Annotated in this window: 48 protein-coding genes (1 of these 48 running past the window's edge); 36 read left to right on the forward strand and 12 right to left on the reverse strand. The window is 66.0% G+C overall.

The window, feature by feature from the left end:
* The first annotated feature begins 157 nt into the window (after positions 1 to 157).
* Both HMPREF3167_RS00005 and HMPREF3167_RS00010 read left to right on the forward strand, forming a co-directional pair.
* The gene (locus HMPREF3167_RS00005) at positions 158 to 1864 is read left to right on the forward strand and encodes a dihydroxyacetone kinase family protein (protein WP_068538601.1); all 1707 of its coding nucleotides are present in this window, start codon (positions 158 to 160) and stop codon (positions 1862 to 1864) included.
* Positions 1865 to 1930: 66 nt separating this feature from the next.
* Positions 1931 to 2974, forward strand: a complete 1044-nt coding sequence (locus tag HMPREF3167_RS00010) for an alcohol dehydrogenase catalytic domain-containing protein (protein ID WP_062613243.1) — start codon at positions 1931 to 1933, stop codon at positions 2972 to 2974.
* Positions 2975 to 3235: 261 nt separating this feature from the next.
* Here the strand turns inward: HMPREF3167_RS00010 and HMPREF3167_RS00015 are convergent, their stop codons facing one another.
* Both HMPREF3167_RS00015 and HMPREF3167_RS00020 read right to left on the reverse strand, forming a co-directional pair.
* Positions 3236 to 3670: an RpiB/LacA/LacB family sugar-phosphate isomerase gene (locus HMPREF3167_RS00015; RefSeq protein ID WP_070444795.1), complete on the reverse strand. Its 435-nt coding sequence runs from the start codon at positions 3668 to 3670 to the stop codon at positions 3236 to 3238.
* A gap of 230 nt (positions 3671 to 3900) precedes the next feature.
* Complete coding sequence (locus HMPREF3167_RS00020; RefSeq protein ID WP_062613246.1) at positions 3901 to 4596, reverse strand: GntR family transcriptional regulator; 696 nt, start codon at positions 4594 to 4596, stop codon at positions 3901 to 3903.
* A 143-nt stretch (positions 4597 to 4739) separates the two neighbouring features.
* Here HMPREF3167_RS00020 and HMPREF3167_RS00025 point away from each other — a divergent pair, with 143 nt between their 5' ends.
* The 8 genes from HMPREF3167_RS00025 (at position 4740) to HMPREF3167_RS00060 (ending at position 12805) form a co-directional block, all read left to right on the forward strand.
* The gene (locus HMPREF3167_RS00025) at positions 4740 to 5786 is read left to right on the forward strand and encodes an L-idonate 5-dehydrogenase (protein ID WP_210382952.1); all 1047 of its coding nucleotides are present in this window, start codon (positions 4740 to 4742) and stop codon (positions 5784 to 5786) included.
* A gap of 43 nt (positions 5787 to 5829) precedes the next feature.
* Positions 5830 to 6846 carry a TRAP transporter substrate-binding protein gene (gene dctP, locus HMPREF3167_RS00030; RefSeq protein ID WP_070444798.1) on the forward strand — a complete coding sequence of 339 codons (1017 nt, stop codon included), beginning with the start codon at positions 5830 to 5832 and terminating at the stop codon, positions 6844 to 6846.
* Between the two features lie 53 nt (positions 6847 to 6899).
* Positions 6900 to 7535, forward strand: coding sequence for a TRAP transporter small permease (locus tag HMPREF3167_RS00035; protein ID WP_083280980.1), 636 nt, complete (start codon positions 6900 to 6902; stop codon positions 7533 to 7535).
* Positions 7532 to 8854, forward strand: coding sequence for a TRAP transporter large permease (locus tag HMPREF3167_RS00040; protein ID WP_201783150.1), 1323 nt, complete (start codon positions 7532 to 7534; stop codon positions 8852 to 8854). The genes HMPREF3167_RS00035 and HMPREF3167_RS00040 overlap by 4 nt, the downstream gene beginning before the upstream one ends.
* A gap of 384 nt (positions 8855 to 9238) precedes the next feature.
* Complete coding sequence (locus HMPREF3167_RS00045) at positions 9239 to 10138, forward strand: sugar-binding transcriptional regulator (RefSeq protein WP_143601973.1); 900 nt, start codon at positions 9239 to 9241, stop codon at positions 10136 to 10138.
* Positions 10139 to 10227: 89 nt separating this feature from the next.
* Positions 10228 to 11232, forward strand: coding sequence for an ADP-ribosylglycohydrolase family protein (locus HMPREF3167_RS00050; protein ID WP_070444804.1), 1005 nt, complete (start codon positions 10228 to 10230; stop codon positions 11230 to 11232).
* Positions 11229 to 12188, forward strand: a complete 960-nt coding sequence (locus tag HMPREF3167_RS00055; protein WP_070444807.1) for a PfkB family carbohydrate kinase — start codon at positions 11229 to 11231, stop codon at positions 12186 to 12188. Before HMPREF3167_RS00050 ends, HMPREF3167_RS00055 begins: the two co-directional genes overlap by 4 nt.
* A 35-nt stretch (positions 12189 to 12223) precedes the next feature.
* Positions 12224 to 12805, forward strand: a complete 582-nt coding sequence (locus HMPREF3167_RS00060; RefSeq protein ID WP_070444810.1) for a gluconokinase — start codon at positions 12224 to 12226, stop codon at positions 12803 to 12805.
* A 98-nt stretch (positions 12806 to 12903) separates the two neighbouring features.
* Here HMPREF3167_RS00060 and HMPREF3167_RS00065 read toward each other — a convergent pair whose 3' ends face one another.
* Entirely contained in the window at positions 12904 to 13392 is a 489-nt protein-coding gene (locus HMPREF3167_RS00065) for a DUF4411 family protein (RefSeq protein WP_070444812.1), read from the reverse strand.
* On the reverse strand, positions 13389 to 14546 hold the full coding sequence (locus HMPREF3167_RS00070; protein ID WP_068538607.1) for an ImmA/IrrE family metallo-endopeptidase: 1158 nt from the start codon (positions 14544 to 14546) through the stop codon (positions 13389 to 13391). Before HMPREF3167_RS00070 ends, HMPREF3167_RS00065 begins: the two co-directional genes overlap by 4 nt.
* A 393-nt stretch (positions 14547 to 14939) precedes the next feature.
* Here HMPREF3167_RS00070 and HMPREF3167_RS00075 point away from each other — a divergent pair, with 393 nt between their 5' ends.
* Both HMPREF3167_RS00075 and HMPREF3167_RS09540 read left to right on the forward strand, forming a co-directional pair.
* Complete coding sequence (locus HMPREF3167_RS00075; protein ID WP_068538608.1) at positions 14940 to 15719, forward strand: sulfite exporter TauE/SafE family protein; 780 nt, start codon at positions 14940 to 14942, stop codon at positions 15717 to 15719.
* The gene (locus HMPREF3167_RS09540; protein ID WP_143601975.1) at positions 15712 to 15882 is read left to right on the forward strand and encodes an arylsulfatase-activating aslB domain protein; all 171 of its coding nucleotides are present in this window, start codon (positions 15712 to 15714) and stop codon (positions 15880 to 15882) included. Before HMPREF3167_RS00075 ends, HMPREF3167_RS09540 begins: the two co-directional genes overlap by 8 nt.
* 536 nt (positions 15883 to 16418) lie before the next feature.
* Here the strand turns inward: HMPREF3167_RS09540 and HMPREF3167_RS00080 are convergent.
* Both HMPREF3167_RS00080 and HMPREF3167_RS00085 read right to left on the reverse strand, forming a co-directional pair.
* Positions 16419 to 17372 (reverse strand): cation diffusion facilitator family transporter, encoded by a 954-nt coding sequence (locus HMPREF3167_RS00080; protein WP_082661129.1) that lies wholly within the window; start codon positions 17370 to 17372, stop codon positions 16419 to 16421.
* The gene (locus HMPREF3167_RS00085; protein WP_068538610.1) at positions 17373 to 17729 is read right to left on the reverse strand and encodes an ArsR/SmtB family transcription factor; all 357 of its coding nucleotides are present in this window, start codon (positions 17727 to 17729) and stop codon (positions 17373 to 17375) included.
* Positions 17730 to 17888: 159 nt separating this feature from the next.
* Between HMPREF3167_RS00085 and HMPREF3167_RS10005 the strand changes: the two genes are divergently transcribed.
* Positions 17889 to 18287 (forward strand): TM2 domain-containing protein, encoded by a 399-nt coding sequence (locus tag HMPREF3167_RS10005; RefSeq protein WP_083280982.1) that lies wholly within the window; start codon positions 17889 to 17891, stop codon positions 18285 to 18287.
* Between the two features lie 381 nt (positions 18288 to 18668).
* Here the strand turns inward: HMPREF3167_RS10005 and HMPREF3167_RS00095 are convergent, their stop codons facing one another.
* Positions 18669 to 18974: a hypothetical protein gene (locus tag HMPREF3167_RS00095; RefSeq protein ID WP_062613265.1), complete on the reverse strand. Its 306-nt coding sequence runs from the start codon at positions 18972 to 18974 to the stop codon at positions 18669 to 18671.
* Positions 18975 to 19337: 363 nt separating this feature from the next.
* Positions 19338 to 19532 carry a hypothetical protein gene (locus tag HMPREF3167_RS00100; protein ID WP_062613266.1) on the reverse strand — a complete coding sequence of 65 codons (195 nt, stop codon included), beginning with the start codon at positions 19530 to 19532 and terminating at the stop codon, positions 19338 to 19340.
* Positions 19533 to 19754: 222 nt separating this feature from the next.
* Between HMPREF3167_RS00100 and HMPREF3167_RS00105 the strand changes: the two genes are divergently transcribed.
* The 11 genes from HMPREF3167_RS00105 to HMPREF3167_RS00155 all read left to right on the forward strand — a co-directional run bounded on the left by HMPREF3167_RS00105 (position 19755) and on the right by HMPREF3167_RS00155 (position 41803).
* Positions 19755 to 21632 (forward strand): site-specific DNA-methyltransferase, encoded by a 1878-nt coding sequence (locus tag HMPREF3167_RS00105; RefSeq protein ID WP_070444814.1) that lies wholly within the window; start codon positions 19755 to 19757, stop codon positions 21630 to 21632.
* 15 nt (positions 21633 to 21647) lie between these two features.
* Positions 21648 to 24617, forward strand: coding sequence for a restriction endonuclease (locus HMPREF3167_RS00110; RefSeq protein WP_070444815.1), 2970 nt, complete (start codon positions 21648 to 21650; stop codon positions 24615 to 24617).
* A gap of 12 nt (positions 24618 to 24629) precedes the next feature.
* Entirely contained in the window at positions 24630 to 27515 is a 2886-nt protein-coding gene (locus HMPREF3167_RS00115) for an SNF2-related protein (protein ID WP_070444817.1), read from the forward strand.
* A gap of 272 nt (positions 27516 to 27787) precedes the next feature.
* Entirely contained in the window at positions 27788 to 30520 is a 2733-nt protein-coding gene (gene ppdK / locus HMPREF3167_RS00120) for a pyruvate, phosphate dikinase (protein WP_070444821.1), read from the forward strand.
* Between the two features lie 217 nt (positions 30521 to 30737).
* Complete coding sequence (locus HMPREF3167_RS09550) at positions 30738 to 31775, forward strand: hypothetical protein (RefSeq protein WP_068538614.1); 1038 nt, start codon at positions 30738 to 30740, stop codon at positions 31773 to 31775.
* A 2-nt stretch (positions 31776 to 31777) separates the two neighbouring features.
* Positions 31778 to 33745: a hypothetical protein gene (locus HMPREF3167_RS00130; RefSeq protein WP_070444824.1), complete on the forward strand. Its 1968-nt coding sequence runs from the start codon at positions 31778 to 31780 to the stop codon at positions 33743 to 33745.
* Positions 33746 to 34241: 496 nt separating this feature from the next.
* Complete coding sequence (locus HMPREF3167_RS00135) at positions 34242 to 34466, forward strand: FeoA family protein (RefSeq protein ID WP_068538616.1); 225 nt, start codon at positions 34242 to 34244, stop codon at positions 34464 to 34466.
* Positions 34463 to 36742, forward strand: coding sequence for a ferrous iron transporter B (locus HMPREF3167_RS00140; RefSeq protein WP_068538617.1), 2280 nt, complete (start codon positions 34463 to 34465; stop codon positions 36740 to 36742). Before HMPREF3167_RS00135 ends, HMPREF3167_RS00140 begins: the two co-directional genes overlap by 4 nt.
* Positions 36739 to 37098 (forward strand): hypothetical protein, encoded by a 360-nt coding sequence (locus HMPREF3167_RS00145; RefSeq protein ID WP_062613279.1) that lies wholly within the window; start codon positions 36739 to 36741, stop codon positions 37096 to 37098. Before HMPREF3167_RS00140 ends, HMPREF3167_RS00145 begins: the two co-directional genes overlap by 4 nt.
* A gap of 30 nt (positions 37099 to 37128) precedes the next feature.
* Positions 37129 to 40062, forward strand: a complete 2934-nt coding sequence (locus tag HMPREF3167_RS00150; RefSeq protein ID WP_070444827.1) for an FAD-binding and (Fe-S)-binding domain-containing protein — start codon at positions 37129 to 37131, stop codon at positions 40060 to 40062.
* A 208-nt stretch (positions 40063 to 40270) separates the two neighbouring features.
* Positions 40271 to 41803, forward strand: coding sequence for a hypothetical protein (locus tag HMPREF3167_RS00155; protein WP_070444830.1), 1533 nt, complete (start codon positions 40271 to 40273; stop codon positions 41801 to 41803).
* A gap of 153 nt (positions 41804 to 41956) precedes the next feature.
* On the opposite strand, the gene HMPREF3167_RS00160 is transcribed toward HMPREF3167_RS00155, so the two are convergent.
* Together HMPREF3167_RS00160 and HMPREF3167_RS00165 are read right to left on the reverse strand one after the other, a co-directional pair.
* Positions 41957 to 42994, reverse strand: coding sequence for an alpha/beta hydrolase (locus HMPREF3167_RS00160; protein WP_070444831.1), 1038 nt, complete (start codon positions 42992 to 42994; stop codon positions 41957 to 41959).
* Positions 42995 to 43001: 7 nt separating this feature from the next.
* The gene (locus tag HMPREF3167_RS00165; protein WP_070444832.1) at positions 43002 to 44261 is read right to left on the reverse strand and encodes a homoserine O-acetyltransferase MetX; all 1260 of its coding nucleotides are present in this window, start codon (positions 44259 to 44261) and stop codon (positions 43002 to 43004) included.
* Positions 44262 to 44564: 303 nt separating this feature from the next.
* Between HMPREF3167_RS00165 and HMPREF3167_RS00170 the strand changes: the two genes are divergently transcribed.
* On the forward strand, positions 44565 to 46157 hold the full coding sequence (locus HMPREF3167_RS00170; RefSeq protein ID WP_148132359.1) for a C40 family peptidase: 1593 nt from the start codon (positions 44565 to 44567) through the stop codon (positions 46155 to 46157).
* Between the two features lie 116 nt (positions 46158 to 46273).
* Here the strand turns inward: HMPREF3167_RS00170 and HMPREF3167_RS00175 are convergent, their stop codons facing one another.
* Entirely contained in the window at positions 46274 to 46801 is a 528-nt protein-coding gene (locus tag HMPREF3167_RS00175) for an inorganic diphosphatase (protein WP_062613290.1), read from the reverse strand.
* Positions 46802 to 46927: 126 nt separating this feature from the next.
* Here HMPREF3167_RS00175 and dacB point away from each other — a divergent pair, with 126 nt between their 5' ends.
* The 9 genes from dacB (at position 46928) to HMPREF3167_RS00220 (ending at position 55825) form a co-directional block, all read left to right on the forward strand.
* The gene (gene dacB, locus HMPREF3167_RS00180; RefSeq protein WP_070444858.1) at positions 46928 to 48286 is read left to right on the forward strand and encodes a D-alanyl-D-alanine carboxypeptidase/D-alanyl-D-alanine endopeptidase; all 1359 of its coding nucleotides are present in this window, start codon (positions 46928 to 46930) and stop codon (positions 48284 to 48286) included.
* Positions 48287 to 48415: 129 nt separating this feature from the next.
* Entirely contained in the window at positions 48416 to 49294 is an 879-nt protein-coding gene (locus HMPREF3167_RS00185) for a zinc-dependent metalloprotease (RefSeq protein WP_070444834.1), read from the forward strand.
* The gene (gene tilS / locus HMPREF3167_RS00190) at positions 49294 to 50334 is read left to right on the forward strand and encodes a tRNA lysidine(34) synthetase TilS (RefSeq protein ID WP_070444835.1); all 1041 of its coding nucleotides are present in this window, start codon (positions 49294 to 49296) and stop codon (positions 50332 to 50334) included. Before HMPREF3167_RS00185 ends, tilS begins: the two co-directional genes overlap by 1 nt.
* Positions 50331 to 50888 (forward strand): hypoxanthine phosphoribosyltransferase, encoded by a 558-nt coding sequence (hpt, locus tag HMPREF3167_RS00195; protein ID WP_062613298.1) that lies wholly within the window; start codon positions 50331 to 50333, stop codon positions 50886 to 50888. Before tilS ends, hpt begins: the two co-directional genes overlap by 4 nt.
* Positions 50889 to 53075, forward strand: coding sequence for an ATP-dependent zinc metalloprotease FtsH (gene ftsH, locus HMPREF3167_RS00200; protein WP_083280986.1), 2187 nt, complete (start codon positions 50889 to 50891; stop codon positions 53073 to 53075).
* Complete coding sequence (folE, locus tag HMPREF3167_RS00205) at positions 53072 to 53632, forward strand: GTP cyclohydrolase I FolE (protein ID WP_070444836.1); 561 nt, start codon at positions 53072 to 53074, stop codon at positions 53630 to 53632. The genes ftsH and folE overlap by 4 nt, the downstream gene beginning before the upstream one ends.
* A 2-nt stretch (positions 53633 to 53634) precedes the next feature.
* Complete coding sequence (gene folP / locus HMPREF3167_RS00210; RefSeq protein ID WP_062613302.1) at positions 53635 to 54408, forward strand: dihydropteroate synthase; 774 nt, start codon at positions 53635 to 53637, stop codon at positions 54406 to 54408.
* Positions 54408 to 55355, forward strand: a complete 948-nt coding sequence (folK, locus tag HMPREF3167_RS00215; protein WP_062613304.1) for a 2-amino-4-hydroxy-6-hydroxymethyldihydropteridine diphosphokinase — start codon at positions 54408 to 54410, stop codon at positions 55353 to 55355. Before folP ends, folK begins: the two co-directional genes overlap by 1 nt.
* Entirely contained in the window at positions 55352 to 55825 is a 474-nt protein-coding gene (locus HMPREF3167_RS00220) for a DUF3180 domain-containing protein (RefSeq protein ID WP_070444839.1), read from the forward strand. The genes folK and HMPREF3167_RS00220 overlap by 4 nt, the downstream gene beginning before the upstream one ends.
* A 145-nt stretch (positions 55826 to 55970) precedes the next feature.
* Here the strand turns inward: HMPREF3167_RS00220 and HMPREF3167_RS09740 are convergent, their stop codons facing one another.
* Positions 55971 to 56108: a hypothetical protein gene (locus HMPREF3167_RS09740; protein ID WP_168160811.1), complete on the reverse strand. Its 138-nt coding sequence runs from the start codon at positions 56106 to 56108 to the stop codon at positions 55971 to 55973.
* Between HMPREF3167_RS09740 and HMPREF3167_RS00225 the strand changes: the two genes are divergently transcribed.
* Both HMPREF3167_RS00225 and HMPREF3167_RS00230 read left to right on the forward strand, forming a co-directional pair.
* A complete protein-coding gene (locus tag HMPREF3167_RS00225) occupies positions 56107 to 56604 on the forward strand; it encodes a PH domain-containing protein (protein WP_062613307.1) in 498 nt (165 codons plus the stop codon). The genes HMPREF3167_RS09740 and HMPREF3167_RS00225 overlap by 2 nt on opposite strands.
* A protein-coding gene (locus HMPREF3167_RS00230; RefSeq protein WP_068538630.1) for a PH domain-containing protein crosses the window boundary here: on the forward strand, positions 56601 to 57671 show its 5' portion. It continues 636 nt past the right edge of the window; 1071 of the gene's 1707 nt are visible here — the first part of the coding sequence; its start codon is at positions 56601 to 56603; its stop codon lies off the right edge, out of view. Before HMPREF3167_RS00225 ends, HMPREF3167_RS00230 begins: the two co-directional genes overlap by 4 nt.

Genomic DNA, 57671 nt, shown 5'->3' on the forward strand with positions numbered 1-57671 from the left:
CGGGTGCGGCAGGGTGCCGCACCCGCCGTTGCTCTGCCCCGCGTGAGACTGGCGGCGCGCAAGGGGGACCAGCCCTCGGGCGTTGCGCCGGGCCGGCCCACGCCACCCCCGTATCCGCACCCAGCACATCCGACAACCCCTTAGAAAGGACAGAACAATGACGTTCCTTGTCAACGATCCAGAAAAGTTCCCGGCGGAGGCCGTGGCAGGCTTCGCCGCAGCATACTCAACCTACGTCCAGCCCGTTCACGGCGGAGTCGTGCGGACGGGAGCCTCGCCGAAGGGGGAGGTGTCGATCGTCGTCGGCGGCGGTTCGGGCCACTACCCGGCGTTCGCCGGCTGGGTGGGCCAGGGCATGGCGCACGGTGCTGTGTGCGGCAACATCTTCTCCTCGCCGTCGTCCTCGCAGGCCACGTCCGTGTGCCGGGCCGCCGATAACGGCGGTGGCACCATCATCATGTTCGGCAACTACGCCGGCGACGTCCTCCACTTCGGCAACGCCGCCGAACAGCTGCGCGCCGAGGGCCAGGATGTGCGCATCTTTACGATTTCTGATGACATCGCCTCCAACACGCCTGAGAACCACCTGGATCGGCGCGGGATCGCTGGCGACCTGCTGGTGGTCAAGGCCGCCGGCGCCGCGGCCGCCGAGGGGATGAGCATCGACGACGTCGAAGCGGTGGCCGTCCGCGCCAACGCCCGCACGCGCACGCTCGGCGTGGCCTTCACCGGCTGCACCTTCCCCGGCGCCACCGAGCCGCTGTTCGAGGTGGCACCCGGCACGTTCGGCCTGGGCCTGGGCATCCACGGCGAGCCCGGCATCTCCGAGCACGAGATGATGAGCTGCGACGACATCGCCGCGATGATCATCGACAAACTCCTCGAGGAGGAGCCCGCCCGCGGCGAGGCCGGCTACGAAGGCCGGGTGGCCGTGCTGGTCAACGGCCTGGGCGCCACGAAGTACGAGGAAATGTTCGTCTTCTACGGGGCTGTTAAGCGCATGCTCGAAGATCGCGGGCTGACCATCGTGGGCCCGGTGGTAGATGAGCAGGTCACCTCGCTCGACATGGCCGGTATCTCCCTGTCGCTCATGTTCCTCGACGACGAACTCGAGCGACTCTGGCTTGCCCCCGCCGACACCCCCGCCTACCGGGTGGGTAGCGTGGATGCGGGCTCGGCGGAGCGGCGGGTCGTTGCCGACGAAGAGCAGGCCGAGATCGAGGCGGGCGCCCCGGAGTCGGCCGAGCAGGCCAAGGTGATCGCCCGCGTGCTCGCCGCGTTCGAGGAGCGGGCGCGCGAGGTGGAGCACGAACTGGGGCACATGGACTCCGTCGCCGGCGACGGCGACCACGGCCAGGGCATGGTGCTCGGCGCTACGGCGGCGGCCAAGGCCGCGCGCGAGGCCGTCGAGGCCGGAGCTGGAGCTCGCACCCTGCTCGCCCGGGCGGGAGCCGCCTGGTCCGAGGGCGCGGGCGGAACCGCCGGTGCACTATGGGGCGGGGCGCTCGCCAAGGTCGGAGCGGGCCTGTCCGACGACGCCGCGACGGATGACGCGGGAGTCAAGGCCGCTGTCGTCGACGGAGTGCGATCCTTCGTCACCATGGGCGGGGCCGCGGTGGGCGACAAGACCATCGTGGACGCCTCCGAACCGTTCGCCGACGCGCTCGCCGGCACCGACGCCGAACTCGTGGACGCGTGGGCCGACGCCGCCGACGCCGCCGAAGAAGCCGCCGCCGGCACCGCGAACTTCGCCGCAAAGAAGGGCCGCGCTCGCACGCACGGAGACAAGTCGGTGGGCACGCCCGACCCCGGCGCCACCTCCTTCGCTATCCTGATGAAGGTAGTCCCGCACGTCATCAAGTAACCCTCGGTGGGGGCGGCCGGGCGCCGCCCCCACCGGTACACCCCGGCCCCGGCACAAGGAGGACACATGCTCGCCGCCCACCTCAACGCACCCCACGACCTCGAACTCGTCACCAAGGACCGCCCCGAACCCGGCCCCGGCGAGGTCCTGCTCAAGATCGAAGCCAACACCCTGTGCGGCACCGACTACCGGCTCTACACCGGCGCGAAAACGGCGGGCGTGCGCCCCGGCGTCGTGCCCGGACACGAACTCGCCGGCCGCGTGGCCGCAATCGGGGAGGGCGCGATCGACATCATGCCCGACCTCGAAGTGGGGCGGCAGGCCACCGTGTCGATCGTCGTCTCCTGCGGGTACTGCCGCAACTGCCTCGCTGACCGCGAGCACCTCTGCCTCAACCTCGAACTGTTCGGCTACGGGATCGACGGCGGCCTGCAAGAATACATGATCGTGCCTGAACGCGCACTGCGCCGCGGGAACCTGTTCCTCACCGACGCCGAGCTCGACCCGCGCGCCCTGTGCCTCGCTGAACCGATCTCGTGTTGCCTCAACGGGCTCGACCAATTCAAGGTGAACTCGGGGGAGACCGTGGCCATCCTCGGCGCCGGGCCCATCGGGCTCATCCACGCCCAACTCGCCCTCGCCTCTGGGGCAAGTTACGTGTTCGTGTCAAACCGCGGCGAGGAGCGGCGGAAGGTGGCGGACCGGCTCGGCGCGATCGGCGTGGGGCCGGAGGAGCTGCCCGCGCGCGTGGCCGAGGTGACGGGCGGGGCCGGAGCCGACGTTGTCATCGTGTGCATTGGCGCCGAAGCACTTGCCCAGGACGCGCTCGAACTCGCCGCCGACGGCGGGCGTGTCAGCTACTTCGCCGGATTCCCCAAGGGCTCGACCTCGGAGCTGGAGCCCAACCTCATCCACTACAAGGAACTGGCCGTCACCGGCGGGTCCAACGCCCGGCGGCGCGACGTCAAGCGCGCGATCAAACTGCTCGAGGCGGGCAAGATCAACGTGGACGAGATCGTCACCCACACCTTCCCCCTCTCCCGTGTGGCCGACGCCTACCAGGCGCTCCACGACCGGGTAGGGGTGAAGATCGCGGTCGTGCCCGAGTAGCCGGGGCCGGGCCGCGCGTGGGCTGGGCCTTCGGCGGGGGTGCCTGCCTCCCTTTCAGCTTTCACGTCTTTCGTTTTCACGGCACGCAAAGTGTTTTCTCGTCACTCAAATGGCCGATTTTGGTGTGCACAAAACACTTTTGGTGACGATAAACGCGGGTGGTCGGGCAGCGCGAGGATTGATGTGGGTGGACCGGTGGGCTAACGCGAAGCCGCCGGGCGGGGGACAATGCCCCGCCCGGCGGCTTGCTTGACGCGGTGGTTACTGGCGCTCGAACTCGCAGATGCGATTGACCTTGTCCTTCGAGCGGCTGTTGGGATCGAAAGTGTACTTGAGGTACTCCTCGAGAAGCTTCTCGGCCAGCTTGGTGCCGATCACCTGCGAACCCATCGCGATGAGGTTGGCGTTGTTCGACAGGACGGCGCGCTCGGCCTGGTAGACGTCGTGGATGCAGGCGCAGTACGCGCCCTCAACCTTGTTGGCTGCGATCGACACGCCAATGCCGGTGCCACACACGAGGATGCCGCGGTCGTACTCGCCGCCGGCCACCGCGGTGGCGACGTCGAAAGCAACGTTGGCGTAGATCGGATCGTCGGATCCAAGATCAGCGACTTCATGACCAAGCTCAGTGGCCTTCGCCATGAGGATTTCCTTCAGCTCCGAAGCGTTGGGGTCACAACCAAATGCCAGTTTCATTCCTGCTCCTTTGACGGGTTCTAGCAATAATCCAATTCTAAGATGCTGTGCTCACTAGCGGAATGGTTGGCGCGTTCATGCCCATAAGTGCACGGTAGGGCGGGGCTTTGCACCCCGCTCGCCGCCCGGCGCCGGACCCTTACCGGCAGCGGCTCTGGCGTGGCTAACTCGTGAGTCTGGGGCCAAAAAGCCAGGTTTTATCAATGAAACTGCTTTTTCTCACCAGTTGGTTACAGGTCGGTCTCCGCCAATTCCGTCAGCTTGAAGATCGCGGGGTAGCGGGTCATGGCGTTCTTGAGGTCATCGAGCACGATCCGCAGGTGGGCGCACAGGGTGGCGTGGGCCGCCGCGAGGTCCTCGGCGAGCAGGGACTCAGTGATCTGCACGTGCTCCTGGTGGAAGCGGGCGAGGGAGTCGCGCGTGGTCAGCCCGAGGAAGCGGGCGCGGTCGAGGTGGGTCTTGTAGTCGGCCACCTGCTGCCACAGGCGTCGGTGCCCGCTGAGCTCGAGGAGCAGCTGGTGAAACTCCTCGTCGAGGGAGAAGAACTCGGACGGGCCGCGTTCGATCGACTCGTGCTGGTGGTCGAGGTTCGTGTGGATCCGCGCCACGACGTCGTCGTTCAAAGGGAAGGAGATGGAGTCGAGCGCGTGAAGTTCGACGGATTCGCGGAGGAATTGGGCGTCACGGATGTCGTCGAGGCTGAGGCTGGAGACGAACGTGCCCTTGCGGGGGACGACGTGGACCAGCCCGTTGTCGGCGAGGAGGATGAGCGCTTCGCGGACGGGAGTGCGTGAGCAGCCGAGTGCCTGCGCGAGTTCGTTTTCGGACAGGAGTGAGCCCGGGGGCAGTTCCAGGCTAATGATCCTGTTGCGCAGCGTGTTGTAGGTGATGCGGCGTGCGGAGACGGCTCCCGCGTTAGATGTCATGGCGCCTCAATCCTCGTCGATTCTTGATATCAAGTATGGTCCAAAACTGGATTTCTTATAAATCAGCTTACATACTAGCCAGGATGTAAGGCGGTATGTTAGCCTTGGAGCACGTCATTTTAAGCGCAAGGAGGCGCCGAGACATGAACGAAATGAAAGCTGTTGTTGCGCACGGCCCTGCCGACTTGAGAGTCGACACCGTCCCTGTCCCCACGCCCGGCCCGGGCGAGGTTCTTATGCAAGTGGCCTACGCCGGCATCTGCGGCTCCGACCTCGGATACGCCTTCAAGGGTGCGTCCGGAACCGCCATCCTTCACGATCCGCTCGTGCTCGGGCACGAAATCTCCGGCACGGTGGTGGAGGTTGGCGACGACGTCGACCCTGCGCTGGTCGGCGTGAAGGCCTCGGCCTACCCGGCCACCGTGGTGGGCGACGACGTGCTCCCCGAGCACATCGCGAAGCGCCACAACCTGTACCCGTCCGTGCGCTACTTTGGCTCGGCCGCGATGCGCCCGCACACCGACGGCGGCATGTGCGAGTTCAAGGTGATGCGCGCTGATCAGCTACGCCCCCTGCCCGCCGGGCTTGACCTCAAGCGTGCCGCGTTGGCCGAACCGCTCGCGGTGGCGCTTCACGCCATCAACCGCACCCGCGACTACCTGGCCGACGGGGTGGCGGGCAGGACCGTGCTCGTCAACGGCGCGGGCCCGATCGGGCTGCTCGTCGTCGCGGGTGCGAAGGCGCTCGGTGCGGCCCGCGTCGTCGCCGCCGATATGGCCGAGCCCGCCCTCAAGCGCGCTCGCGAGCTGGGTGCGGACGCCACGGTGCTGGTCGGCACGGAGAAGCTGCCGGGCGACGTCGAGGTCGTCTTCGAAAGCTCGGGCGCGCCGGGTGCACTCGGCGGTGTCCTCCAGGCGGTTGCCCGCGGCGGCCTCCTCATTCAGGTGGGCAACCTGCCTGCTGACGAGGTCAAGGCGGTGCTCGGCCAGCTCGTCACCCGTGAGATCACGTGGGCCGGCTCTTTCCGCTTCGTTGATGAGATGGACCAGGCGCTCGCCCTGCTCGCCGACGGCCTGTACGTCGATCCGCTCATGAGCCACGAATTCCCCATCGAAGAAGCCGTCGAGGCTTTCAACGTTGCAGCCGATCGCACGACCGGCTCCAGCAAGGTCATGATCAAGATTTCCTAAACACAACCAGCATCACACGCGTGGATATTCAAAGGAGAACCCCATGAAGAAGATTATTTCCGTGATTGCCGCGGCTACCCTCGCGCTGAGCCTGTCCGCGTGCGGCGGGGACGACGGCGGTAACACCTCTAGCGACGGCACCGTCACCTTCCGCATCGGTTCGAACTGGGCCGCCAGCCACCCGATGGCCAAGGCGATCGACGAGGTCTTCGTGCCCATGATCGAGGAGGAGTCCGACGGCAAGCTCAAGGCGGAGGTCTACCACTCCGGCCAGCTCGGCAACGAGGGCGACCTGTGGGACGGCGTGCGCAACGGCACGATCGAGATGGTCCTCGTCGGCACCCCGATGAACCAGGAGTACTCGAAGATGCTCATCTCGGACTGGCCGTTCCTCTACCGTGACCTCGAGCACGCAAAGGCCGTGTGGACGGGAGACATCGCCCAGGAGATGAGCGACGACTTCCACGAGGCGTTCCCCACCACCTACATCCTCGGATGGGGCCCGAACTCGGCCCGCACCTTCTCCTCTGCCAAGCCGCTGACCTCGATCGACGACTTCCGCGGCCAGAAGTTCCGCATGCCCTCCAATGAGATCCACATCGGCCTGGCCGAGAACCTGGGCGCGTCGGCGCAGGTCATCCCGCTGGGAGACCTGTTCACCTCGCTCGAGACAGGCGTGGTTGACGGCCAGGACAACGGCATGGTCACCATCATCTCCGAGGGCTTCTACGAGGTGCAGAAGTACGTCTACGAGTCGAACCACATCGTGGCGACCCTCGAGATGATCACGTCCGCCAACTTCCTTGACGGTCTGAGCGAGGAGCTCCAGCGGGTTGTTCGCGACGCCGCCGCCAAGGCCTCCGAGGAGGCGTGGACCAACTACATTTCCGCCGTCGACGAGGAGCGCTCGTTCCTCGAGGAGAAGGGCCTGACCGTCACGCAGATCGACGACGCCGAGCGCGCCCGCCTCATCGAGGCCACCAAGCCGGTCGTGGACAAGCTGCTTGCTGAGAACGACTGGGCTGAAGATCTGACCGCGCGTATCCGCGACGTTCAGTAAGACTCACGGTGGGGCGGGCCTGGCTCGCCCCACCACTTTTCTGGAGCACTAACATGTCGAAAACTCTAGACAGAATCTTCCGGGCGCTCGAATACCTCATGGCGATTTTCCTTGCCATCATGGTGGGGTTCATGCTCGTGAACGTCATCATGCGTTTCATCTTTAACTCAGGCCTTGCGTGGTCCGAGGAGGTGGCGCGCCTGTCCTTCATCTTCCTCGTCTACCTGGGCACGATCGGCGCCTTCCGTGACAACCGCCACCTGGGCGTGAACTTCCTACTCGAGCGGTTGCCGTTGCGCGCGGCGCAGGCGATGTACGTGGTTGTGCAGGGCATCGTCATTTGGGTGATGTATCTGCTCATGATGGGGTCGATCTCGCTCGCTCAGCAGTCGCTCAACGATCGCTGGGTGGCCACCCAGTTCCCGCGCTGGATTGTCAGCGGCGTGGGTGCGGTGACCGGCGTCGCGATCATCATTCTCGCGGTGGCGAACATCGTGCGGATGATCTGCGGCACCACGATCGAGGAGCTGCTGCAGGCGCAGAACGACGACTCGGCCGAGGCCCTCTACGACGACGCCGAGGCCGGCGCGCAGGCGGCGCTCGCGGAGATCGAGGAGCTTGAGCGCACCGGATCGGAGCACCACGGCGCGCACACGGGCCACGTCCACGGTAAGGAGGAGCGGCGATGAGCAAGATTCTTTTCAGTGCACGATCGGGGATGTCGATCCTGGGCGGGATGACGGGCTTCCTCGTCGCCGCCATCATGATCGGTGTTCCGATCGCGTTCGCGCTGCTGTTCTCGGGTGCGGCGTCGGCGCTCATGATCGGTGGGAGCGCCACTGATCCCCAGATCATTGCCACGCAGTTGCTGCGCGGCACGGACTCGCTGTCGATGATGGCCCTTCCGTTCTTTATCCTCACGGGCGAGCTCATGAACCGCGGCGGTATCACGCAGCGCCTCATCGCGCTGGCCAACGTCTCGGTTGGACGCATCCGCGGCGGACTGGGCTATGTCACCATCCTGGTGACCATGCTGTTCGGCGCCCTGGTCGGTTCGGCGGTGGCCTCGACGGCCGCGCTGGGTGCGATCCTCATCCCGATGATGGTCAACTCCGGCTACAACCGCGAGAAGGCCGCCGGCCTGGTGGCTGGCACCAACATCATCACCCCGATCATGCCGCCCTCGGTGCCGCTCATCGTGTACGGTGCGACGGCGGGCGTGTCGATCACCCAGCTCTTCATGGGCGGCATCGTCCCGGCGTTCTACCTCGTGCTACTCATGGGGGCCACCTGGTGGTTCGTCTCCCGTAAGGACGCCGTGCGTTCGGACGTTCCGTGGCCGGGCATGCTCGGCTTCCTCAAGCTCCTCGGCGGTGCCTTCTGGGCGATCTTGCTGCCGGTCATCATCCTCGTGGGCCTGCGCTCCGGCGTCTTCACCGCCACCGAGGCCGGCGTCATCGCCGCCGTGTACGCACTGTTCGTGGGCGGCGTCATCTACCGCGAACTCGACATGAAGGTGATCATCCGTGCCCTCGTGTCCTCGGCGAAGATGTCCGCCGTCGTCATGTTCCTCGCCGCGACCGCGCAGGTGGCCGGTTACTTCATGACGATCTCGGGCCTGCCGGGCGTGGTCACTTCGATCATGGAGCCCTTCATCGACAAGCCGAAGCTGCTCGTGCTGGTGCTCATGATCTTCGTGTTCCTGCTCGGGTTCATCCTCGACGTGATCCCCACGATCCTCATCCTCACCCCGCTCGTCATCCCCGTCCTGCAGACGGCCGGCGTGGACCTGGTGTACTTCGGCATTATCTTCACCCTCGCCAACGTGCTGGGGCTGATCACGCCGCCGGTCGGGCCGTCGCTGAACGTGGCGAGCGCTGTGGGCAACGTGCGCATCGAGGCGGTGGCCAAGACCGTGCTGCCCTACCTCATCTCCCAATGCGTGCTGGTGCTGCTGTTCGTGGCCTTCCCCGGACTCATCACTGTGCCGCTGGGCTGGTTGACGTAGCCGGAAGGCGGGCTCGGCGCCGGGATTCGCGCCTAGCGCCGGGCCTGTTGGGCTCGCGCCCGGCGCCGGGGCTCCACCCGGCGAATACCCCACCCGCCGCCGGGCCCGCCGGCTTCGTATCTGCAACGCTCATCCGGAATGTGCAACGGTAAAAAGTGCGAAATTGGTGTTGCATCTGGGGGATTAGCGTTGCATATGCGTAAAGAAAGCGGCGCGTGTGGGTCTTGTGACTCGCACGCGCCGCTGTTGCGCTCAACCTCAGCGGCCCTCTAAGACCTCTGGGTTGACCACGTTTTTCGGTGTCTGGCCGTTCAGCCAACGCTGGATATCCTCGGCTCCAATCCGCGCGGCGATCCGCGCCGCTTCCTTGGACGCGCCGCCCAGGTGGGGCGTGACAGTGAGGCGTGGCGTGTTGAGGATCCGATGATCGGCGGGGAGCGGCTCGAACGGGAAGACGTCGAGCGCGCCCGCGAGCTGGGCATTGTCACCATTTCCATCCATGGCGACGCGCGGCCGTACGAGGACCTCGAGGCGGCCCTTGTACAGAAGTTCGGGCTGAAGGCTGCGCGGGTCGTGCCTGCGCTGGGCCCGGGACAAGCCGCGCGTGAGAACGTGGCCCGGGAGACGGCGTCGTTCCTGGCGACCGCGCTGGCGGAGGGGGCCGCGGTGGCGATCGGGGCGTCCCAGACGGTGGCGATGCTTCCCGCTTTTGCTGCCGAGAGTTTCCCACGGGGCGTGTCCTTCGTGCCCGGATCGGGAGGGTATGCCGGGGCCGATCGGTCGCTCAACCCCGATCACGTGGCGCAGGCCTTCGCGGATCGGACAAACGGGCAGAGTTTCGCGCTTGCCGCTCCGCTCGTTGGCGTCGATGCGGAGGTTGCCTCGGTGCTGGCTGGCAACGACGCGACGAACGAGGTGCTGAGGCGAGCGCGCGAGGCCCACGTCTTTATTTCGGGCATCGGGACCCGATTCGGCGGCTCCGCCTGGGACCGGGCCGCGCTCGCGCCGGAGATTAATGACGCGGAGCTCGCCGAGTTGGCGCGCCGCGGGGCCATGTCGGATATCAGCGGCCGGTTCTTCGATACCGACGGGCGTGCGGTCGCTGGAGCCTTCGACCAGCGCATCATCGGCTTAACCCTGGAGGAAATCCGCCAAATTCCGCAGAGGATTGTGGCCACAGAGGGAGCCGACCGGGCCGAGCCGCTCGCTGCGGCGGTCAGTGCGGGCCTGTTCAACGTCGTGGTGATCGACCGCGAGAACGCCGCGGCCCTGCTATTCCAGTAGATTAGCGCGCCCCGCCACGGGCCGAAACCGGGCCCGCCTTCCCCGCCCCGTGGCTTACCCTGGAAGTAGCCACGAGGTAAGGACGGGACATGAATCTTCTTTCGCGAGCGCAGGGCTGCCTGTGGGGCTTGGCCATCGGTGACGCGCTTGGTATGCCCACGCAGGACCTACCCCCGGACATCATCCGCGCCGACTACGGCCACATCCACTCCCTCCTCCCCGCCGGCCCTCGCCAAGTCATCGCGGCGGGCGCGCCCGCGGGCATGATCACCGACGACACCGAGCAGGCCATCGTCCTCGCCCGCCTCCTTGCCGCCGACGGCCGGGTTGACCCCCGCGCCCTCACCGACGCCCTCCTCACCTGGGAAAACGACATGATCGCGCGCGGCTCCCTTGACCTCCTCGGCCCGTCCACCAAGCGCGCCCTTCTTGCGATCCGCGAGGGCGCTTCGCCCGCCGACGCCGGCCGCACTGGCACCACCAACGGCGCGGCGATGCGGGTGGCCCCGGTGGGGATTGTGGTGCCGTCTGAGCCGATGGGCGAGCTTGTCGACGCCGTCGTTGCGGCTTCTCGCCCCACCCACGGAACGTCGGTGGCGCTGGCGGGTGCGGCGGCGGTGGCGGGGGTGGTGTCGGCGGCGCTGGACGGTGCTGACCTGGCCGCTGCCCTGGAGTTTGGCCTGGCCGCGGCCGCTGAGGCCGCGGCCCAGGGCACCCACTTCACGGCGCCCGACATCGCCCTTCGCACCCGATGGGCGATTGACCAGCTCCGCCGAGCCCCCGACCCGATCACTGCCCTCTTCCACCTGATCGGCACCTCGATGCAGTCGCACGAGTCGGTGGTCGCGGCGCTCGCGATCACCGCGCTCGACATCCCGGATTGGGAGGCCGTGTGCTTGGCGGCCTCGGCGGGTGGCGACACCGACACGGTCGGCGCGATGGTCGGCGCCATGCGCGGCGCGCTCTCGGGCATGGAAACCTGGCCGGCCGACGTCGTGAATCAGATCGCCGAACGCAACTCGCTCAGCTTCGACACCCTTGCCCCCGCCCTCCTCGAGCGCCGCGCGCGGGCGGCCGGAAAGGACGCGCCATGACGCTGATTCACACGGGTTCCGTGATCGTCGACCAGGTGCTACGCATCGCGAAGATACCCGAGCCGGGCGGCGACATCGTGGCCACCGGGGCCTTCACCGTGGCCGGCGGTGCGATGAACTCCCTGCTTGCGGCCGTGCGCGACGGCATGGACGTGCTCTACTGCGGGCTGGTGGGCACCGGCATGAACGCGGCCGTCATCGCCCGGGCGCTCGAGGAGGCGGGCGTGCGCGTCAACTACGAGCGCCTCCCCGCCGACAACGGCTTCTGCGTTGCCCTCGTCGAGGACTCCGCCGAGCGCACGTTCATCACCTCGATCGGGGTGGAGGGAGACTTCGGGATCGAGCACCTCGATGCGATCGACGTCCGCCCGGGCGACTTCGTCTACGTCTCCGGCTACTCTCTCGCCACCGCGAAAAACGCCGGCGGCCTCGCCCGCTGGCTGCCCGGCCTGCCGCCGTCGGTCACGGTGTTCGTCGACCCCTCGCCCCTCGTCGCCGACCTCCCCTTTGACCTGTTTGCCCCGGTCCTCGCGCGCTGCGACATCCTCAGCGCCAACGAACGCGAGGCCGCCGTCATCCTCGAGCGTTTCGGCGTGCTCGGTGCCGGCTTTGATCGCGACGACGTCGCGCGCGAATTGGCCGCCGCCCTGCCGGAAGGTGCGTGGGCAGTGGTACGCAACGGGGCCGAGGCCACGCGGGTGAGCCGCAACGATGGGAGAGGCAAGGTCACCGCGGTGCCGACCTTCCCCTGCGAGCCGGTGGACACCAACGGGTGCGGCGACGTCCACGCGGGCGTGCTGCTTTCTGCGCTGGACCGGGGCCTTGACATGATGAGCGCCGTGGAGCGGGCCAACGCGGCCGCGGCCCTCAAGGCCGGGCGGAGCGGGCCGAACACGGCGCCCACGTCCGCCGAAATCGACACCTTCCTGAGGGAGCTCGGCCGGGCCGGCCGCTAAGCCTGTCCGGCTACCAACGGTCGAAGGTGAGGAACATGGAGAGTACCAAAGTGCCGGCTACATTCGGAGCGGCCGGCGGCGTCGCTGGCTCGTTGCACGTGATCATCATGGGCGTGGCCGGCTGCGGCAAGACCACCGTGGCGGGCATCCTCCAAGACCGCTGGGGCTGGGACGCCGCCGAGGCCGACGACTTCCACCCGCAGGCGAACGTCGAAAAGATGCACTCCGGGGTTCCCCTCACCGACGACGACCGCTGGCCCTGGCTCGAAACCATCCGCGCCTGGATGACCGAGAAGGAATACGAGGGCCGGTCCACGATCGTCACCTGCTCCGCCCTCAAGAAAAGCTACCGCGACGTGTTGCGCAACGGCGCGGCCCGCGTCATCTTCATGCATCTTGACGGCGACCGCTCCCTTCTTGCCAGCCGCCTTGGCGCCCGCACCGGTCACTTCATGCCCGCCTCCCTCCTCGGCTCCCAGTACGCCACCCTCGAAGCCCTCCAGCCCGGCGAGCTCGGGGCCGTGATTGACGTGGCGGGCACGCCCGCCGAGATCGCCAACGAGGTGGACGCCCGGATCCGGGAGGTCAGCAAATCGGGATCGGTAGCTAACTGGTGAGTCTGGGGCTTCAAAAGCCCGGTTTTGACACTGAAACTGCTCAGATTCACTAGTTAGCTACAAGAGGCGCGGCTAGCCACCCGGAGGTGAGAGCCTGATTACTCGGAAAGGAGCAGCCGGACCTGCGATTGTCTGAGCATGTCGAAGGTATTGGTGTACTCAACCCCGAGTGCTTGGCACGCGTTGGGGATCTTGACTCTGTTGACGCCACGGGAAAAGGTTTCATGAGTGACAAGGGTGAGATTATGGGCGCGAGCGTAAGTGACGAGCAAAAAGTCGGCATGGCTCGCAGTGAAGCTGTCGCGCGCGACCTGCGTAAAATTGTTGTTGTAAACCCAGGTACTGAGCTCGGTGAAGTAGCGCGTCGTGGGGGCATCAATCTCTTGAAAGAAGTCTTTCCTCGCTCGTGCCCACGCGCCCAGTTCGTCGTTTCCCTGCACAAGTTCGTTACGAACAGCGGTGATGCTGTGGATCTGAGATTGTTCAAAGGCCATGTTTAACCACGACCAAAAACCCGGCGCGAAGTCGAAGCCATAGTAGAGATTCTTGGCTTGGATGAAGACGTTGGAATCGAGCAGGTACGTCATGCCGTGAGGAGCCTGTCAGCGAGATTTTCGAACGTCGAGGGCTTCTTCGTGCCGAGGAGCCGGTAGGCGTCCCGGAACGGGGTGGCCCCGGCGAATGCGCTTTCGAGCACAGCGCGGGCGAACCGTGCGCTGACCCGGCGTGGATGTGTCTTGTAGAAATCGCCTCCGGAACTCGGGGCTGGGCGGCTGGCGAGGAGCTCAAGGATGCGCCGGTGCTCGGCTTCGTAGGCTTCGTGATACGGGTCCCACGCCAATAGCCCGACATCAAAGAGCCGCTTGAGCACGACAAGTGTGCTTGCCTTGAATATCCCGGCGAGGCGTTCAAGCTCGTCGTCATCAAGGACCCCCGCATACTGCTCGCGGAGAACGGCCTGAGGAATGAGGACCTCGGCGGAGACGCGGTTGCACCACAACTCTTCGGCGTTCCCTGCATGCGTTTCCACCTCCGCGTCAGAAAGTGCGCTGTGTCCTAGCCAGAGGTGAGCAAGCTCGTGGAGAATTGTGAAGATCTGTGCGGCCTGCGTGTCAGCACCGTTGACGAAGATCAGGGGCGCCCGGGCATCGGCCAACGCGAAACCGCGGAATTCTGCTACGTTCAGCTTGCGGTGGGTGTTGTTACCGACGATTCCACTGACCATCACGAGGACTCCGGCTTGCTCGACGACGTCGATCAGGGCGCTGCGGGCTTCACTGATTGTGCGGAGCTTGTGCCTGCGGGCAACGTCGAAGCCAAGCAAATCGATCATCTCGGCTGCAACATGGGCCACGGGACTCTGTATGGTTGCCGCCCCAATGAATGGTACCAGGGGCAGGCCCACCTCTTCGGCGTACTCCCTGTACCAATCTTGGCGATTCTGGCACTCGTAAATGGTGTCGAGAAGGTTGGCCGACGGTTTGGCAACTGCCCGGTTGCTCAGAGTTCGCATGTCGGGGATGGGGATGTGCTCGGCGGGAGGCTCGTCAAGAAAGAGCGCGGCGAAGGGGGTATAGGTGTCCGCGGCGAACTTCTGGATCTGGTTCAAGGTGGGCGTGCGGCTTCCGCTCACCCATTCGTGAAGGTGCGGGGCGCGCCTTGCGATGTCGTTGTTATCCCAACCGGCACGTTCAGTTGCCCAGGTCAGTAGCTCAGGCGCGACATTCACGCGGACGACCATTGGCACCCCCTCAACTGCACTCGTTGCTCGTGGCATAACACTATCAACGCTGCCCTACGGCAAGGAGAAGATTTCCACAGCGCCCCCGGATCATTTAACAAACAGGGACAAATCATCATGCCAGGACTGTCCAGCCAACAAGCCCATCATCTCAGGAATCCAGGCCTATCAATAAGGTAACGGGCGACGTTCGAGCGCTTCCTGGGCGGCCGGGCTGAGGGGAGTCTTGTCGGAGGCCGGTTCTAGACTGTGGAGTGAGAGGCCGGCCCTGGCCGCGGCCGCGCGTGAAGGAAGGAGAACGCCCGTGTTTGGAATGCAGTCGACGTCGCTCGCGGAGCGCATCGTGCGGGCGCTCGCGCTCCGCCGGGCGAAGCAGATCTTGGGAGGCCGCGCATGATCCTCGCAGCTGTGATTGGCCTGGCGGTCGGCGTGGTGGTGGGCATGCTCGGCGCCGGGGGAGGGATCCTGTCCGTCCCGATCCTCGTGTACATCCTGGGGCAGGAGCCGCATCAGGCTACGGCGGCCTCGCTGGTGATTGTGGCGTTGACGGCGTGCGTGTCGATTATTCCCCATGCGCGGGCGGGCCGCGTTCGGTGGCGCGACGGACTGATCTTCGCCGCGCTGTCCGCGCTGGGCTCGTTCGCCGGGGCGCGGGCGTCGGCGCTCGTGGCACCGACGGTGCTCATGGTGTCGTTCGGGGTGATGCTCAGCGTTGTGGCGGTGGTGATGCTACGCAAGGCGTGGAAGATGCGTAGAGATGCGGGTGACATGCCTGGCGGGGAGGCCCGTGGCGCGAGCCCGCTGGTGTTGCTGGCGGTGGCCACACTAACGGGCGTGCTCACCGGGTTCTTTGGCGTGGGCGGGGGATTCGTGGTGGTGCCGGCGCTCGTGCTGGTGCTGCATTTCTCGCCGAAGAAGGCCACGGGCACGTCACTGCTGGTGATGATCATCGCCTCGCTCATGGGCCTGTTGGGCCGAATCGGCACGGGTGTGGAGCTGAACTGGGACATCGCGCTGGCGTTTGCGGCGGCGAGCATGTGCGGAGGGCTGGTCGGCGCCAGGTTAACCACGCGCGTGCGGGAATCCACGCTCACGTTGGCCTTCGGCATCCTCCTGGCGGGGGTGGCGCTGGGAACCCTCGTCGAGGCGCTGCCGGGGGTGATCCGTGGCTAGGGGCGTTGACGTTGTGGCCGAGTGCCTGGCGGCGAGCGGAGAGCCGGGCCGCAACTACCTCTGGGCTGGCTACACCGAGTTCTACCGCCACACCTTTGCCGCGTTCACGCGCATGGCGCGCACGATCCAATCAGGCGGGACGGCGGCCGACGTCGTTAACTGAGCTGGGGCCCCAGCGCGCTGAGCGGTAACACGTGGAAGCCGCTGGGCAAGGTGAAGCCCGTGCGCCCGCCGGTTTCTTTGGCTGTATTTTGGGTGTTCCCGGAATCAGCGTTTACCGAGGTCACAGGGTGGCGTTGTCACTTTTGCGGACGTCTCGCTGTCACTCTTGCGGATGTTTCACTGTCGCTTTTGCGGATGTTCTGCTTTCACTTCAGCGGACGTTGGGTGGCCGCTCTTACAGGGGCCGTACCGGTCGGAGCATTGCTAACTGGTGAATCTGAGGTCGAAAAGGCCGGTTTTTGCGATGAGATTGTTCAGGCTCACCGGTTACGCCGGCTCGGCGGTCTGGCGGGTGCTGAATCTCCATTGACGGGAGAGCAACGCTCTGACCTGGAGTTTTATCTTCCGCCCGGGCCGGGTCTCTCGCCGCCCCGTCAAATCTCATGACTCTGAGGCTCCAACCCCCGATTTTGGCGATGAAAAGCTACAGGGTCTTGAGATTTGACGGCCGCCTAGCCCCGGCGCCGCCGGCCCAGCCTACTTCCCGGCCTCCTGCGGCACCGAGCATGCGTGCCCGCCGGCGTGGAACCCGGGCGCCTCGAGCTGGAAGGTGGTGTGGGCAACGTCGAAGTGCTGGTCGACGCATTCGCGCATGGCGCGCAGCACCTGCTGGGCGTGCCCATCGGTGAAGCATTCATCGTCGAGGACCACGTGCGCGGTGAGTACGGGCAGCCCGGTGGAAACGGCGGAGGCGTGCAGGTCGTGGACCTCCACCACGTGATCCACCGCGACCAGGTGCCGCCGCACCTCCTCCAAATCAAGCCCCTCGGGTGCGAACTCCATGAGCACCCGAATCGTCTCGCGAAGGATGACAAACGCGCGCGGCAGGATGAGCGCGGCGATGAAGAGGCCGGCCAGGGCGTCGGCGCGTTGGAACCCGGTGGCCCAGATGACGATCGCTGCCACGATCACACCGAGCGAGCCGAGCGCATCATTAAGCACCTCGAGGAAGGCTGCCCGCAGGTTGAGGTTGGCCTCCCGGCTGCCGTGTAGCACGAGCAGGCCCGCGAGGTTCGCGCACAACCCGATCACGCCGAACACGAGGAGCTCGCCGGCGGGCACGACCGGCGGGGCGAACAGTCGCTGCACGCCTTCGATCACGGCATACCCGCCCACGACCAGCAGCAGCACAGCCTGCCCGAGCGCGGCAATAACCTCGACGCGGCGGAAGCCCCACGTGCGCTGGGCTGTGGCAGGGCGCAGCATGAGCGTCGCGGCTACGAGCGCGACCACCAGCCCGGACAGGTCGGTGAGGGCGTGCACGGTGTCGGTGAGCAGTGCGAGGCTGCCCGTGACGATCGAGCCGACGAGCTGCGCGGCCACGATGATTCCCGTGATCACGACGACGATCGTGAGCCTCCGCCGATGGTCAGGCGTCGCGGGGGAGCCGGCCGCGCCAGCGTGAGAGTGTGAGTGCATGTGGTGGGACATTTAGGCCTCGTTGGGGTGCATGAGTTGGGAACACAGAGTGACCTGGGAGCCGGTGGCTGCGAGGAGGTGCTCGGAGGCTTGGAGGAGGGAGGCGAGGTCGTCGGCGTCGGCGAGGCGGTACCAGGAGGCGCGGCCCTCCGCACGGAATTCGATGAGGCCGCATTCGAGCAGGCAGGAGAGGTGTTTGGAGACGGTGGATTGGGCGAGCCCGAGGTGATCGACCAAGTCGCGCACGCGGTGCTCGCCGTAGGAGAGGTGGTGGAGAACGGCGAGGCGCGTGGGGTCGGACAGTGAGTGGAAGAGGCTGGCGTAGACCGCGGTGGCGGAGTGGTCGAGGGGAGGGCTGCTGATCGTCATGACTCGATAGTATCGCGTTTGGGCGATAAATGTTACCCGATGGTGGCGTAGTCGGCATGCACTGCTTGGCTTGTGGGCGAGTGGGTGTTGTGAAGGGGGTGCGGCTAGAATGACCACCACGGGTAAGCACGACCCTTCACAGAAAGGTCACGCAATATCATGTCTAATCAGGATTTTCCGCCGAACAATCCGCCCCAGCCGACGCCGGGATTCCAGCCTCAGCCGGGGTTCCAGGAGAACTCGGCGTTCCAGGGTCAGCCGACGTATCAGGCTCAGCCCCCGCATGTGTACCAGCAGCATTACGATATGGCTGCTCCTCAGGCGCCTGGAATGAAGAGGGTGAATAAGACTCTGTACATCCTGATGTCGTTCTTCTTCAGCACCTTTGGCGTTCACCGTTTTCTGCGCGGTCAGGTTGGGATTGGTGTTTTGATGCTGCTCGTGTCGTGGATGACGCTCGGTATTTGGCAGTTGATCGATTTTATTATCGGGCTGACCAAGATCGGCGACTACCCGGGCGACGATTTTGTGTTCACGGAGCATGGTAACTGGGCTTAGCGCTGGGCTATGCCCAACGGACGCCGGAGTCCGGCGTCCGTTGGCCGGCCGCGGGCAGGCGCCTGGATCCCCGGACGCCCGCCCGCATTCCGCCCTCACGATCTGAAGGTACAGTGCAGCTCGCCCCGCCATGCGCATGAGGGCAGACTGCCCGCCCGCGAGCCCCACTCCGTTCATCACTGATGCTCGGTTCCCGTCCCGACCTATCGGCGTGGGGAACGCTTGGATGGGGATTTGCGACGTCGTGGTGATGCTCGCGATGTTCCACGACCCTTCGATCAGGTTGGCGTAGACGCTCGAGGTCAGCGACTCGATTGTGCCAATCCCCGAGGTGGCGATCGACAGCGGCGGCATGTATCCCTTGTCGATCAGGGAGCGCCACTATTGGATGTTCTCGTGAGGCTCGGGTGCGTCGTAGTTAAAATGCTGGCCCCACGGGTTCTCATCGGTCCACGCCCAGTGCCCATTCGATAGGGCGAACGGCGCCCACTGCACCTGGCCGTAACCGGAGCCGGCCTCGTTGTAGCCCATGCCGTGGACCTTGACGTGGTTCTTGTCGAAGCCCTCCTCGTCGCCTTGCACGCCGTTCGCGCCCACCGTGAGCTGGGCGAGGAGCTTCTCGAAGGAGCTGCCGTCGGTGGGGTCCCATTCGAGCGAGCACAGGTCCTCGGCCGGATATCCCGCCACCAGTGCTCCGCCAGCTTCGACCGCTGGGCCAAGGGGCCACCGCCGCGGCGATGGTGCAGTGACTCGTGGATGCCACGGGCGAGTGGTAGGATTGCCGCCCCCGGCGGCGGGGTGCGGGTGTGGCCGTGCGATTTGAAAAACTTGGATGATTCCGGGGCGATCTTTTTATATGCGAAGATCGCCCCGGATTCGTCCAGTAGATTTTAATGCCCAGCGAGCTCCCGGCGCGCGGATCCCTGGTTCTCCGGCCGGGGCCCGCCGTTCCGGCCGGCCCCGGCAGGACCGAACACTTCGGTCTTGTCCGAGCTCTAGGATTTGCGGGACGATCCGGTCTGCCCGCCTCCCGAGTGGTCCGGACCGCCCTTAGAACGGGTACTCGGTCGAGTCCATTGATGGCAGCAACACCCCGACCACCTCACGGTTGCGGTCGAGCGCGACCCGGGCCATGATCTCGCCGACCTCGTGGACGAGGGTGGTCACCACGACTGTGGTGCCGATGTCCTTGCTGTTTAGCGCCTGGGTAGTCGGCGTCTTCTGGCGGGTGCCCTTCGCTCCCACGGCCTGCGGTTTGGTATTTGCGAGAAGCGCGACGATGACTGTCTTATTGATGATCCGCGATCCGCTGCGAGCGGCTTGACCAGCGCTGTTGCCTGGTTCTTTGGAGCGCGTCGAGGCGGCCGTGGCGTCAGCACTTGAGTAGTATCGTCATGTGCTGAGCGCCGAGGCAAGGATATGCTCGGCTGAAAAGGCTAGGAACAAACGACTGCGACGGAGCACGACATGGATGACACCACGAAGCAGGTTCCCGGGATCACTCCCGATTTTGCAACCGAGGCGGCCGAACGCCTGGCTGAGCTGTTCCCTGAGGTGATTGCGGACGGGAAGGCTGACGTCGAGAAGCTCAAGGTCTTGCTTGGTGACGATGTTGAGGATGCACGGGAGCGGTTCGGGCTCTTCTGGCCAGGTAAGACTCGGGCAATTCGTGCTGCGCAAACGCCGACGACGTCGACCCTCATGCCCGACAAAGAGAATTCCGTTGACTGGGACACCACTCAGAACGTGTTCATCGAGGGCGACAACCTCGAAGTGCTGAAGATCCTCCAAAAGCACTATTACGGGCAGATCAAGATGATCTACATCGACCCGCCCTACAACACGGGCAACGACTTCGTCTACGCTGACGATTACGCCGACTCCATCGGCAATTACCTCGAACTCACCGGGCAGACCGACGAAGGCGGGAAACTGTCAACGAACTCGGAATCATCTGGGCGCTTCCACTCCAACTGGCTCAACATGATGTATCCACGGCTAAAGCTCGCTAGAAACCTCCTCACCCAGGACGGACTGATATTTATCAGTATCGACGAGTCAGAAGTCGATCGGCTTACGCTTATTACCAACGAAATTTTCGGCGAGCACAACGTCTTGGGAAAATTCGTCTGGCGGCGACGACAAACCCCCGACAGCAGAAACTCCTCGCGCTTCTCGTTAGACCATGATTATGTTTTGGTGATCGGTAGGACCGTACATGCCTCGCTCACAGGACAGGACATAGATCAGGGTAAATACTCGAACCCAGACAATGACCCTCGTGGCCCCTGGATGAGCGTTGACCTATCCGGGCTTGCTTCCGCTAGCCAGCGCCCAAACTTGCATTATGACTTGGTCGACCCCGAGACGGGCTTTCACTATCCCCCAAACCCGAATCGTGGCTGGTCGAAGTCTCGAGAGACTATGCAAACCCTGTTGGATGAGGGGAGGATTCTTTTCCCAAAGTCGCCTGACGGCAGGCCAAGGGAAAAGAAATTCTTGAGAGACTTGCGAAATAGCAAAACAGGATTTTCGAGCTTACTAGAGAAGAAGTTGTCAAATACGAATACTGAGGGTGCACGTGAAGTTCGCGATCTTCTAGGCGGAAAAATATTCGACTTTCCTAAACCCCTGCAACTCCTGAAAACTCTAATCGCTCAGGGGGCTCATTCCGACTCCTTGGTGCTTGATTTCTTCGCAGGCTCTGGTACGACCGCTCATGCAGTTTTGACATTGAACGCTGAGGACGGTGGCAACCGCCGATGCATTTCCGTTCAGCTACCCGAACCAACGGATGAGAAATCTGAGGCATACAAGGCAGGTTACGAAACTATTTCAGAAATTACTCGTGAGCGTATCCGTCGTGCGAGTAAGAAGATTCTCGAGGAAGAAGCGTCGAAACTTGATGGCCAGGCGGATTCCCTCGATATTGGATTCCGCGCTTACAAGCTCGTAGATACGAATTTCACGAAGTGGAAAGCCGACTCGGGCCTGTCCGAGGGTGATCTGATTGGTTTGTTCTCCGATCTTGCGGACTCGGCTGATGATCATGCCCGCCCCGAAGCACTGTTGACTGAGGTGTTGCTGAAGCTTGGGTTCTCGCTGACGGAGAAGATCGAGATCATCAAGGTCGCAGGCCTGAGCGTCTTCAGTGTCGCGGACGGTCTAGTGATGGCTTACTTAGATGAGCACACGCAGCCGACCTTGGATCAGCTCCGTGCTCTGGTCGCGAAGGAGCCTGAGCGCTTGGTGGTCTTGGAGGATGCGTTCCAGGGGAATGACGAACTGAAGACGAACCTCGTGCAGGAATGCCGCACCCGCAATGTTGATCTGTGGACGGCGTAGAAGGACTTGAGTTCGATGAAATTCCAGTTTGACCCGCGCCAGCCCTACCAGACGAGCGCCATCGAGGCCGTCACTGACCTATTCGATGGGCAGCCTGCCGATGCCGACCAGCTCGTCACGAAGCTGGAAGACTACTCGCCCAACCCGGCGCTCGACATCCCTGGCCTAGCGCCAGACGGGCTCGACCTGTTCGCCGAGATCGGTGCCTACGGTAACAACCTTGTCCTGGATGAGGAGACGATTGCCGTAAATCTGCGCCAGGTGCAGGACCGCAACGGTTTAGAGGTTAACGACACCCTGGTGGATGGGCTTCAGTTCGATATTGAGATGGAAACCGGCACCGGTAAAACGTACGTGTATTTGCGTACCGCGTTCGAACTCGCGAGCAAGTACCGGTTCAACAAGTACATCATCTTGGTGCCGTCGGTGGCGATACGGGAGGGTGTGAAGACCAGCATCCAGTTGATGCGCGAGCACTTCCGCCACCTGTACCCGCAAATCAACATGGACTACAACGTTTACTCCGGTGACCGCGCCGAGGACGTGCGAGATTTTGCTACGGCTACATCGTTGCAGTTCTTGGTGATGACGATCGACTCGATTAGGGGCGATAAGAACACCCGTATCATTCATCAGCAGCGCGATAAGCTCTCTGGCCTGCGGCCACTTGACTTCTTGCAGGCAACTCGGCCGATTGTCATCATGGATGAGCCGCAAAACATGGAGTCCCAGCTCTCCCAGTCCGCTGTCACCGACCTGAACCCGCTGTGCACACTGCGCTACTCGGCAACCCACCGGACCACCCGCAACGTGGTGTACCGGCTCGATCCGCTGGATGCGCACCGGCTGGGGTTGGTGAAAAAGATCGTCGTCTCCGACGCCCTGGAGATGGGCGGCGCGGCGAAGCCGTATGTGAAGTTACTGGAGGTCAAACGCGACCCGTCGTTCAAAGCGTCGCTGGAGCTGGTGATGCGGAAGAAGGACGGTAGTTTCGCGAAGAAAAAGGTTAGCGCTACCCAGGGAGCCGATCTGGAGCGGCTCTCTGGTGGGAATCCGGCATATGAGGGGAATTGGAGGATCAACGAGATTAGCGTCCAACCCGAGCAGATCGAGCTGACCAACTACGGCTACCTGCGGGTAGGTGAGGCGATTGGTGACAACCAGGACGCCGTGTTCCGGGAAATGATCAAGGAGACCATCAAGGAGCACATCCGCAAAGAGACCCAAGTTCACGAACGCGGCATAAAAGTGCTCTCCTTGTTCTTCATCGACAAGGTCGCCTCCTACCTCGGTGAGGGCATCAACAACCTCGATGCGCGCGGCCCGTTCGCCGAGGCCTTCGACGCGATCTACGTTGAAGAGCGCGCGAAAAACCCGGCCGCCCACGGGTTCCTGCCCGAGGATCCGGTGGAGGCCCGCTCTGGATACTTCGCGCAGATGAAGGCAGGTAAGGGCAAGAACGCCCAGCTCACGTTCAAGGACTCCTCGGGCAAGACAAAGGCCGATGATGGCGCCTATGAGCTGATCATGAAGGACAAGGCTCGCTTGCTCAGTATGGACGAGCCGGTCCGGTTCATCTTCTCTCACTCTGCGCTCCGTGAGGGGTGGGATAACCCGAACGTGTTCCAGATCTGCACGCTGCGTGACATGTCGACCGAGACGGAGCGCCGCCAGACCATCGGCCGTGGCCTGCGCCTGCCCGTAAACCAGGACGGTGAGCGGATCAAGGATGCGGGCACCGCACAACTCACTGTCGTGGCGAACGAATCGTATAAGGCGTTCGCGTCTGCACTGCAGGATGAGTACAAGCAGGCTGGTGTGGCGATCGGATACGTGAGACGGACTGAGTTCGCTGCCTTGCCGGTGGTTGATGAGGTGACGGGTAAGGAGATGCGGCTGGGGACGAAGCGTTCCAGTGAGATCTGGGAGTCGCTCCTCAGCCAGGGTTACATCAACGCTGCCGGTGAGGTGATGGGCACATGGGTGCCAGACCAGCTGGGCTTCACTGTAAACCTTCCCGAACAGTTCGCAGGTTACGAGGAAGACGTCATCCGGATTGTCGATGGCTGCAAGATAGAAACGATCGTCAAGCACAAGCGCAAGCGCCAGCCCCGCGCCCTCAACAAGCAGGTCTACGCCACCCCCGAGTTCGAAGAGTTCTGGGAGGCAATCACCGCGCGCACCACTTACCGCGTGGCGCTCGATCGTGAGGACCTCATCAAACGGAGCGTGGCGAGTATCCAGCAGGCGCCGCAGATCGATCCGATTCGTATCCAGGTCACCCGAACTGGGCTTGAGATCACGCGTGGTGGCCCAAAAGGCACGGAACTGGGATCCCGGTCCACCGTGCTCACGGACTCGTATCCGTTGCCGGACATCATCAGCCAGCTTCAAGAATCAACGTCGCTGACGCGGAAGACGATCATCGAGATCCTGCTCGGCTCCGGCCGCATCGGGGACTTCCTCGCGAACCCGAATGACTTCATCAAGATGGTCACCGAGCGTATCGAGACCGAGCTCGCTCACACCCTCATCGACGGGATCCAGTATGAGCCGATCGGTGGCTCCATCTATGAGCTGCGCGAACTTCAGGCCGATGGGTTGGAGGAGAAGGACCGGTTCATCGACCAGCTGTACAAGGTGACGAATAAGGAGAAGACGGACTTCGACTACCTCGTGCTCGACTCGGCAGTGGAGCGGCAGTTCGCTCAGTACTTGGATGGGCGTGAGGACATCAAGTTGTTCATGAAGCTGCCCGACAAGTTCCGTGTGCCTACACCGGTGGGTGATTACAACCCGGACTGGGCGATTATCAAGGTTGAGGACGGCACCGAGCACCTGTACCTGGTGCGGGAGACGAAGTCGAGCCAGGACCCGGCGAAGCGCCGCCCGAGCGAGAATGCGAAGATCAAGGCCGCGATGAAGCACTTCGCCGCGATCGGCGTGGATTATGCGGTGTCGGCCCCTGAGCGGTGGGAAGTTTAAGGGGAGCGACGAGTGCAGTGTTTAAGTGACTATCAGGCCAAGCTCTATGCACATGAGCTCGACCGTTCCTATGCCTCCGACCATGTCGGCAAGCTCGCGGGGTTGCTGTTCGATGCTCAGGTGGAGCCCAAACCCCACCAAGTCGACGCCGCCCTGTTCGCCCTGCAAACCCCGTTCTTGGATGGGGTGATCCTTGCTGACGAGGTCGGGCTTGGTAAAACGATCGAGGCCGGAATCGTCATCTCCCAATACTGGGCACAGCGCAACCGGCGCGTCCTCATCATCGCACCATCGTCGCTGCGCCAGCAGTGGAAGCAGGAACTGGACGAGAAATTCGCTCTGCCCGCCTCACTGCTCGATCGCACTAACATTGATGAGTTGACCGGGCCAGGCGCGAAGGATCAGATCCTCATCTGCTCGTATGAGTTCGCGAACTCGCAGACCACGAAATTGCTCCGGACCTGGGATCTCGTGGTCTGCGATGAAGCCCACCGTCTGCGCTCCCACTGGACCGGGCAAGCCAAGATCGCAGCAAACGTCGCCCGCATCTGCCGCGCCGCCACGAAGACGGTCATGCTCACCGCGACTCCGCTACAGAACCGGCTCGAGGAACTCTACGGGCTGGTCTCGGTGTTCGCGCCGGACTACTTCCATTCTCTCGAGGCATTCAAGGAGCGCTACCTGGACAACCCTGACGGGGTCGGCAACGATGACCTCGCCCAGCGGGTCGCGATGGTGGCGAAACGGACGCTTCGCAAGGATGCGGATAAGTACATTCGCTTCACCGAACGTATGCCGCTGACCGTCGCGTTTACCCCGAGCGATGCTGAGATCGAGCTGTACGACAAGATCAACGAGTACCTGCAGCGGCCGTTTCTGTGGGCGTTTGCGAAATCCCAACGCCACCTGTCCGCTCTCATCATGCGCAAACGCCTCGGCTCCTCCTCCTACGCCGTCGCCTCCACTCTAGAGCGCACTGCAGACCGCCTCGAAGCGGAAGTCCGCGCCGGACGCCGACGCAACGACGCCGGCGGCTTCGTCGGTGACCCAGACCTCACCGGCGAGCTACGGGAAGAAGCAGAAAACACCCCGGTCACCCCTGAGGTGATTGACCCGGAGCAGCGCCATGCGATGCTCAGCGAAGTCGAAGAGCTGCGCGAGTACGCAAAGCTCGCCCGCTCCATTACCGTCAACCAGAAGGCTGTGAAGCTGGTTGATGCGCTCGAGCAGGGCTTTGCGAAGCTGCGCGAGATTGGTGCACCGGAGAAGGCGATCATTTTCACCGACTCCACCGTCACCCAGGACTACCTCGCCCGATCTCTCACGGAGGCAGGATGGGGCGAAGGCCTCGTCTTGTTCAACGGCACCAATACCAGTCCGAAAGCCAACACGATCTACAAGCGGTGGCTCGAGGAGAACCAGGGCGGTGATCTTGTCACAGGTATTCTTGCTGCAGACCGGCGTAAAGCCCTCGTGGATGAATTCCGTGAACGCGGTCGGCTCATGATCGCGACCGAGGCCGCTGCGGAGGGTATCAACCTGCAGTTCTGCTCGATGCTGGTCAACTATGACCTGCCGTGGAACCCGCAACGCATCGAGCAGCGCATCGGCCGCGTGCACCGCTTCGGGCAGAAACACAACGTCGTGGTCGTCAACTTCTCCAACAAAGGAAACCTTGCCGAAGAACGCATCCTCGAGCTGCTCACTGAGAAGTTCGAGCTGTTCACCTCCGTGTTCGGCGCGTCCGATGAGGTTCTCGGTCAGATCGAAGACGGCCTGGATTTCGAGAAGAACATCGCCCACATCCTTGACAACTGCAAGACCTCCGCCGAGATCGATGCCGCGTTTACTACTCTCGAAGCGAAGTACGCGAAGCAGATCAACCGGGAGATGAAGAAGACCCGCGCCAAGGTGTTCGATAACCTCGACCCGAAGGTGCGCGACAAGCTCAAGTCCTACGACGCCCAAACCGGAATCGTCCTCAACGCCTTTGAACGACTCTTGATCGATGTTACTCGGCACGAGCTGGGGGATAAAGCCACCTTCAACGATTCGGGTACGCAGTTCAAGCTTCACGCCTCGCCCCGTAGTGGAATTACGGCCGGTGACTACTACTTCAAGTCGGAGCCGCGGAAGGGCGCGCATCAGTATCGCTACTCCAGTGATCTTTGTTCGTGGGTCATCGAGTCGGCGAAAACACGAAACACTCCACCTGCCCGGCTGATCTTCCAGATTCAAGGATCAGACCGGGCCAGCACGATCGCCAAGCGTATGCGCAACAAGCAGGGGCGGTTGCGAGTTGAGGAAGTCACCTTCGCGATGCGCGCTGGTAGCAAGGACCTTCGAGAGTCGTATCTCCTATTCTCAGGGTTCTTTGATAACGGTACCCCCATGGATCCAGAGCAGATTCGAGATCTGCTCGACCTGAACTGCGTCAACGTCAGTGAGGGCGATGTGGATACCAACGGCTTCGAGCGCGGCATCGCGCAACAGATCAAGAGGCTCGAGCGGGATGTCGAAGAGCGAAATGCCACTTTCTTTCTTGAACAAGAAGCCCTCGTTGATGCTGCTCGCCTCGACCTCAAAGCGACATTTGACGCCAAGATCCGCGATTACCAAGCCAAGGCCGCCACAGCAAACAAGGAAGCTCGAAAGGCATCAAACACGGCGCAGGAGTTGAAGCTCCGCCAAGAGGCACGGCGCTGGCAGCGCAAGGCTGACGATGCTGAGGACGACTATCGCGCCGAACGAAATCGTCTACGCACTGAGTCTGAGGAGCTGCTCCGTAGCGCAGAGGATGCTCTGCGAGCCACCGAGACTCGGCAGGAGTTGTTCACCATCAATTGGGAGGTAGCGCGAGCGCGGCGCCGGGACGCAAGCCGCCCCATGGCGTCGTGACGCCGGCCTAGGCACCCGGGCCCAAGCGCGCGTGAGGTGGGCCCGCCACCCGGGGGCTTGCCGTTGCGGGAACCGGGTCGAAAGTCGCATATGGCGCCCGGCCGGTGATACATTTGAGGGCGGTGCGTGGCGGCTAAGGCCGCCCATACTAGGCGGGCCGAACCGCCCGAAACAGGCGGGCCACACCGCTCGAAATAGGCGGGCCGAACCGCCCGAAACGGGTGGCGCGCCCCTACAACATACGACAACCCATGATTCCCAACGGAGGGCAGATGACAAAGTACGTATACGACTTCACCGAGGGTGATAAGGACCAGAAGGACCTCCTCGGCGGTAAGGGCGCGAACCTGGCTGAGATGACCAACCTTGGCCTCCCGGTGCCTCCCGGCTTCACGATTACCACGGAGGCCTGCCGCGTGTACCTGAACGAGGGTGCGGCGCCGGAGGAGCTGGACGTGCAGGTCACGGGCGCGATCCGTGAGGTCGAGGCGAAGATGGGCAAGCACCTGGGTGATCCGGCTGATCCGCTGCTCATGTCGGTGCGCTCGGGTGCGAAGTTCTCCATGCCGGGCATGATGGAGACCGTGCTCAACATTGGTCTGAACGACGAGTCGGTGCTCGGCCTTGCGGAGCAGTCCGGGGATGAGCGTTTCGCGTGGGATTCGTACCGCCGCCTAGTGCAGATGTTCGGCAAGACCGTGCTGCACATTGAGGGTGAGCCGTTCGCGGACGCCCTGCACGCCCTCCAGGATGAGAAGGGCTACGCCGGCGATCCGGACATGACCACGGAGGACCTACAGCGCCTGGTGGTGGAGTTCAAGGCGATTGTCAAGGAGGCCACGGGCCACGACTTCCCGCAGAACCCGCGCGAGCAGCTTGACCTGGCGATCAAGGCCGTGTTCAACTCGTGGAACACGGAGCGCGCCCGCATCTACCGCCGCCGCGAGCACATCCCGAACGACATCGGCACCGCTGTCAACGTCCAGACCATGGTGTTTGGCAACATGGGTGCGGGCTCCGGCACGGGCGTGTGCTTCACGCGCGATCCTTCCACGGGCCACTCGGGCGTGTACGGCGACTACCTCGAGAACGCGCAGGGCGAGGACGTGGTGGCGGGCATTCGCAACACGCTGCCGCTGTCGGCGCTCGGTGAGCTGGACAAGAAGTCGTACGACGAGCTGCTGGCCATCATGGACCGCCTCGAGATCCACTACCGCGACCTGTGCGACATCGAGTTCACGGTGGAGCGCGGCAAGCTGTGGATGCTGCAGACCCGCGTGGGTAAGCGCACCCCGGCCGCGGCGTTCCGCGTGGCGGACCAGCTGGTCGACGAGCGTCTCATCACTCGCGACGAGGCGGTCACCCGCGTGACGGGCGACCAGCTCACCTCCCTGCTCTTCCCGCAGTTCGACAAGGGCGCGAAGAAGGTCACCATCACCCGCGGCATGCCGGCCTCCCCGGGCGCGGCCGTGGGCGAAATCGTCATGGACAACGCCACCGCGGTAGCACGCACGCAGGCGGGCGCGAAGGTGGTGCTCGTGCGTCGTGAGACGAACCCCGAAGACCTCCAGGGCATGGTGGTCTCCGAGGGCATCCTCACCGCCCGCGGCGGCAAGACCTCGCACGCGGCCGTGGTGGCGCGCGGCATGGGCCGCTGCTGTGTGGTCGGCGCCGATGACCTGGTGGTCGACGACGTGGCCGGCACCATGAAGGTCAAGTCCACCGGCAAGGAATTCAAGGTGGGCGACATCATCGCGATCGACGGCACCACCGGCGAAATCTTCGAAGGCGACGTGCCCGTGACCGACTCCCCGGTCACCACCTACCTGGCCGAAGGGCTCGAGGCCGGCCTCGCCGCCGCACACACCGATGACGACCGCGACCTGGTGGGCGCCGTGGACCGCATCATGAGCCACGCGGACGAGAAGCGCCGCATGCTCGTGCGCGCCAACGCCGACTCGCCGGAGGATGCCGCCCGTGCCCGCGCGTTCGGCGCCCAGGGCATCGGCCTGTGCCGTACCGAGCACATGTTCCTTGGGTCCCGCCGCAAGCTCATCGAGAAGATGATCCTCGCCCACGACGAGGCGACCCAGGCCGAAGCGCTGGCCGAGCTGCTGCCATACCAGCGCGAGGACTTCATCGGCATCTTCGACGCGATGGACGGCCTGCCGGTCACCGTGCGCCTCATCGACCCACCGCTGCACGAGTTCCTTCCCGACCTGACCGACCTGTCGGTTAAGCTCGCGGTCAAGGAAGCCAAGGGCGAGGAGATCACCGACGACGAGCGCGAGTTGCTCGCGGCCGTGAAGTCGCACCACGAGCAGAACCCCATGCTGGGCCTGCGCGGCGTGCGCCTCGGGCTGAAGATCCCGGGCCTCATCCGCCTGCAGGTGCGCGCGATCGCCGAAGCCGCCGCCCACCTGATGAAGGAAGGAAAGGACCCGAAGCCGGAGATCATGGTCCCGCTCATCGGCGGCGTGCGCGAACTGCAGATCGTGCGCGACATGGCCCTCGAAGTCATCGCCGAAGTCTCGAAGGAGACGGGCGTGGAGCTCGACCTGCCGATCGGCAACATGATCGAGCTGCCGCGCGCGGCCGTGTCGGCTGACACGATCGCCACCGAGTCCGATTTCTTCTCCTTCGGCACGAACGACCTCACCCAGACCACGTGGGGCTTCTCGCGCGACGACGTCGAAGGCACGTTCTTCAACGAATACTTCGACTACGGCGTGTTTGGCGTGTCCCCGTTCGAGTCCGTGGACCTCGGTGGCGTGGGCGCCCTCGTGGACATGGGCGTGCAGCGCGGCCGCCACTCCAAGCCCGACATGAAGATGGGCGTGTGTGGCGAGCACGGCGGTGACCCGAGCTCGATCCACTTCTTCGAGAAGGTCGGACTGAACTACGTGTCCTGCTCGCCGTTCCGCGTGCCGGTGGCCCGCCTCGAATCGGGCCGTGCGGCCATCGAGAACGAGACCACGTACGTGCGCCACTTCAACGACCTGTAAATCGCTGAAGGGCCTGCGAGTACGCGGGCGAATCGGGAGGGGCTCGGCCAGGGATGGCCGAGCCCCTCCTTCTTTCCGCTGGCGGGCCGGGCGGCGTCGGTGGGCGCGGGCCGGGCGGCGTCGTCGGGAAATCGATGCCCCCAAAGTGACGTAAGTTATAGTGATAGGGTCATGTCGCACAGACGTGCCCCTCACACGCACACACGAAAGGGAAATCGTGGACAACGAACTCACACCCACGCCTGAATCGGCAGATGGTACCGAGACCGCGCCGCTTCAAAGGGCTGACGGCCCCGAGGCGGCGGGCGCCGCGCAGTCGGCCCCCACGGAGCCGCTGCCCCAAAACCCCACGGAGCCGCTCGAGCAGGCCGCTCCGGCTGACTACACGCCCACCGACTCCTACGCCGCGGCCCCGGCCAACACCTATGGGCAGGCGCCCGGCGCCCCGGCGTCGTCGGCCGCCGAGAACGCCCCACAGGCCTACGATCCGAACGCGGCCCCTGCCTACGTGCCCTACGTGCCCGGCCAGGGCTACGACCCGAACGCAGTCTACGCGGCCGGCGCCCCGGCGTCGTCGGCCCCCGCGAACCCCGCGGACTCCATCGGCGGGGTTTTTGGTGCCATGTGGTCCGTGATCAAGCTGATCCTGGGCGGCCGCCTGCTCGAGGCGATTAAGCTGGGCGAGTCCTACCGCTACTACTGGCACGTGGCCATGGGCATCTTCGTGTTCGTCGGCGCGCTCATCCCCGCGGGCGTCGGCGTGGCAGCGTTGAAGGGGATCGTCAACTTTGTCAACACCTACAGCCGCTACGGCTTCGGCTACTCCGGCCCCAGCGTGGGCGACCTGCTCGGCACCGGGTTGAAGCTCTGGCTGTTCGGCGCGGTCGTCTTGGCGGCGTTGGTGTTCGCCTTCACGTGCGCCCTGTACTTCACACTGAAGATGCGAGGCGTCACCGTGCCGTTTGGGCAGGTGGCCACCCTGTGGTCGGTGTCGGCCACCCCGGCGATCTTCATGATGGTGATCGGCGCTTTCCTGGTCATCATCCCCACCACGGTCACGTTCTTCCTGGGCTTCCTCGTGCTCTCCATTGGCGTGGGCCTGGCGGGCAACATGGCGTTTATCGCGAACTACGTGGGGCTCAACCGGATCGCGCGGGCGGAGAAGTCGATGCTAGTCCCGTACGTCCTCTTCTGCGGGCTTGCCGCCGTGGTCGTCATGCTGATCTTCCTCATCCTCGGTCAGCTGGTGTCGTAGCCATGAAGACCAAGTCACGTTTCAGCGGGGTCGCCCTCGCGGTGGCCCTGCTCATGTTGCTCACGGCGTGCGGCGCGCGCCTGAACACCACCGTGGCCCTGGAGGAGGGCGGCGCCGGCACGCGCACGATCTCCTTCACCGTGGCCAACGACGCCGACACCCGGGACCGCATCACCGGCGGCTTCGAAGCCGCCGACGCCGCGATCGTCAAGCACCTGCCCGAAGGCCTCGAGTTCTCCGGGCTGACGATGGGCGAGGCGGAGGTGACGGGCAACTTCACCCTGTCCTTCACCGACATGGACGACTACAAGTCGAAGGTCACCGCGATCCTCGAGGCCGGCGGCCTTGACGGGGATCCCGAGATCACGTTCTTCTCCGCCGACGGCTCGTTCAAGAAGGGCTTCGAGTTCGAAGAAAGCTTCTCCTCCTCCGACCTGCTGGCCTGGGTGCCGGACGCGCTCGTCGTCGAAGGCGTCATCGCCGAAGACGACCGCAGCAGCGTCATCGACGGCGAAGACCCCAGCACCGTCACCTACGGAGGGGAGACCTACACGTCGGACTACGGCGGCTCCATCTTCATCGATCAAACCCAGGACCAGGGCTTCGACAACGTCTACCTGACGATCGCTGACAACGACGACGGCTCGTTCGGGGCCGTCGTCGTGCTCGAACGCTACTCGAAGCCGACCGAGCCGATCAAGAAGATCGACGACGAGTTCCTCGGCAAGTTCTCCGGCATGACAATCGACTCCGACACCGACACCTCGACCAACAACTACCAGCGCTCGCTCAGCTTCGACGCGATCTCCGCCGAGGACCTCGTGTTGAAGCTCGACGACGTGTTCGGCGAGGGGGCGACGTCGTTCGAAGTCGGCACTGGCGGCGAAAACGGGGAAGCCAAGCTCCAGCGCACCTACCGCGGCACCGCCGACCCGGTGGAGCTGTGCAGCAGCTACTGCGGGCTAGAAGTACACATGATCGCACCCGAGGGCTACACCTCCGGGGGTGGCGACAACACCGACTACGCGTACGGCACCAGCTTCGAGTTCGCCTTCGACAAGGACATCGTCTTCGACTCGCTCGACTTCGCGGTGAACGTGTCGATGTCGAGGGAATGGACACTCGACGTCGACGTCGTGCTCGATTCCACCGAATACGCCGACTTCCTCGACCAGGTGGAGGCCGCGCTCGCCGAGAACGGCGGTTCTATGAAGACCTCCGACGCCGACGGCAAGCGCACCTACTCCTTCTCCTTCACGCCAAAGGACGAATCCGCGTACGCCTGGTCCGTCCGCGTCCGCACCCTCGAAGGCGTCGAGAAGGAGGTCACCGACGGCGACTACGAGGTCCAGCTCGAACTCGACCCATACGACTTCGTGGGCGGCGCCCAGATCTCCCAGGTGACGGGCAGCGTTGAACTCGGCACCATGCAGAAGTGGGCGAATGTTAGCGGCTACCTGTGGACCCGCGATGGTGACACGTACACCTACTCCGTCTCCGACGCCAGCTCGCTCTGGTTCGAGGGGTATGCGTCGGGTCCGACGATGGGCAAGCTGATAGGCATGATCATCGCTGCCGTGGTGGTGATCGCGCTCATCGCGCTGGCCATCATCTTCCGCAAGAAGATCGCCAAGCTGTTCTCCAAGGGGCCGAAGCCGGCGCCGTACCCGGGAGCTACCGGTGCCGCCGGTGTGGCTGGGCCGGCGGGCGCGTATGGCGCGCAGTCATACAGCGTGCAGCCGGGGGCTCCGGTGGGCCCGGGCGCGCCGGGTCAGGGCGCCGAGCTCGGCGTTCAGCCGGAGGCTCCTCAGTTCTCCGCGGCCCACTCGGCCGAGGCCAGCACGTTTGCGGGAGCTCAGCCGGGCATCGCGCCGGGAGTTCCGGCAGGTCCTGGAGCGCAGGCCGGGCCGGGTGTGCCGGCACCGGGTGGCTCCGCCTCGGGCGAGTTCCGCGAGTACGACCTCACCTAACGCCAGCTAGCAGTGTGGGCCCGGACACCCGTCCGGGCCCACACTCATGCCCGCGCTTGCCTGCCGCGTCACCGCACGCCTGCCCGTGCGCCCGCACCCGCGCCTGCCCGTGCGTGCGTTTCGCGTCACCTGCGTCACCAGCGCCCGCAGAGCCCGCAGCGCCCACAGCCCCCGGGCACGAGCTCGCCACCACGCGCGCGGCCTGCCCGCCCGGCAGCTGCCCTCCGGCTGGTGGTCGTTGCAGATGCTGCACTACCTGGCAAGATGCGGCACTACTTTCCCGTTATTTAGTACCGCGTTTGTCAGTTTAGTGCCGCATCTGCTGAGAGGGGCCGGCGGCAGCCCACCGGCGGGCCGGCGACAGACCACCGGCCGCCACCGCCGCACCCCAAACTGGAGTCATTCCAAGGCGTAAATAACGGGGCTTTGGGCTTTCTTATATGAGCAAGGCAAGGATAGCCTTACTCGTGACAATTCCATATTTCCTGGAGGAAGAATGAAGCTCAGCGAATGCCCCACACGCGTTACGCTTCGACTCACTAACCTGAAGCTCCCCGAGCATAGCCTGCTGCGCATGCAGGAGATCGGTGTGCGGATTGGCGCCGAAGCCACGGTGATCCAGCATGCCGGTTTTGGCGGCTTGGTCCTTAATATTGCCGGCTCGCGCGTGGCGATCGACCACCGGTCCGCGAAGAACATCGAAGCGGAGCTGGTGGCATGACGGTCCAGGAAAAGGTCAAGGAAAACAAGCGTTACGCGGGCGTGACGATCGCACTGGTCGGCAACCCGAATGTCGGCAAGTCCACGCTCTTCAACGGCGTGACGGGCGCCCGCCAGGCGGTCATCAACGCCCCCGGCACCACGGTGGAGGTCAAGGCCGGCACGTGGCGGAGCCTCGGCGCCCGCGTGCTCGACCTGCCCGGCGCCTACTCGCTCATCCCCAACAGCCCGGATGAGAAGGTGGTGGCTGACACGCTCGCGGGCCCCGGTCGCGACGCCGCCGCCCCGGCTGACCACGGCCATCACGGCCACCGCGGCCCGCTCGATCAGGACGTCAACCTGGTGCTCGCCGTGCTCGACGGCGGCGCGCTCACCCGCTCCCTGTACCTCGTGGCCCAGCTGGCGCAGACGGGCTACCCGGTCGCGGCGGTGATCCACATGGCTGACGTCGCCGCCGATAACGGCATCAAGATCGACCCGTCGGTGGTTTCGCGCGAGCTTGGTATCCCGGTCATGATCTTTGACCCGCGCAAGCGCGGCCAGTACGCCCAGCTTGACCGCTTCGTCGAGCAGGCGATCCTCGAGCCGCGCCGCGTGTCCGGCCTCGACGCCGACCCCACGGCCCCCGGCTACAACGCCCGCGCGGCCGCGAACCCGCTGGCTAGCTGCCGGCTGTCCGACGTCGACGAGCGCGACCTCCTCGCCCAGACCTCCTGCGGCGGCGGTGCTGCGTGCGGTTGCGGCCACGACAAGGCTTCGTCCCTGGAGCTTGACGACGTCGCCCCCACGGGCCTCGCCTGCGGCTGCGGGCACGACCGCCCGACCAGCCTTGAGCTTGGCCCCACGCACACGACTGAGCCTGCCTCCGCCACGGATGCGGAGCTTGAGCGGGCCACCCGCCTGTTCGGCTGGGTGGACCGTGTGGAGTCGGCGATCAACACGTCCGCCGAGCGCCCTGAGACCCACGGGCCGTCGCGCTCGGATCGCGTGGACAAGGTGCTGCTCAACCCGGTGGCTGGCCCGATCGTGTTCTTCGCGGTCATGTGGCTGCTGTTCAAGCTGGCCGGCGAGTGGGTGGGTCCCATCCAGGACTGGTGTGATGCGATCTTCTCCAGCACGGACGAGGGCGCGATCTCACTGGCGAACGGCGTGAGCTGGCTGCTCGGCGTCGTCGGCCTGGGCGGAACGTGGGTGGATTCGCTCCTGGTGGGCGGTCTGTGTACGGGCCTGGGAGTGGTCGGGTCGTTCGTGCCGCTCATGTTCACGATCTTCGCCGCGCTGTCGATCTTGGAGGATTCGGGCTACATGGCCCGTGCCGCGTTCCTGGCGGACCGCCTCATGCGCCGCATCGGCCTGGACGGGCGCGTGGTGCTCCCGCTCATCATGGGCTTCGGCTGCAACCTGCCCTCCCTCGCCGCGGCCCGCACGCTGCCCTCCCCGGCGCAGCGCCTAGTCACGGTACTCATCACGCCGTACACTTCCTGCGCGGCGCGGCTGACGATCTACCTCATGATGACCAAGATCTTCTTCCCCAACAACGCAGGAACCGTGGTCTTCGCCCTCTACCTTGCCTCGATCGTGCTGGTGGTGCTGGGCGCGTGGGTGCTGAAGTTCTTCTATACCAAGAATGACGCCCAGTCCCCGCTCATGCTGATCCTGCCCGCCTACCAGGTGCCGCGCGCGCTTGTGCTGCTGCGTCAGGCGGTGCAGCGCTCGTGGATCTTCGTCAAGGGCGCGGGCAAGATCATCGTGGCCATGACCATGGTGGTGTGGCTGCTGGGCGCGATCCCGATGGGCGCGGGAGGCGCGGGCAAGTCCTTCGCTGACCCGGAGCTGCCGATGGAGGATTCGGCCTACGGGCAGGTGGCCAAGGTGCTCGAACCCGTCTTCGAGCCGGCCGGCTTCGGCGACTGGCACATGGCTGGCGCGCTCATGACTGGCTTCGTGGCGAAGGAAACCGTGGTGTCCTCGATCGTGGCCTCCTACAACATGGACCCGGAGGCCGCCGGCGACGCCGAAGACAACGGCGACGACCTCGGTGAACTTCCCGACCTCCTCGCCTCCACGTTCACGCAGACGGCCGGCGAGGGCTACCAGGGCCTGGCCGCGATCGCGTTCCTCGTCTTCGTCCTGGCCTACACCCCGTGCCTGGCTACGGTGGCCGAGCAGGCCCGCCTGATCGGCGGCAAGCGCACCACGATCGCTGTGGGCGCCCAGCTCGTCATCGCCTGGGCGCTGGCGGTGGGTATCTTCCAGATCGGGAAGCTGTTCCTGTGAACGCTCCCGCTCGCTTGAGTGCGCCCGCGGCTAACGTGGGCGCACCCGCGCGTCCGGCGTCCCTGCGCCCGGCTAGCCCGGCTAACGCTGCCAGCCAGCGTCCCGGCAGCCCCGCCTACTCGGTTGCCGACCGGGTCCTTGCCGAGATCCGGGCCGGCGGCACGATCCCTAACGTTGCGAAGAAGACCGGCACCAGCGAGGTCTTCGTCCGGGTGCTGGTGGACCACCTGGAGCGGACGGGGCTGGGCGGGTCGGCGTCGTCGTTGTGCTCGTCGGGACAGGGGGCGTGCGGGCCGAACGGCGCGCAGACTGACGAGGCTCTCATTAGTTGTGCAGGGTGCGCGTTCGCGCGCTAAAAAGGGGACAATGGCCTCGAAGGAGGCATCATGGAACCTACGCTTGCCCACGCGCTTGAGGCCGTCATCGAGGGGGACGTCCATTCCTCGCCCCGCGCTCGCGCCGAGTACGCGACGGACGCGTCGAATTATCGGGTCCCGCCGCAGGTGGTGGTGTGCCCCAAGAACGACGACGACGTCGCGGCCGTTCTGCGCATCTGCCGGGAGCGTTCGGTGCCACTGACGTCGCGCGGGGGTGGCACGTCGGTGGCGGGTAACGCGGTGGGTGAGGGCGTGGTCCTTGATTTTTCGCGTTACATGAATGCCATTGAGGTCGACCCGGTAGCGCGCACGGCCCGCGTCCAGCCGGGCGTGGTGATGAGCGATTTGCAGGCGGCGGCCGCCCCGTACGGCCTGCGCTTCGGCCCGGATCCTTCCACGCAAAATCGTGCCACGCTGGGTGGCATGATCGGCAACAACGCCTGTGGCCCGCACGCGGTGGCCTGGGGGCGAACGGCCGATAACGTGGTCTCCCTCGAGTGCCTGGACGGCATGGGCCGGCGCTTCACGGCCGGTGCGGGGGAGCTCAACGTGCCGGGGCTGGAGGCCCTCGTGGATGCCCACCTGGCCGACATTCGCAAAAACTTTGGCCGGTTTTCCCGCCAGGTCTCGGGCTATTCGCTCGAGCACCTCCTGCCCGAAGCCGGGCGCGACTTGGCGAAGATGCTGGTCGGCTCGGAGGGCACGCTCGTCGTGATGACGGAGGCGGTGGTGCGCCTGGTGCCGCTGGCGCAGACGCCCACGCTCGTGGTGCTCGGCTACCCGGACATGCCCGCGGCCGCCGACGCCGTGCCCGCGCTACTTCCCCATTTGCCGCTCGCGGTGGAGGGGATTGATGCGCAGCTGGTGGACGTGGTGCGGCGCAAGAAGGGCTCTGTGCCCGAGTTGCCGGAGGGCGGCGGCTGGCTGTTCATTGAGGTCGGGGCGCAGGAGGGCGAGGAGCTCGCGGTGGTCGAGGAGCGCGTGGCGGGCATCCTTCGCGACGCCGGCACCGACGCCGCCCGCGTCTGCCCGCCGGGGCCGGAGGCAACCGAGCTGTGGCGAATCCGCGCCGACGGTGCGGGGCTGGGCGGGCGGACGCCGTCGGGAGCCGCGGCCTGGCCGGGCTGGGAGGACTCGGCGGTGCCGCCGGAGAAGCTCGGCCCCTACTTGCGCGACCTGCGCGCCCTCATGGGTGCCAAGGGCCTGGACGGGCTCATGTACGGCCACTTCGGGGATGGGTGCGTGCATGTGCGCATTGACTTCCCGATCGAGGAGCTGGGCGGGGTGCCGGTGATGCGCGCGTTCATGGAGGAGGCCGCCGACGTGGCGGTGCGCTACGGCGGGTCGCTGTCAGGTGAGCACGGCGACGGGCGCGCCCGCTCCGAGCTGCTGACCCGCATGTACCCGCCGGAGGTCATCGAGCTGTTCGGCGCGGTCAAGGCACTCTTCGACCCGGAAGACGTGCTCAACCCGGGGGTGCTCGTGCGCCCGCGGCCCCTCGATTCTGACCTGCGCCGCCCCCACGCCTCGCCCAGTGAGTACGCCGGCGGCTTCCACTTCCGCGAGGACGACGCCGACCTCACCCGCGCCGTCCACCGCTGCACCGGCGTGGGCAACTGCCGGGCGAACCGCACGGGCGCGGGGTTTTTCATGTGCCCGTCGTACCTGGCCACGCGCGAGGAGAAGGACGCCACGCGCGGGCGGGCGCGCGTGTTGCAAGAGGCGACGAGCGGGAAGCTGATTAAGGGGTTCGCCGATGCGGCGCTGCGCGAGTCGCTCGACCTGTGCCTGGCGTGTAAAGCCTGCTCCTCCGACTGCCCCACGGGCGTGAACCTGGCCAAGTTCAAGTCCGAGGCGCTCTATCGAGGGTACAAGGGCAAGCTCCGTCCGCGCACGCACTACGTGCTGGGCAACCTGCCGCTGTTGGCCCGGTGGGCCACGGCCGTGCCCGGGGTGGCGGCAATCGCGAACGCGGCGCTCAAGGTCACGCCGCTGCGCAAGCTGGCCTTCGCCGTGGCTGGGCTGGACTCGCGCCGGCAGATGCCCGGGTTCGCTACGACGCGATTTTCCAAGCTCGCGCGGGCCGAGCAGGCCGAGATGCGGCGGGTCGGCGGCGAGCTGGCCGGGGCTGGCGCCGGCGAGGAGTCGCGGGTGCGGGCGGGGGCCGGGGACGGCGTCGTCGGCGCGCACGAGCTGGGGAAAAAGTACGTGATGCTGTGGGCCGACTCGTTCTCCGAGACGCTCGATACCACGGGCGCGCAGGCCATGGTGGCCGTGTTGCAGCGGGCGGGGTACACGGTGCTCATCCCGCCGTCGGACACGTGTTGCGGGCTGACGTGGATCACCACCGGGCAGCTGGGGCACGCGAAGAAGGAACTCACGCACCTGTTGGATGTGCTGGCGCCGTTCGCGGCGTCGGGGATCCCAATTGTGGGCGTGGAGCCGTCGTGTACGGCGGTGCTGCGCGAGGACATGCCCGACCTACTCGATGACGCCCGCGCCGGCCTCGTCTCCCACATGACCTACACGCTCGCCGAGCTGCTGACCGCGCCCGCACCGATAGGGCCGGAGGTGTGGACGCCGCCGGACCTCAGCGGCCTCACGGTGGTGGCCCAACCGCACTGCCACCACTACTCGGTCATGGGCTGGCTTGCCGACGCGGAGCTGCTGCGCCGCGCCGGCGCCGACCTCACCACGGTCTCAGGATGCTGCGGGCTCGCCGGCAACTTTGGCATGGAGAAGGGGCACTACGAGGTATCGGTCAAGGTTGCCGCCAACGACCTGTTGCCCAAACTCGCCGCTGCCCCCGACGATGCCGTCTACCTCGCCGACGGTTTCTCCTGCCGCACCCAGGCCGCCCAGCTGGCGGGCGACCAGGGCGTGCACCTCGCCGAACTCCTGCGCGACGGGGTGGCCGTGCGGCGCAAGGGCGGGCGCCGGTAGGGTGCGGCTGTGGTGGCCGGGCGGCGTCGTGAACGAGCCGGGCAGGAAGCCGGGGCGCGCCGTCGTTGGGCGGTTGGCTACGGGCGCGCGGGCGGGCACGGAAGGCGTGGTTGGCCGCGTGGCTGTCGGCAAGTCCACTTCACGGATGAGGCGGCGCCCATCCGGGGCCGGTAGGCTGGAATAAACTGAGGTGCGGGAAGGAGAACGCGTGGTGGTTTTCGCATTGCATCAGGGGCGCCTGGTGGCGGCGGCGCAGTCCGTGCCCAGTGAGGCGAGCCCCGAAATCCTTGACGCCGTACGCTCCCAAATCTTTGACTTTATCGGCCAACCGCTGTTCGGCGTGGGCTGGGCGGACCAGACCTTCCTCGCGCTTGATACGACGGGGCAGGTGGTGAGCGTTGACGTCGTGGAGGCGCTCTCCGCCCAGGACTTCAGCGCGGCGCTCACGCGCGCCGGCCGGCACGCCCAGATGAGCCGGGCCGCGCTCGGGCAGATGTACCCCGGCGGGCTCGAGTCCTTCGACGCCGACTACCGCGCCTTCGTCGACTCCGCTCCGCCGCGCACGGCGCCCGGGCCGCGCCTGCACATCTTCTCCCTGGCCTACGACACCGATGTCCTGTGCCCTATCCTCGCCCTGCGCGGCGGTGGGGTGGAGGCCCATCGGGTGCTGGCCTATCAGAGCGCGCAGGGACTGCTGGTAGAGATCGCCGAGCTGGCTGAGCTGCCCGCGGCGCTGCCGTGGGCGGGAGAGGCGGTTGAGCCGGAGCTCGTTGCGGAGGAGTCGGCTACCGAAGAGGTCGTTGAGGGGACGCCGGCCGAGGACGTGCCGGCCGAAGTGGTTAATGCTGCTGAGCCGGCGGCCGAAGAGCCGGCGGCGGACGTTGCAGAACCCGCCGAAGATGTGGCTGAGGCTGTTGAGGTTGCCGAGGTGGCCGACGTCGCGGAGCCTGAAGTCACGGCGGAGCCGTCGCCGGAGGCGGAGGAGATCGTCGACCGCGCCCAGCGCTACGACGACGCCTGGGACATCAGCGGCTGGCGCTTTGAGAAGGAGAGGCCGGCGAAGAGGTCGGCGTCGGAGGTCATGTCCACGGTGGAGTCCCGCCGAACCTCGCGGGAGAGCCGCCGGGCGCTGAGCGAGGAGGCCCGGGATCTCTTGGAAAAGAACCGCCAGGACGTGGGCCCCACCATGTACGACCAACTCATGAGCGAGGCCAAGCGCCCCGAACAGCGCCTGTGGGATATGAGCGCGCCGAAGGATCACGGTGCCACCATTTACTCGGAGCAGGCTTCGTCGGTGGCCTCGCAGGAGGCGGTGACCCGCGCGGCAATGCGCCCGTGGAAGTCGCTGGCTCCTGCTAAGCCTGCACCTGCCGGCTCGCCCGCGCCTGGGCCCCAGCGCGCCGACAGCACCGATCGCGCGGCCGCGCCTGAGTCTGCTACCCAGCTCGCGGCTAACACGCGTGAGCCCAACATTGACTCCACGGACCTGCCCGAGCCCCTGCCGCGGATGCAGCAGGTCGTGGCCGAGGTGGGCGCTGTTGACGTGACGTGGCGCTCGCGGCGCCGCCGCCGGCGCAGCCTTTCCGCGCGGCTGACAGAGACCGGCCTGCTCGAGGTGGAGGGCAAGGGCGTGTTTGCGGATCCGTCGCAGGCTGCGGTGGCGGCTTCGGGCATGATCGGCGCGGACGGCTGGCGCATGTGGCTCGTCCCGGACGGCCGCTCCTTCGGCGAGATCGCCTAGCGCAGCACCCCCGCCCCGCTCCGGTACCCGCGCCGATTTGGGCGCCGATAATCCGTGTTACTGGCTTGGTTCCTGCTCGGCTCTGGCTCCCGTCGTCACAAGTCGTGAATCTGAGGGCGAGCGGGCTTCTATAGCGATCGGTAGCCGGTATTTTCACGAGTTGTGTCGGCCAGGCCCCGGGTCTGGTCGAACAGCGCCGCGGACGAAGCGCTCGATGTGGCCGTAGGCGTACTGGCGGGAGGAGCGCCGGGAGAGTAGTACGTCGTGGATGGCGTCCGGCACCTTGACCAGGGTGGTTACCCGCCCGAGCCAGGGCACGCGCTTCCAGATTTGGTCGACGTTGAGGACGGTGTCGGCGTGGCGCATCTGGTCATTCCACGTGTCGGAGTAGAAGGTCTGCGCGCTGGTGAGCACCAGGATCGGGCACTGGATGTCGAGCCCTTGGGCCACGCGCTCGTGCCCGTTGGCGATCGCGCGTAGCCAGCCGGCTCGGATGGGGAAGGAGGGCACTTGCCGGTAGCGCGGGTCGGGGTGCCAGCCGCCGTCGGTGACGAACGGGTCATCGCAGGGATCGGCGCTGGCTGCGGCGCGTTCCTCGTCGGTCATGTAGCCGGTCAAGAGCCGGTGGTAGAAGTCGTTGCCGGGCATGGGGATGATGGTGGTGCGCGAGAGGCGATGGATTGTGTCGAGGATGGGCTGGCTGGCGAGGCGCAGCGCGGTCTGGCCTTGGAATTCGAGCCAGGGGGAGTTGAGGATGACGCCGGCGAGGGCATCGGGGTGGCGGTCGGCCCAGAGTGTGGCGGTGAGGCCGCCGGTGGAGTGGCCATAGAGGAAGAGCGGGACGGTGTCGCCGAGTTCGGAGTAGATGACGTCGAGCGCTTCGTGGATCTCCTCGTCGTACGTGGATAGGTCCTCGATGTAGCCCCACATTTGGTCGTCGAGGTGCGAGCGGCCGTATTTGCGCAGGTCAATGGCGTAGAAGCGCCCGCCCATGCGCTCCACTTCGAGTGCGAACTCGTACTGGTAGAAGTAGTCGTTCCAGCCGTGGATTGCCAGCACCGCGAACGTGGGTGCGCTGTCCCCAGGCCGGTAGGTCACGAGTGTGGCGCGGTTGGGCCCGAACTCGTCGTCGTGCAGGAGGAGGACGCGCTGGTAGAAGCCGTCCCCGAGGAAATCAGGTGTCCACGACATGCCACCATTATTGCACCCGGCGCGCGCGGGCGGGGAAGAGTGCGGGGTCGTCGAGGAAGTCGCGCAGGATGGCCGTGACCTGGTTGTTTTCGATGAGGAAGCCGTCGTGGCCGTAGGCGGAGTGCACGGTTCGCAGCGGGCGCGCGCCGGGGAGGGCGGCGGCGAGCGCGGCCATGTCAGCGGGGTAGAACAGCCGGTCTGAGTCGACTGCCACCACGAGTGCGGGCATGGTCAGGTTTGCGACGACGGCGGGGGTGCCGCCGCGGCCTCGCCCGATGTCGTGGGTGATCATCGACTGGGAGATTGTGAGATAGGAGTTTGCGTCAAAGCGGGCGGCGAGCTTGTAGGCGTGGTGATCCAGATACGAGGAGACGGCGTAGCGGCCGCCGGCGAGTGGATCTTCGCCCTCTTGGGGCGTGCGGCCGAAGCGCTGGTGGAGTTCGAGCGGGCTGCGGTAGGTAATATGTGCGAGCTCGCGGGCGAGGCCCAGGCCGCGGTGGGGGCCGGCGCCGTCGGGAAGGTGATAGTAGTCGCCGCCGTTGAAGGCGGGGTCGAGGGCGATGGCCTGATTTTGGGTTTTTTGGTAGGCGATCTGCTCGGCAGTGGTGGCCGGGCCCGCCACTAGCACGGCGATCGCCCCGCACATGCGCGGGTACGACGCCGCCCACTCCATCACCCGGTTGCCGCCGAAGGACGCGCCGGCGACGAGCGCCCAGCGGCTCACGCCGAGCCGGTCGGCCAAGAGGTTTTCCGCCGCACACATATCCCTGATCGTGATCTCGGGGAAGCGCGAGCCCCACGGCTTGCCGTCGGGGGCGATGGAGGCCGGGCCGGTCGAGCCCTGGCAACCACCCAGTACGTTGGGGCAGACCACGAACCAGCGGTCGGTGTCGATGGCTTTGCCCGGGCCGACGATCTCGTTCCACCAGCCGTCCGTGCCGTCCTTCGAGGTGGCGTGAGAGTCGCCCGTGAGGGCGTGGCACAGCAGGATCGCGTTCGAGCCGTCCGGGCTGAGCGTGCCCCAGGTCTCGAAGGCGAGCGTGACGTGGATTGTGCCGCCAAGCTCGAGGGGAAGTGGGCCGAGGTCTGCGAACTGGCGCTCGCCGGGCTCGTCGCCGTCGCGCCAGGCGCCGGTGGCCGGCAGGGGCTTACGGGAGAGGGGCGGGTGGTAGCCGGTGTCGAAGTCCGCCACGGGGGCGGCGTCGGTGACGGGCGTGAGCGGCGGGTAGCCCACAAGGAAAGGCGGGTAAGAAGCGTCGGGTGTCATGGAGGTCCTCATCGTAGATCACGGGCATGTCAAGGGCACCCGCCAGGAAGGGGCCGGTGCCCGCTCTACATTCGCTTCATGCCTCCACCATAGGGCGCGCCCGAAAGGGGCGCAACGGGATGACGTGGCATGAGACAGCGGCAAGATCGCGGGCGTGTGACAGTTGTTAATGGTGAGAATGAAGTAAATAAAGTGAATTGTGATTCTCGTGTTTCATTTTGTAACGAATGGGTATACGGTGGTGGGTGAAAACGCGTTGTCAAGCCGACACGCCCGCACGCATCACACATATGGAGGTGGCTGGTGGCACGTAAGTCACTGGTAATGCTCTCAACCTTCGGGTTGGCATGGTCCTTCGCGCTACCCGCACAGGCAACTCCCATCTCGGGAAACGACATCGAGGATTCGTACGCTGCGCAAGAGCAGACCGCTCGCTCGCTGGCCGATCTCGAACTGGAGTTGACGCGCCTGGCACAGGAGTCGGACGCCGCCACGGCCGCTGCCGCCGAGGCGGAGGCTGCCTCGATCATCGCGCAGTCGGATCTGTCAGACGCGATCTCCGAAGCGATCGCCGCTCAGGAGAAGGCAAACGCTGCGAACGATGACCTGCAGGTCGCGCGTCGTGAACTCGGTTCTGTCTCGCAGGCGATGTACAAGAATCAAGCGGGCGAGGTCACGCAGTCCTACTACCTCTTCGGTGCGGACTCGATGGAGGACGCGAATAAGCGCTCGCAGGTCTTCGGCGCGGTGGCGAACTCGGTTGACTCCAGGGTGCAGCGCTTCCAGGCGCTCGAGGAAGTGGCGCGTGTGCTCCAGGAAGAGGCCGACGCCGCCGCGGAGGCCCAGACCAAGGCCGCGGACGAAGTGACCGCCAAGGCCGACGCCGCGAAGGCCGCCGCCGAATCCCAGAAGCAGATCCTCGCCTCGGCCCAGGCCCAGCGCGATGGCCTGGCCTCGGAGCTAGCCGCACGTCGTGGTACCACGGAGGAGCTGGAGCGCGCACGCCTCGCCCAGCTCGAACAGGAGCGTCAGGGCAAGGCGGAAGCCGCCGCGAACCTCGTGCGCGCCCAGGCCGAGCAGGTCCGCCAGGAGCGCGCCACGTCGGACGCTCAGGCCGCTGTCGACCAGTTGGCCACCAATGCTGCTGCTGCCGACGCCGCCGCGAACGCCGCCGAGAAGGAGGCCCAGCGCCTCGCCGAAGAAGCGAAGAACTCCTCGGGTGCGGGCAAGGCCAACACGGAGAAGGCTGCCAAGGAGGCCGCTGACTTCGCTGCCGCCCAGCGTGCGCAGGCTGATCGCATCGCCGCCCAGAAGGCCGCCGCCGAGCAGGCCCAGAGGATCGCCGCGGAGAAGGAGGCGGCCGCTAAGGCTGCTGCCGAAAAGGCCGCGGCGGAGAGGGCCGCGAAGGAGGCCGCTGACAAGGCGGCACGCGAGAAGGCGGAGAAGGAGGCGGCTGCCAAGGCTGCCGCTGAGAAGGCGGCTAGAGATGCCGCCGCCAAGGCCGAGAAGGAGGCCGCGAACAAGGCCGCCCAGAACGCGCCGACGTCGGGCTCGGGCCAGGCCCTGGTCAACTACGCACGCCAATTCGCCGGTGTCCCGTATGTGTGGGGCGGCGTCTCGCCCACCTCGGGTTGGGACTGCGTGGGCTTCGTGTGGTATGTCCACCAGCGCTTCGGGGTGACCACCCCGCGCCGCACTGGCCAGTCTGTCACCCAGTTCTGGGGCGCCTACCGCCAGGTGCCGGCCTCCCAGGCCCAGCCCGGTGACGTCATGTGGTGGCCCGGCCACGTGGGAATCTACACCGGCAACGGCATGCACATTGCCGCCTGGAACCCGTCGATGGGCACCCAGGAGCGCGCGGTGTGGGGTAACCCGATTTACCTGCGCGTCCGCTAAGAACCATCCCGTCAAGGAACACGCCTAGAAGAGGAGGCCACCCCAGCCGGGGCGGCCTCCTCTTCTAGGCTTTGCGGCTTTCCGGGCTTTGCTTCTTCGCTCAGCCCCGGCGCCTGCTACTTCATGTTGTCGGGGTGGATGTTCGGGTTGTGCTCGTAGTAGCCGGTGTCGATCGCGCGCTGGAAGGAGGCGCGGATCTCCGCCTCGGTTTCTTCGCGGCCCACCCAGTGGGCGCCCTCCACCGACTTGCCGGGCTCCAGGTCCTTGTAGACCTCGAAGAAGTGCTGGATCTCGAGGCGGTGGAATTCGGAGATGTCCTCGAGCTCGGTGCGCCAGGATGCTCGCTGGTCGCCCGTGGGGACGCAGACCACCTTGTCGTCGCCTCCCGCCTCGTCCTTCATGCGGAACATGCCGAGCGCGCGGCAACGGATCACGCAGCCGGGGAAGGTGGGCTCGTCGAGGAGCACGAGCGCGTCGAGCGGATCGCCGTCTTCGCCGAGCGTGCCGTCGATAAAGCCGTAATCGTCAGGGTAGCGAGTGGAGGTGAAGAGCATCCGGTCGAGCCGAATGCGGCCGGTCTTGTGGTCCACCTCGTACTTGTTGCGGTTCCCCTTCGGGATTTCGATGGTGACGTCGAAGTCCATTACTCTCTCCTTCGCTGTTGAACTGACCACCATTCTAGCCCGCGGTTTGAACATTTTTGCGTGTCATTGCGGCTTTCGTGCGCACATGTGTCCACGCGCTGCGCCTGGGTGTGGGAAGATGGCAAGGTGTGGAAGAGAGTTGTTGCGGCGCTCGCGGTGATCTTGGCCTGTACCTACGTTTTCGCTGATGCCTGGGACCTTGCCCCGGGCCCGCTCACCACGAAGCCGGAGCCGGCCCACCCGTTGCCGTATCCGACGTTGGATGCGGTGGTGGCGGAGGCCCCGGAGGTTGAGGAGTCGGATGCGAGCGCGCCATCGGGCGACGCCGTGGCCTCCCTCATCTCGGCTTTGGCAAACGCCGAGTCGAATACGGGCCAGACCTCGGTGATTGTCACGGATCCACGCACGGGCGAGGTGATAGCCTCCTACAATGCGTCGCGTGCGGCCACGCCGGCGTCAAACATGAAGCTGGTGACGGCCCGGGCGGCGCTCGACGTGCTCGGCCCCGAGACCACCCTGCCCACGGTCGCCGCGCTGTCCGGCAACACGCTCTACCTGATCGGCGGGGGCGACGTGCTCCTCACCGACGGCGCGGGCGATCCCACTGTGACCCGTGGCCGGGCGGGCCTGGCGGACCTCGCCGCGAAGGTGGCCGAGGCGCTCACTAGCCGTTCGGACGTGTCCGGGCCGCTCGAGCTCGTCGTCGATTCGAGCCTGTTCGAGGGCCCGCTTCATTACGACGACATCGAGGGCGCCGACCGGGGCTACGTCATGGAGCTGCGCCCGATCGCCGTCGACCGCGGGCGCGTGCAGGGGATGGGCTATCGCCCGAACCCGGACCTGCTGGCCGGCGAGGCGTTCGCCGAACAGTTGCGGGCGGCGGGCGTCGAGGTCGGGGAGGCGAGCCGCGGGAAGGCGCCCGACGGCGCCGCCCTGTTGGCCCGCGTCGAGTCCGCGCCGGTACGTGACCTGGTGGACCTCCTGCTCACCGAGTCGGACAACTCGGTCTCGGAGGTCATGGGGCACCTGGTGGCGATCGCGAAGGGCAAGCCGGCCACGTTCGCCGGATCCTCGCAGGCGATCGCGGAGGTGCTGCGGGCGGCGGGTTACCCGATGGATGGCGTCGTGCTGGCGGATGCCTCGGGGCTGTCGGCGTCAAACAGGGTGACCGCCGAGCTGCTGACCTCGATTTTGCTTGACGTGTGGCGTTGCGAGGAGTGCCCGTTCGCCGCCCTGCCCGCGGGCCTGCCGGTGTCGGCCCTGGATGGCACGCTTCAAGACCGCTTCGCCGGCTCGGACGCGGAAGGGCAGGTCCGGGCCAAGACGGGCACGCTCGTGCAGGCGACCTCCCTGTCCGGCTTCCTGCGCACGGAGGCTGGCTACCCGCTCATCTTCTCCATCCTGCTCGACCAGCTCGAGGAAGGCACCGCGCCCGGCTCGCGCGCGCTCATCGATTCTTTCGTGGCGGACCTCACGAAGTTGTAGCGGGCCCCGTGGCGGGCCGTGTTTCACGACGCCGTCCGCGCTGGTCGCGGGCCCGTGCCCGGGCGTCGTGGGTTTGCGCCTTGAGCGACTTTTCTCGCGAGTGTCGGAGGGGCACATTACCCTTGAGACATGATTGATCACAGCAAGGTTCACCGGGCTGCGCGCGTGCTGTCGGGCGGCGGTCCGGAGGTCAGCCCAGCCAAGGCTCGCGCGCTCGTCACTGACCTGCGCGCGCAGGCGAAGCGCGCCCCGGGTATCGTCGCCTCCGTCACGGGCCTGGCCGAGGCGGCCGAGCACGCGACGGCGGTGGAGGTCAAGGTGGTGGACCGAGCCACGTGGGCGAGTGCGGGCGCGGTGTCGATTGAGAACATGATCCCGGGTCGGGACGTGGTGGGAACGCTCGAGGGTGCGGTGGTGTTCTCGGCCGTGGCCGCAAAGGTGCTCGGCCAGTTCGATCCGTTCTCGGAACCGGAGCGCCTGTACCTGGTGGCGCCGAACGTGGCCGCCTTCCGCATGAACTTCGATCTGGACCGGCGGGATTTGTGCCTGTGGGTGGCCGTCCACGAACTCACGCACGCCACCCAGTTCGCTGCGGCCCCCTGGCTCAAACCTGAGTTGGCGAAGCGGGCCGGGCAACTGATGGACGCCTTCAACTCAAATGCGGGGGTGGAGGAGGCGCTGGCGAACGTCACGGCCGTCATGTCGCTGCTCGAGGGGCACGCCGAATACGTGATGAACAACGTGCCCACCACGCGCATCCCCTCCCGCCAGCGCATCGTGTCTGCCATGGCGGCCCAGCGCGCGGGCAGCAACCCGATCGTGGCGTTCCTCGTGCGCAAGCTGGGCCTGGATAAGAAGACGGCCCAGTACGCGGCGGGGGAGACGTTCGTGAAGTACGTGGTGCGCGAGCGCGGCATGGAGTTTTTCAACAAGGTGTGGCTGGCGCCCGAGCATCTGCCCACGCCCGCGGAGCTGGCCGACCCGGCGGCCTGGATCGAGCGCATGTAATGTCCTTCCCGGCCCCTGCCCTCACCGCCGCCCGCCACGCCATGAGCGAGGCGCTCGCCCCCATCCCCGATGGGGGCTCGGTCCTGCTCGCCGTGTCCGGCGGCTCGGACTCGATGGCGCTGACGAAGGTGGCAATGTGGGCCAGCGCGGGCCGGGTGGAGGTTCTCGCGGCCACGGTGGACCACGGGCTACGCCCCGAATCGGGGCGTGAGGCACTGGCGGTGGAACGGTACCTGAGGGGAGTGGTGGACACCCCGATTGCCACGCGCGTGGAGGTAGCCGCAGCGGGCGGGGACGGGCCGGAGGGCAACGCCCGCGCGGCCCGCTACGCCAGGCTGGCGGAGATCGCACGGGCCGGCGGGGAGCTCAAGGGGTGTGGCCCGCTCACCGTGCTCCTCGGCCACACGGCCGACGACCAGGCCGAGACGGTGCTCATGGGGCTCGGGCGCGGCTCCGGCACCCGCTCGATTGCGGGCATGGCCCGCCGCGGCCACCTGCCAGGCCACCCCGACGTGCCGATGGTCCGCCCCTACCTCCACCTGCGCCGCGGCGAGCTGCGCGCGGTCTGCCGGGTGCTCGACCTGCCGTGGCTGGAGGACCCGTCCAACGATGTGAATGGGCCGTGGCGTTCGGCCGATGGCGGCCCGCTTCGCCGCTCGCAGATCCGCCACAGGGCCATGCCGGCCCTGGAGGAGGTGCTGGGCCACGGCGTCGTCGACTCACTGTGCCGCACGGCGCACATGGCGCGGGAGGACGACGCGGCGCTGTCGAAGATCGCGGAGCGGGTGCGGGCGGACGTAACTGGGCCGGAGGGGATCGACGTGCGAGCGCTGGCACGTGCCCCACGGGCGGTGCGAACCCGGGTCCTACGCGAGGCGGCGGGCGGCGTCGGGCGCCCTGGTGACATTGTTTACTGGCACATTGACGCGCTTGATAGGCTCGTGTGCGGGGCGGACAATAATCGTGAACTCGATCTACCCGGCGCCCATGCCTGCCGGCGAGCCAACCTTTTAACCATCACAAGAGCGGAGAAGTCATGAATCTTGAGGATTGCAAAGATGACGTGGTGAAGATCGTCGTCACAGAGGAGCAGATTAAGGAGCGCCTGGCCGAAATGGGAGCCCAGATCAGCGAGGACTACAAGGATGAGGACTCACTACTGCTCGTGGGCGTGCTGCGCGGGGCCATCATGGTGATGGCTGACCTGTCGCGGCAGATCTCCGTGCCCCTGCACATGGACTGGATGGCGGTCTCCTCCTACGGCGCCTCCACGAAGACGTCGGGTGTGGTGCGCATCCTCAAGGACCTGGACACGGAGCTGGAGGGCCTCAACGTCCTCATCGTCGAAGACATCATTGACTCGGGCCTCACCCTCGACTGGCTGCAGCAAAACCTCGTCACCCGCGGGGCGAAGTCGGTCAAGATCGCCACCCTGCTGCGCAAGCCGGACGCGGCGAAGGTCAAGGTGGACGTGGAATACGTCGGCTTCGACATCCCCAACGAATTCGTGGTCGGCTACGGGCTCGACTACGCCGAGGACTACCGCCACCTTCCCTTTGTGGGTGTCCTCGCTCCCCACGTGTACGGAGGTTAAATGTCTAATCGACAGCGACGCAGCCTGGAGGACTTCAACCGGAGGGGCCGCAAGGCCAAGCAGGGAGGCGATGCGGATGAAGGCCCGCGCTCGAAGCGCGAGCGCAAGGAACAGGAGGAGCGCGAGCGCAAGCAGCGGCGCATCTTCTGGGGGATCATGAGCGCCCTGACCGTGGGTGCCATGCTTATTTTCTTCTTCTTCAACCCCGCCGGCTTCACGCAGGTCAAGACCAGCGAGGGCCGCCAGATCCTGCAGTCGCAGTCGATTGAGCGCATCCAGGTTACCGACGGTAGCCAGATCGTCCAGATCTGGCTCAAGGACGACTACAAGCCCACCGACCTGGAGGGCAAGAAGCAAAAGCCCACGAAGAAGGTCCAGTTCCAGTACACGGACCCGGAGGGCGACGCGGTGCTCGGGCTTGTGCAGAGGGCGAAGTCTGAAAACGGGTACAACTCGATCGTGCCGCAGCAGTCGCTGCTGTTCTCCCTGCTATCCTTTATGCTGCCGATGCTGCTGATCGTGGGTTTGTTCTTCTGGATGATCCCCAAAATGCAGGGGCGGATGAACGAATTTGGCAAGGTCAAACGCGACGGGGTCGAATCGGACCTGCCGGACGTGACGTTTGCCGACGTCGCCGGCGTCGACGAGGCAGTCGAAGAGCTACGCGAGATCAAGGAGTTCATCGAGACTCCGGAGAAGTTTTACAAGATGGGGGCGAAGATCCCGCGCGGCGTGCTGCTCTACGGCCCGCCGGGAACCGGCAAGACGCTGCTGGCGAAGGCCGTGGCAGGCGAGGCCGGCGTGCCCTTCTTCCACATCTCGGCCTCCGAGTTCGTGGAGATGTTCGTGGGCGTGGGTGCCTCCCGAGTGCGTGACCTGTTTACGAAGGCCAAGAAGGTGGCCCCGGCGATCATCTTTGTGGACGAGATCGACGCGGTCGGGCGCAACCGCGGCGCCGGGATCGGCGGCGGCAATGACGAGCGCGAGCAGACTCTGAACCAGCTGCTGGTGGAGATGGACGGCTTTGACGAGCGCACGAACGTCATTGTCATTGCGGCCACCAACCGGCCCGACGTTCTCGACCCGGCGTTGCTGCGCCCCGGCCGCTTCGACCGGCAGATCGGCGTGGACGCGCCGGACCTGCCCGGACGCCAGGAGATCCTCAAGGTCCATGCCGACGGCAAGCCGTTGGAAGAGGGGGTCTCGCTCGAGTCGATCGCCCGCCGCACGCCCGGTTTCTCCGGAGCGGACCTGGCAAACCTGTTGAACGAGGCGGCGCTCCTTGCGGCCCGCCGCGGGCACACGAAGATTGATGAGGACGACATCGACGAGGCGATCGACCGCGTGATCGCTGGACCGCAGCGCCGCACCCGGGTGATGAACCCGAAGGAGAAGCGGATGACCGCCTACCATGAGGCCGGCCACGCCGTGGCCGCCGCGGCGCTCAACCACACCGACCCGGTCACGAAGGTGACGATCCTGCCGCGCGGGCGGGCCCTGGGCTACACGATGGTCATGCCCACCGAGGATCGGTACTCCACCTCTCGCCACGAGCTGCTGGACGAAATGGTCTACGCGATGGGCGGGCGCGCGGCGGAGGAGGTCGTGTTCCACGATCCCACCACGGGCGCCTCGAACGACATCCAGAAGGCCACCTCGGTGGCGCGCAAGATGGTCACCGAATACGGCATGTCGCAGCGGGTGGGGGCCGTGCGCCTCACGGCAGACGACTCCGATCCCATGACTCGGATGGGCGGCGGGCAGGCCCGCGAGCACTCCGATGACCTGGCCCGGATCGTGGACGAGGAAGTGCGCACCTTGCTCGACCGCGCCGCCCAAGAGGCATGGCAGATCATGATGGACAACCGCCACGTGCTCGACCGCCTCACCTCCGTGCTCCTGGAAAAGGAGACCGTGCTCGAGGGCGAACTCAAGGAAATCTTCAAGGACATCGTCAAGGCGCCGGCGCGCCAGCTGTGGCTGTCCTCGCCCGAGCGGCCCGTGTCCGACCTGCCGCCCGTGCCGCTGCCTGAGGCCCCGAAGGCCGACGACGAAGCCGAGGCTGGCGAGGGTTCTCATGCAGGGGCTGGAGACAGTGCCGACGCCGGCCAGGACAAGAACGCCGAGGACAGTGCCGAGGGCGGGCGGCCGTCGTCGGGAAGCGAGCCCGAAGGAGGAATCAAGTGAGCGTGGACGTTGAGCGCGCACAGGCCGCCGTCCGTGAACTTCTCTTTGCGATTGGGGAGGACCCGGACCGCGACGGCCTGATTGACACCCCGGCCCGCGTGGCCCGGTCGTATGCGGAGATCTTTTCCGGCCTGGACGAGGACCCGGGCGAGCACCTGGAGAAAGTGTTCGACGTGGGGCATCAGGAGATGGTGCTCGTGCGGGACATTCCGGTGTATTCGATGTGCGAGCACCACCTGCTGCCGTTCCACGGCGTGGCCCACGTGGGCTACATCCCCGGAGCGGACGGTCGGGTGACCGGCCTGTCGAAGCTGGCCCGGCTGGTCGAGGGCTATGCGCATCGGCCACAGGTCCAAGAGCGGCTCACCACCCAGGTGGCGGAGGCGATCTACGAGCGGTTGGGTGCGACAGGCGTGATCGTCGTCGTGGAGGCGGAGCACCTGTGCATGTCGATGCGCGGGGTGCGTAAACCGGGGTCGCGCACGGTGACGTCGGCGGTGCGGGGCACGATGCACGATCCGGCCACGCGCGCCGAAGCGATGAGCCTAGTGAGGTAGCCATGAACATCATGGGAATTGTGAACGTCACGCCGAACTCGTTCTCGGACGGGGGCCAGTTCCTGGACCCGGGCGCCGCGATCGAGCACGGACGCGAGCTCGTGGCCGCCGGCGCCACGATCCTCGACATCGGCGGGGAGTCCACCCGCCCGGGAGCCGAACCGGTGGCCCCGGAGGACGAGTGGGCGCGGATTGCGGACGTGGTGGCGGAGTTGTCGGGCGAGGTGGCGGTGTCGGTGGACACCTACCACGCCAGCACCGCGCGCCGGGCCGTGGAGGCGGGCGCGGCGATCGTCAACGACGTGACCGGCGGGCAGGGCGATCCGGCCATGTTCGCCACCGTGGCCGAGCTCGGCTGCGACTACGTGCTCCAACACGGGCGGGGCAACGCCCGCACGATGAACGACCTGGCGTCCTACGGCGACGTGGTAGGCGAGGTGCGCTCCGAGCTGCTGGCTTCGCGCGATGGGGCGGTGGCCGCAGGGATCGCGCCGGAGTCAATCATCCTCGACCCGGGCCTTGGCTTTGCGAAGGTGGGCGATCAGGACTGGGAGATCCTGCGCGGGCTCGGCGCCTTCCTAGGCGAGGGGCACCGCGTGCTCGTGGGGCACTCGCGCAAGCGCTTCCTCGTGCCGTTTGCCGTCAACGACGAACGGGACGTGGCAACCGCCGCGATCGCGGCCTTCATCGCGGAGTCGGTGTGGGCGGTGCGCGTGCACAACGTGGCCGCCACGGCTACCGCGATCGGCGTGGCCCGCATGATGAAGGGCCTGTGATGGCCCTGTCGACGATCCGCCTCACCGGCCTGCGAGTCCGCGGCATGCACGGCGTGCTCGACTTCGAGCACGCCGAGGCGCAGGACTTCGTGGTCGACGTGGCGCTACACCTCGACATCTCGCGGGCGATTGCCACCGACGATGTCGCCCACACCATCAACTACGCCGAGGTGGCCGACATGGTGGTAGGCGTGATCGAGGGTGACCACGCGGACCTCATCGAGACCTTGGCCGGCCGCATCGCCGAGCGGGCGCTGGGCTTTGGAGCCGCGGGCGTGGAGGTGACTGTACATAAGCCGCAGGCACCGATCCCGCACGAGTTCACCGACGTGGCCGTCACGCTCGAGCGCTGGGCCCTGGAGGCCGGGTCGGCGGGCGATGGGCTCGCGGCCGGGCTGGCTGTGGCCCCGGGTGCCGGGGCTGCGGCACAAGCCGGCGGCCAGCTGTCGGCGCCGGCGGGCGCGGAGCGGGCCGTGATCGGCGTCGGGTCCAACCTCGATGCGGCCGGGCACGTGCGCGCCGCGATCGAGGAGCTGGGCGAGCTGGGAGTTGTCGTCGCGGCCTCGGGGCTGTATGACACCGCGCCGCGACTGGCGGAGGGCCAGGCCGGGCAGCCGGATTACGTTAACGCCGTGGTGCTGCTAGACACGCACCTATCGCCCCTCGAACTGCTCGACGCCCTGCAGGGGATCGAGGCGGCTCACGGGCGGGTCCGATCCGAGCGCTGGGGTGCGCGCACGCTCGACCTCGACATCGTCACCTATGCGGGCCTCGAACTCGACACCCCGCGCCTAACCCTGCCCCACCCGCGCGCCGCCGAGCGGCGCTTCGTGCTCGAGCCCTGGGCCGCCGTCGACCCGGGCGCGCGCCTCGCCGGCCACCCCGTCGTGAGCCTGCTTGCCGGCGTCGCCGACCAGCGGGTCCAGCCCCTGGGGGAGCCAGCATGAGCGAGAGCCCGAAGCTGCGCCCCACGTCGATCTCGATGTTGGTCGGGGCAGGGTTAGTCGCGGGGATCACGGTTTTTTCGCTGACGTCGGTGTTCATCCGCTCTGGCGCCAGCCCGGTGCCAGTGCCGTTTTGGCTGTTCCTCGCGCCGCTGGCGATCGGCGCGGTGGTGATCAGCCAGGCGTGGCTGGTGCGCCAGTACCGCCGGGGCAAGCGCCCGGTCGATCAGCTGTATGCCGCCCGGATCTGGGTGCTGACCCAGGCCACGTCGCGTGGCGGCACCCTGATGGCTGGCGGCGCGCTTGGCGTCGCGGTGGCCTACTATGCCGGTTCGGCGGCCTTCCTCACCGACAACGCGCACAACGCCCTCCTCGCCGGGATCGCGTCGATCATCATGACCGTGGCGGCGCTCGTTGGCGAGCGCTGGTGCACCTACGACGACCCGAGCCCCGACGCCGCTGCCAGCGCCTAGCCGTTCGCCGTGCTGGGGCCGCGCGCCGTGCTGGGGCCGCGAGCCGCGCCACGGCGTCGTGCGCAGGGCCCGCCCTGTCCAAATGCGGCACTAAACTGACAAATGCGGCACTACATAACGGGAAAGTAGTGTCGCATCTTGCGGTTTAGTACAGCTTCTGCGGGTAGGCCTCACACGGGCAAGCGACGGCAATCCTCCCGACCTCGGCCACGAGCTCGAATCCGCTGAGCCTCAGACGCTCGGTGGACGGGGCCGGCCGCGCGGGCGGTAGAATGTCAGACATGAGACATCCACTTGCCCAGGACACCGTTTTCATCCCCTTGGACCCCGGATACACGAAGGTGCAGGCCATCCGCTGGTCGGTCGCCGTGATCGTGATCGTGGCGGTCGGCGCGATCCCCGGGATTTTGCTCGGGAGTGCGAGCTTCCCGGGCGTGCTGTGGTGGGTCGGCTTTGCGATCTGGGCGGTGGTGTGGCTGATCCAGGTCCCGTTCGCGCTGCGCCGGGCCCGCGCGTTCGGCTACGCCGAGCTGGAGGACGAGCTCCTCATCCGCTCCGGCATCATGTTCCATTCCGTGACCGTGGTGCCTTACGGCCGCATGCAGCAGGTGGAGGTGGGCACGGGTCCGCTGCTGAAGCGCTTTGGGCTGGGGTCGATTGAGCTGGTGACGGCGTCGGCGGGCTCGAATGCCTCCATCCCCGGGGTGGCGATTGAGGAGGCCGAGCGCCTGCGCGAGAAGCTGACCGCGCTGGGCGAGGCGAGGATGGAGGGCCTGTGAGCGACAAGCGTACGCTCGGCGAATCCGTGCCCGAGGGCGCGTGGCGCAAGTTCCACAAGGTGACCCCGCTGGCCAATGGCGGCGTGCTGTGGGTGGCGCTCGCGATTTTCCTGTACAACATCCTGCAGTCGTTGCTTGAAGATGGCGTGGACGAGCTTCGTGACGCCGCCTCCCACATCACCCTCATGTGGATCTTGATCGCGGCTGGGGCCCTGGTTCTGCTCACGATCGTGGTGGTCGTGTGCTCGTGGGTGGTGTGGCGCTTCGCATCCTTCGCCGTGGTCGACTCCGGCATCCACCACCGTTCCGGCGTCCTCATCAAGCGTCACAAGCATATGCGTTGGGATCGCGTGCAGAGCGTGGAGGTGGAGCAGAAGATCTTCGGCCGCATCTTCGGTTTCGGCTCGGTCAAGGTCGAGTCCGCGGGCTCCGACGAGGGCATCACGCTCGGCCTGCTCACCATGGCCGACTGCGCTGCCCTGCGAAAGGAGGTCTTGCAGGGCCTTGCCAACGCCCGCGCCGGCCGCCCGATTGGTCTTGCCAACGAAGCCGTCGCCCCAGCTTCCACCGCCCCCGCGGCGACCCCCGGCTCGGTGCTCGGCGGCCAGCCTGACGCAGGCCAACCCGGCGCCGCGAACCAAACGGGCGCCACCGACCACGCCGCGGGCGCGACGGGCGCTACCGGCGTCGTCGGACCTGATCACGCCGGCCTGCCGGGCCAGCCAGACGCAGGCCAACCCGGGGAGACCGGCCAGCCCGCCGCCACCGGGGCCGCTCCGGCGATCCCCATCTTTGACCCTGACGACACCGAGCTCGACCAGCTCATCTTCGAGATGCCCACCTCCCGCCTCATCGCCTCCCGACTGCTGAGCCCCACGTTCCTGTCGGTGTTGACGGTAACGCTAGCGATGCTGGTGGGCTCGATCTGGCTGGGGGAGACCCTCATGGCGGTGATCTTCCTGGTGGTCGGCTCGGCCTACACGTTCGTCAAATCCTCGCTGGGGCAGTACGGCACGAAGGTATACCTATCGGCGAACGGGTTGCGCGTGCGTGGGGGACTGACCACG

It is taken from the genome of Trueperella sp. HMSC08B05 (assembly GCF_001808405.1).
Lineage (GTDB): Bacteria > Actinomycetota > Actinomycetes > Actinomycetales > Actinomycetaceae > Trueperella > Trueperella bernardiae.

Coding starts and splice junctions, on each gene's coding strand:
- HMPREF3167_RS09740 (WP_168160811.1), bottom strand. CDS start 56,108: ATGTCTGACATTCTACCGCCCGCGCGGCCGGCCCCGTCCACCGAGCGT.
- HMPREF3167_RS00005 (WP_068538601.1), top strand. CDS start 158: ATGACGTTCCTTGTCAACGATCCAGAAAAGTTCCCGGCGGAGGCCGTG.
- HMPREF3167_RS00105 (WP_070444814.1), top strand. CDS start 19,755: ATGGATGACACCACGAAGCAGGTTCCCGGGATCACTCCCGATTTTGCA.
- HMPREF3167_RS00075 (WP_068538608.1), top strand. CDS start 14,940: ATGATCCTCGCAGCTGTGATTGGCCTGGCGGTCGGCGTGGTGGTGGGC.
- HMPREF3167_RS00165 (WP_070444832.1), bottom strand. CDS start 44,261: ATGACACCCGACGCTTCTTACCCGCCTTTCCTTGTGGGCTACCCGCCG.
- HMPREF3167_RS10005 (WP_083280982.1), top strand. CDS start 17,889: ATGTCTAATCAGGATTTTCCGCCGAACAATCCGCCCCAGCCGACGCCG.
- HMPREF3167_RS00010 (WP_062613243.1), top strand. CDS start 1,931: ATGCTCGCCGCCCACCTCAACGCACCCCACGACCTCGAACTCGTCACC.
- HMPREF3167_RS00060 (WP_070444810.1), top strand. CDS start 12,224: ATGGAGAGTACCAAAGTGCCGGCTACATTCGGAGCGGCCGGCGGCGTC.
- HMPREF3167_RS00080 (WP_082661129.1), bottom strand. CDS start 17,372: ATGTCCCACCACATGCACTCACACTCTCACGCTGGCGCGGCCGGCTCC.
- HMPREF3167_RS00035 (WP_083280980.1), top strand. CDS start 6,900: ATGTCGAAAACTCTAGACAGAATCTTCCGGGCGCTCGAATACCTCATG.
- HMPREF3167_RS00150 (WP_070444827.1), top strand. CDS start 37,129: ATGGAACCTACGCTTGCCCACGCGCTTGAGGCCGTCATCGAGGGGGAC.
- ftsH (WP_083280986.1), top strand. CDS start 50,889: ATGTCTAATCGACAGCGACGCAGCCTGGAGGACTTCAACCGGAGGGGC.
- HMPREF3167_RS00185 (WP_070444834.1), top strand. CDS start 48,416: ATGATTGATCACAGCAAGGTTCACCGGGCTGCGCGCGTGCTGTCGGGC.
- HMPREF3167_RS00175 (WP_062613290.1), bottom strand. CDS start 46,801: ATGGACTTCGACGTCACCATCGAAATCCCGAAGGGGAACCGCAACAAG.
- HMPREF3167_RS00160 (WP_070444831.1), bottom strand. CDS start 42,994: ATGTCGTGGACACCTGATTTCCTCGGGGACGGCTTCTACCAGCGCGTC.
- HMPREF3167_RS00020 (WP_062613246.1), bottom strand. CDS start 4,596: ATGACATCTAACGCGGGAGCCGTCTCCGCACGCCGCATCACCTACAAC.
- HMPREF3167_RS00140 (WP_068538617.1), top strand. CDS start 34,463: ATGACGGTCCAGGAAAAGGTCAAGGAAAACAAGCGTTACGCGGGCGTG.
- HMPREF3167_RS00015 (WP_070444795.1), bottom strand. CDS start 3,670: ATGAAACTGGCATTTGGTTGTGACCCCAACGCTTCGGAGCTGAAGGAA.
- HMPREF3167_RS00055 (WP_070444807.1), top strand. CDS start 11,229: ATGACGCTGATTCACACGGGTTCCGTGATCGTCGACCAGGTGCTACGC.
- HMPREF3167_RS00025 (WP_210382952.1), top strand. CDS start 4,740: ATGAACGAAATGAAAGCTGTTGTTGCGCACGGCCCTGCCGACTTGAGA.
- tilS (WP_070444835.1), top strand. CDS start 49,294: ATGTCCTTCCCGGCCCCTGCCCTCACCGCCGCCCGCCACGCCATGAGC.
- dctP (WP_070444798.1), top strand. CDS start 5,830: ATGAAGAAGATTATTTCCGTGATTGCCGCGGCTACCCTCGCGCTGAGC.
- HMPREF3167_RS00135 (WP_068538616.1), top strand. CDS start 34,242: ATGAAGCTCAGCGAATGCCCCACACGCGTTACGCTTCGACTCACTAAC.
- HMPREF3167_RS00110 (WP_070444815.1), top strand. CDS start 21,648: ATGAAATTCCAGTTTGACCCGCGCCAGCCCTACCAGACGAGCGCCATC.
- HMPREF3167_RS00220 (WP_070444839.1), top strand. CDS start 55,352: ATGAGCGAGAGCCCGAAGCTGCGCCCCACGTCGATCTCGATGTTGGTC.
- HMPREF3167_RS00050 (WP_070444804.1), top strand. CDS start 10,228: ATGAATCTTCTTTCGCGAGCGCAGGGCTGCCTGTGGGGCTTGGCCATC.
- HMPREF3167_RS00070 (WP_068538607.1), bottom strand. CDS start 14,546: ATGGTCGTCCGCGTGAATGTCGCGCCTGAGCTACTGACCTGGGCAACT.
- folP (WP_062613302.1), top strand. CDS start 53,635: ATGAACATCATGGGAATTGTGAACGTCACGCCGAACTCGTTCTCGGAC.
- HMPREF3167_RS00085 (WP_068538610.1), bottom strand. CDS start 17,729: ATGACGATCAGCAGCCCTCCCCTCGACCACTCCGCCACCGCGGTCTAC.
- HMPREF3167_RS00130 (WP_070444824.1), top strand. CDS start 31,778: ATGAAGACCAAGTCACGTTTCAGCGGGGTCGCCCTCGCGGTGGCCCTG.
- folK (WP_062613304.1), top strand. CDS start 54,408: ATGGCCCTGTCGACGATCCGCCTCACCGGCCTGCGAGTCCGCGGCATG.
- HMPREF3167_RS00040 (WP_201783150.1), top strand. CDS start 7,532: ATGAGCAAGATTCTTTTCAGTGCACGATCGGGGATGTCGATCCTGGGC.
- HMPREF3167_RS00225 (WP_062613307.1), top strand. CDS start 56,107: ATGAGACATCCACTTGCCCAGGACACCGTTTTCATCCCCTTGGACCCC.
- ppdK (WP_070444821.1), top strand. CDS start 27,788: ATGACAAAGTACGTATACGACTTCACCGAGGGTGATAAGGACCAGAAG.
- HMPREF3167_RS00065 (WP_070444812.1), bottom strand. CDS start 13,392: ATGACGTACCTGCTCGATTCCAACGTCTTCATCCAAGCCAAGAATCTC.
- hpt (WP_062613298.1), top strand. CDS start 50,331: ATGAATCTTGAGGATTGCAAAGATGACGTGGTGAAGATCGTCGTCACA.